We start from the raw sequence: 54,759 nt of genomic DNA, 5'->3' as shown, positions 1-54,759 counted from the left end.
CAGGAAGCGGAAGGCGCGCTTGCCATCCGCCCCTTCCTCCAGCACCTCGCTGCCCAGGATATCGGCCGGCATGAGGTCCGGGGTGAACTGCACGCGGCGCTCATCGAGGCCCATCACCGTGCCCAGGGTCTGCACCAGCTTCGTCTTGCCAAGGCCGGGCACGCCCACCAGCAGCACATGCCCGCCGGAGAGCAGGGTGATGAGGACCTGGTCCACCACCTCCTCCTGCCCGAAGATCACCCGGCCGATGGATGCCCTCGCCTTTTGCAGGCGCGCACCCAGGGATTCGATCTCCATCATCAACGAATTGCTGTCTGCCACTTCACCCATGTGGTTGCTCTTCCCATATTGACGAGGTGCGGGGGGCGATGCTGCGCTGGGTGTCATCGCCGAACCACACGGTGGATCGCCAGGGAAGACTATGCCGCCCCATCGCCGGATCAAAGCATCGAAAATGACACCCGCCCCCGAATGGGCGCGCCGGAGTGATGATTCCGTGAGCAATACGTCTTGCGATGCCCCACAGCGACCACCCGCCGGCGCGAAGCGCGACTGTGGCAACCTGGACATGCGGATCGCGCGCGACGGCACCTGGTACTACAAGGGCAGCCCGATCGGCCGGAAGGAGCTGGTCTGCCTTTTCGCGAGCGTTCTCAAGCGCGAGGAAGACGGCAGCTACATGCTGGAGACGCCCGTGGAACGCGGGCGCATCGAGGTGGAGGATGCCCCCTTCATCGCCGTCGAGATGGTCTGGCGCGATTGCGAATGCGGCGGCGCCGTCCGCCAATGCCTGAGCTTCCGCACCAATTGCGACGAGGTGGTGCCGGCCAATGCCGATCACCCGATCCGCGTGCAGCTCTGCCCCCGCACGCGCGAGCCGCGGCCCTACATCATGGTGCGCCCGGGACTCGAGGCGAAGATCAACCGCGCCGTCTTCTATGAGATGGTGGCACTCGCCGTGACCGAGACGGTGGATGGGCGCGAGCTCATGGGCGTCTGGAGCGAGGGCGTCTTCTTCCCGATCGACGAGGCGGTGGCCGACCCCGTGCTGGCGGCGGAGTGAACGCGGCCTCGCTCCGCGCGCGGCTGAGCCATCCCGGTTTCCTCGATTCCCTGCCGCCCACCACCAGCGATGACGGCGTGCTGCCGGGGGTGAGCGCGATCAAGCCGGCGGCCGTGCTGGTTCCCCTCATCCTGCATGACGACGCGCCCTCGGTGCTGCTGACGCGCCGCGCCGCGCATCTGAACAACCATGCGGGCCAGGTGAGCTTCCCCGGTGGCCGCATCGAGGCCGGCGAGACGCCCGAGGCGGCGGCTTTGCGCGAAAGCGCCGAGGAGATCGGCCTGGATCCGAGCCTGCCGCAGCTCGCCGGCCGCATGCCGCGGCACCGCACCGGTACCGGCTATGAGATTACGCCCGTCATCGGCCTGATCGAGCCGGGCTTCACCCTGACGCCCGATCCGGCCGAGGTGGCGCTCGCCTTCGAATTCCCGCTGGCCACCCTGCTCGACCCGGACGCCCCCCGGCGCGAGCGCAAGGAGTGGAAGGGGCGCATGCGCGAATACTGGGTCTGGCCGCATGGCGAACATTTCATCTGGGGCGCCACGGCCACCATCCTGGTCAATCTGGCGCGCGGCCTGCGGGAGGCCTGATGGCCGTTCTGCTGGAGTTCTCCCTCTTTGCGCTGCCCTTCCTGGCCTACCTGCTCTGGTGGAGGGTTGCGGGCCGCAAGCCGGGGCATGAGCCCTCGCGCCGGATCGTCGTGCTGGCCGCCATCGGCGTCGTCTGCGGTGTGGCGGGGGCCATCTACTACGGCCTCTCGCGCAGCTTCGAGCGTGGCGAGCGCTATGTGCCCGCGCGGATCGAGGGCGGCGTGATCACGCCTGGGGAGGGCGTCTCCCGATGAACCTGCCCGCCTATCTCCGGGCCGAGGGGCCGCAGCGCGTCTTCGCGGCGCTGCCCGGCGCCCGCGCCGTGGGCGGCTGTGTGCGGGACGAGTTGGCCGGGCTGCCGGTGCATGACCTCGACATGGCGGCCCCCTTTCCGCCGGAGGTGATCGCCGAACGGCTCGCCGATGCTGGCTTCCGCGTCTTTGAGACGGGGCTGAAGCACGGCACGGTGACGGCGGTTCTGGGCGGCAAGCCCATCGAGGTGACGTCCCTGCGGCGCGACGTCACCACGGATGGCCGCCACGCCGAGGTCGAATGGACCACCGACTGGAATGAGGATGCGGCACGCCGAGACTTCACCATCAACGCCATGTCCATGGGCGGCGATGGCGTGCTGCACGACCCCTTCGGCGGCCAGGCGGACCTTGCCGCGCGGCGCGTGCGCTTCGTCGGCGAGGCCGACCAGCGCCTGCGCGAGGATTATCTCCGCGCACTGCGCTTCTTCCGCTTCCAGGCGCGCTATGGGGGCCCAGTGCCCGATGCCGAGGCGGTGCGCGCCATCCGTGCCGCCGTTCCCGGCCTCGCGCGCCTTTCGGCCGAGCGGGTCTGGAGCGAGATCAAGCGGCTGATGGCGGCGCCCGACCCGCGCGAGGCGCTGCGCCTGATGGCCGCGACCGGCGTGCTGCCCGCCGTGCTGCCCGAGGCGGGGGAGGCTGCGCGGCTCGATTTCGCCCAGGCGCGTGGCATTTCTGATGTGATCCTCCGCGTCGCCATCCTGCTGCCGGTCGGCACCGACATCACCGCGCTCGCCAGCCGGCTGCGCCTTTCAGGCGAGGAGGCGGCACGGCTGCGTGCGCTTCATGCCATCGCCGACGCGCCGGCCCCGGCGGAGCGTGACGCCGACGCTCTGCGCCGCTTCGCCGCCCGCGCCCGCATCCGCAGCGAGGCCGCCCTGCCGGGCGAAATCCTGCTGGTGGCGGCCGCCACCCATCCGGACGCCGACTACGCGGGCCTGCTCGAGGCCATGCCCCCCCGCCTTGGCCCGGCGTTCCCCCTGCAGGGGCGCGATGCCCTGGCGCTTGGCCTGCCGCATGGCCCGCGCATCGGCGCGCTGCTCGGCGCCGTTCGCGATTGGTGGCTGGAGGGCGGCGCCAAGGCCGATCACGCCGCCTGCCTGGAGCAGCTCCGCCAACTGGCCCTCGGGGAGACTTCCTGATAGCGGGTCGCCCCATGAGCAAGCCCGCCGCCTCCCTCCCGCTGATCCGCCGCTTCTGGCGGGAGCATCTGTTCGAGCAGAAGAAGCGCCTGGCGCTGGCCGTGCTCTTCACCATCGGCCTTGCGGGCATCACCGCGCTCTATCCCATCATCATCCAGCAGAGCTTCGACAAGTTCGGCCAGGGCGACACCAGCGTGCTTTGGATGCTGCCGCCGCTCATCATCCTGGTGACGACGCTGCGCGGCGGCTTCATGTATCTGCAGCAGATCACCATGCAGGGCGCCGTGCTGCGCAGCATCGAGCATCTGCAGAACAGCCTCTTCGTGGCGCTGACCCGCGCCGATTACGCGACGGTGGCGGCAGAGGCGCCGGCGCGCCACGCCAGCCGCTTCACCACGGATGCGACGCAGATCCGCGAGGCGCTGACGCGCAGCGTGAACGGCATGGGCGATGTGCTGACCATCATGGGCCTGGTCGCCTCCATGATCTGGCTCGACTGGGAATTGGCGCTGATGGCGGCGCTGCTCTACCCCATCGCGGCCTGGCCCATCATCACGCTCGGCAAGCGCATCCGCCGCGCCTCCTCCGGCATGCAGGACCGCGTGGGCGAGACGAACGCGCTGCTGAACGAGAGCTTCGCCGCCGCCCGCGTGGTCCGCACCTATCGCCTGGAAGGCCAAGAGGAGAGCCGCGCGCAGAAGGCCTTCGCCGAGCTGCGCGCAAGCCTCTACCGCATCACCTCGACCCGCGCGCGCGTGGATCCGATCCTGGAGGTCCTGGGCGGCCTGACCGTGGCGCTGGTGCTGGGCTTCGTGGGCTGGCGCGTCTCCAGCGGCATGGGCACGGTGGGCGAATTCACCGGCTTCGTCGCCGCGGTGCTGATCGCCGCGCGGCCGGTGCGCTCGCTGGGCTCGCTGAACGCGGCCCTGCAGGAGGGCCTGGCCGGCCTCGCGCGCGTGTTTTCCATCATGGATGAGAAGCGCCACATCACCGAGGCGCCGGACGCCGTGGCGCTGCCCGCCGGCAAGGGCGAAGTGGTCTTCGACCGCGTGGCCTTCCGCTACGCCGGCAGCGCGGCGAGCGCCATCACGGAGCTGAGCTTCACCGCTGAGCCCGGCCAGACGGTGGCCCTGGTCGGCCCCTCGGGCGCGGGCAAATCCACGGCCATCACCCTGCTGCCGCGCCTCTTCGACGCGACGGGCGGGCGCATCACGCTGGACGGCACCGATCTGCGCGCGCTGAAGATTGCCTCGCTGCGCGACGCCATCGCCTATGTGGGGCAGGAGGCGGTGCTCTTCGACGACACGGCCTTCGCCAATATCGCCTGCGGCCGCCCGGGTGCGACGCGGGCGGAGGTGGAAGAAGCCGCGCGCGCCGCCCAGGCGCACGGCTTCATCGCGGCGCTGCCGCAGGGCTACGACACGCCGCTCGGCCCCTCGGGCGGCCGGCTTTCCGGCGGGCAGCGCCAGCGGGTCAGCCTGGCCCGCGCCCTGTTGCGCAACCCGCGCGTCCTGCTGCTGGACGAGGCGACCAGCGCGCTGGACGCCGAGAATGAAGCCGCGGTGCAGGCGGCCCTCGAGACGCTGCGCGCCGGCCGCACGACGCTCGTCATCGCGCACCGCTTGGCCACCGTGCAGAAGGCGGACCGCATCGTGGTGATGGAGGAAGGCCGCGCCATCGAGCAGGGCACGCATGCCGAGCTGATGGCGATGGACGGGCTCTACGCCCGGCTGGTGCGGACGCAGGCCTTTGTCGCGGAGTGAATGCGAGAGGGCGCTGCCCTCTCGCACGCTCGGATCTTTGGCTATCAGGCCGCGACGATTCCCTCGGCGCGGGCCATGGCCACCCAGTGGTCGCGGAAGCCCGCCACGAAGCGCGTGAAGTCCGCGCCGTAGAGGGCCGGGCTGCGCGGCGTGGAGGCGAATTCCGCGAGCCGCGCCTGGATGGCGGGTGTCGCGGCGATCGGCGGCACGGCGGCGATGATGCGCTCGGCGATGGCAGTCGGCAGGCCGCGCGGCGCGCTGATGCCGATCCATTGCGTGTGCGTCGCCTGGCCATAGCCCAACTCGGCCAGCGTCGGCACATCGGGGAAGCCCGGAACCCGCGCCTCGGAGGAGGTGGCGAGCATGCGCAGCGAACCGTCGCGCAGCTGGCCGACCAGCGTGGTGATGGGCGCGTTCAGGCAGTCGATCTGCCCGGCCATGAGGTCCTGCAGCGCCGGCGCCGTGCCGCGATAGGGGATGTGATCCAGCTGCGTCGCCCGCGCGGCCCGCGCCACCACGGCGCCCGTGATGTGCTCGGCCGAGCCCACGCCCGAGGAACCGTAGCGCACGGGGCGCGTGCGCGCCGCCTCGAGCAGCTGCGCCATGCTGGTGAAGGGCGAGCGGCCGAGCACGACGGTCACGGTCGGCGCCTCGGCCAGCAGGGCGAGATGGGTGAAATCGGCCACCGGGTCATAGGGCATGCTGGGCAGCACGCCCGGCGCGAAGCCGAAGGGAATGGCGTGCGAGACGGCGAGCGTGAACCCATCCGGCGCTGCCTTGGCGACCACATCGGCGCCCAGCGTGCCCGAGGCGCCGGTGCGGTTCTCGACAACGACGGAGGTGCCGAGCGCCTCGCCGAGCGGCGCGGCGTAAAGGCGCCCGATGGCGTCCGCGAGACCGCCCGCCGGGAAGCCGGCTACGAAGCGGATGGACTGGCGGTTGGGCCAGGCGGCCGTCTGGGCCTGGGCTGCGGCTGCGGCGAGCAGGGCCGGGGCGGCGAGGAAAAGGCGACGTTGCATCAAATTCAGGCTCCTGAAGGCGGCGTTGCCTGCCCCGCGCGCCATCCGGTTTATCCGAGCGGGACGCTGGGGCATTCGCCGCGAGGGGGAGCAAACGGCATGCCGCGCGGGTAAGGTGGCGGCATGCGTCCCCCGCCCGACTCCCTCATGGCTCGGCTGCTCGATGCGCCCATGGCCCCTGGCCGCCTCGCCTGGATCGGCTTGCGCCCGGCGCGGCGCGCGCCCGTGCGGGCGGTCGAGACGGCGATGCTGGCCCCCGGCCAGGGCCTGGAGGGCGATCGCTGGAAAGGCGCGGCCACGGGCGGGCGGCAGGTGACGCTCATCGCGGCCGCGCACCTCGCCGCCATCGGTGCCTTCCTGGGCCGCGCGCCCCTTCCGCCGGAGCCGCTGCGCCGCAACCTCGTCATCGAGGGCGTGAACCTGCTCGCCCTGAAGGGCCGCCGCTTCCGGCTCGGCGCCGCCCTGCTGGAATACAGCGGCGAATGCCACCCCTGTTCCCGCATGGAGGAGGTGCTGGGCCCCGGCGGCTACAACGCCGTGCGCGGCCATGGCGGCATCACCGCGCGCGTCATCGAGGGCGGCGTGATCCGGCTGGGCGAGGCGCTCAGCCGGGTGGAATAGGGCCTATTTCGCGACCTGGCCCTTGGCGATGGGCGGGATGAACTGCGCTTCCGTGTCCCAGGGGAAGAGGATCCAGGTGTCCTGGCTCACCTCGGTCACGAAGGTGTCCACCAGCGGCTTGCCGGCGGGCTTGGCGTAGATCGTCGCGAAATGGGCCCTGGGCAGCATGGCGCGCACCACCTTGGCCGTGGTGCCGGTGTCCACCAGGTCATCGATGATGAGCCAGCCCGCGCCGTCGCCCGCCGCGGCAGGCGGCTTCTTCACCTGCGGCTCGCCTTTCTTTTCCTCGTCATAGGTGACGATGCTGACCGTCTCGATGATCCGGCATTCCAGCTCGCGCGCGATGATGGCGGCCGGGATCAGCCCGCCGCGGGTGATGGCCACCACGCCCTTCCACGGGCCGAGCTCGAGCAGGCGCCAGGCCAGCGCCTTGCTGTCGCGGTGCAGCTGGTCCCAGGTGACGGTGAAATAGCGCTGCGCCATCAGAACATCCTTCCGCCATCGGGCACGTGCAGATCGGGCTTGAGCAGGACGACCGCGCCATTCTCGTCCGGCACGCCCAGCACCAGCACCTCGCTCATGAAGGGGCCGATCTGGCGCGGCGGGAAATTCACCACGGCCACCACTTGCCGGCCGATCAGACGGTCCGGCGAGTAATGCACCGTGATCTGCGCCGAGCTCTTCTTCACGCCGAGCGCGCCGCCGAAATCCACCCAGAGCTGGATGGCTGGCTTCCTCGCCTCGGGGAAGGGCTTCGCCTCCACGATGGTGCCGACGCGAATGTCGACCTTCTTGAAATCGGGGTAGGTGATCGTCTCCATCGCCGCGCGCTATCCCATTTCCGCCCGGGAGGCGAGAGGGGGCCGGGTTCCCTGAGAGCCCCGCTTCGGCCAGAATAGGCACGAAACGTTCTGCCTTTTTGAGGAAATCTCCCCGATGCGCGACTTACACGCCCCCGGCCGCAGCCCCGTCATCGCGGCGCGCGGGATGGCCGCCACCTCCATGCCGGCGGCGACGCTGGCCGCGCTCGACATCCTCCGGTCGGGCGGCAATGCCATGGATGCGGCCATTGCGGCCGTCGCGGTGCTGGGCGTGATCGAGCCGCAGAGCACGGGCATCGGCGGCGACTGCTTCTGCCTCTACAGCCCGGCGGGCACCGGGAAGGTCTATGCCATCAACGGCTCGGGCCGGGCGGGCCAGAACTACTCGATGGAGAAGCTGCATGCGGCGGGCGTGACCTCGCTGGTGGACACCAGCCCGCATGTGGTGACCGTCCCGGGGGCCGTCTCCGCCTGGGAGGCGCTGAACGCGGCGCATGGCCGCAAGGGCCTGGACGTGCTGTTGCAGCCGGCCATCCGCTTCGCGGAGGAAGGCTTCCCCGTGCTGGAGCGCGTGGCGGCGGACTGGGCCGATGCCAAGGGCAAACTCGCCGCCAATGAGGCCTCCTCCCGCCACTACCTCAAGAACGGCGCTGCCCCGCTGGAAGGCGACACGATGCGCTTCCCGGCGCTGGCGAAGACGCTGCGCGCCATCGCCGCCAAGGGCGCGCGCGGCTTCTATGAGGGCGAGGTCGCGGCCGACATCGTGAAGAGCCTCAACGCGCTGGGCGGCATGCAGACGGAGGAGGATTTCGCCAACGCCCTGCGCGGCGCCGAATTCGTCGAGCCGATCAAGCGCGCCTGGAAGGACATGGAGATCTACGAGTGCCCGCCGAACGGCTCTGGCATCGTGACGCTCATGATCCTCGGCATGCTCGAGACCTTCAAGGCGCCGGAAGCGGGCCCCATGTCGGCCGAGCGCCTGCACCGCCACATCGAGGCCGCGCGCCTCGCCTATCGCGACCGCGACACCTGGATCGCCGACCCGGCCAAGGTGGAGGTGCCGGTCGAGACGCTGCTCTCCGACGCCTATCTGCACGGCATGGCGAAGAACATCAGCGACGCGAAGGCGATGGGCGAGCTGCCCTGGTCCGACACGCTGATGCCCAAGCACAAGGACACGGTGTACCTGTGCGTGGTGGATGAGGAGGGCAATGCCTGCTCCTTCATCAACTCGCTCTTCAAGAGCTTCGGCTCGGGCATCCTGGCCGAAGGCTCGGGCGTCATGCTGCAGAATCGCGGCTTCGGCTTCCGCATGCAGGAGGGGCACCCGAACTGCATCGCGCCGGGCAAGCGCCCGATGCATACGATCATCCCCGGCATGGCGATGAAGAATGGTCGCGCGGTCATGCCCTTCGGCGTGATGGGCGGGCATTTCCAGCCGATGGGCCAGACGCTGCTGCTGACCAACATGTTCGACTACGGGATGAACCCGCAGGCGGCACTCGACGCCCCGCGCCTCTTCCCCGAGGACGGCAAGATCCAGGTCGAGCGGCACATCCCGGCCGAGACGGTCGCGAAGCTCAGTGCGCTGGGCCATGTCTGCGAGCCGATCGCGAAGCCGCATGGCGGTGGCCAGGCCATCTACATGGACCATGAGCGCGGCGTGCTCATCGGCGGCAGCGATCCCCGCAAGGATGGCTGCGTGCTGGGGTATTGAGGAAGTAACGGCTGGGGCGGTGTCCTGCCAGGATGCGTCCGCAAGGCGGACGCCGCGCCCAGCCCAGGTTTGCCACCAGAGCGCGCCTGTGGCGGCGCGCAGCCCAGCCGCCGGAGGCGGCGCCCGGCGCTTGAGGGCGCGAAAAGGAGACGGCCTTGACGGAACCCTGTGATCTGACCGCCCTTGAGGCCCGCCGGATGATCGGCGCGAAGAAGCTCTCCGCGGTCGAGCTTCTCGATTCCTGCCTCAAGCGCATCGAGGCGGTGAACCCCGCCGTGAACGCGATGACGGCGATGGATGTGGAGGCCGCGCGCGCCACCGCCAAGGCCGCCGACGCTGCGACCATGAAGGGCGGGCCGCTCGGCCTGCTGCATGGCCTGCCGCTCGGTATCAAGGATCTGGAATCCACCAAGGGCCTGCGCACCACCTGGGGCAGCCCGCTCTTCGCCGACCATGTGCCGGATCATGACGAGGGCATGGTGCGCCGCCTGCGCGAGTCGGGTGGCGTGGTCCTCGGCAAGACCAACGTCCCGGAATTTGGCCTGGGCGCCAATAGCCGCAACGTGGTCTGGGGGGCGACGGGCAATGCCTTCAACCCGGCCTACAACGCGGCCGGCTCGTCGGGTGGCTCGGCCGTGGCGCTGGCCACCAACATGATCCCGCTCGCGACCGGCAGCGACACCGGCGGCAGCCTGCGCAACCCGGCGGCCTTCAATGGCATCGTCGGCTATCGCCCCTCGAGCGGCCTGGTGCCGAGCGAGCGGCGCGGCCATGGCTGGTCGCCCTTGCCCATGCTGGGCCCGATGGCGCGCAACGTGCCCGACCTCGCCTTCATGCTCGCTGCCATGGCGAGCGACGACGTGGCCGACCCGCTGGCCTACAGCTTCCCAGGGGTTGCGATGCGCGAGCGGCCGGAGCTGTTCCATCCGGTCCAGCCGGCCGATCTCGCTTCCATGAAGCTCGCCTTCACCGAGGATTTCGGCCTGGCCCCCACCGAGAGCATCGTCCGCCGCGCCTTCCGCAAGGTTGTGGCCGCGATCGCGCCGATGTTCGCCCGCGCGGTGGAAGCGACGCCGGACGTGTCGGGCGGCGACGAGGCCTTCGAGGTGCTTCGCTCGGTGAACGTGCTGGCCGCGCATGGCGAGAAGGTGGACAAGACGCCGCACCTGTGCGGCCCCAACATGCACGCCAATGTCGAGGAGGCGCGGCGCTACACCTTCGCCGACAATTCGGCGGCGCTGACGCGGCAGACGCAGATCTACCGCAACTTCCAGGCCTTCTTCGCCGAGCATTCGGTCCTGATCAGCCCGGCCATCTGCTGCTCGCCCCGGCCCTGGCGCGAGCTCTATCCCGCGCTGATCGACGGCAAGCCGGTGCGGACCTATTTCCACTGGCTCAGCCTCGCCTACTACGTGACGCTGACGGGCCACCCGGCGATGAGCCTGCCCGTGGGCGTGGACGAGAAGGGATTCCCCTTCGGCCTGCAGATCGTGGGCCCGCGGGGCGGCGATGCCGTGGTGCTGCAGGTGGCGGCCGCGATCGAGGCCGCCTTTGCGGGCGATGCCGAGTTCGGCCGGCCGGTGCCGGATGTGGCGGCGCTGGCCAAGGCGCCGCCGATTGCCAGCATGGAAGCCTTCAAGACCTGGGACTGACCAGGGCCTACCAGTAGCGGCGCGGGGGGCCGTAGCCGCTGTACTGGACGGGGCGGCCATAGCCGTAGCCCGGGCGGCCGTAATAGGGCCGCCCGTAATAGGCGGGGCGGCTCGGCTGGCTGGCGGCGACGCCGACGGCGACCGCCGCCACCGCCGCACCGGCGGCCAGGAAGCCGGTCGCGACAGGATCATAGCGGCCATAGGCATCGGTGCAGGCGGTGAAGCCGAGCAGGCCGGTGAGGGCGAGGGCAGGCAGGAGCTTGCGCATCGTCGGGGCTCTTTCCAGAGCATCAACCTGGCGTTTTCGGGCGCCCGGCCGGGAGGAGGGGTCTGGTTCCTCTGATGCACAGTGAAGCGCTGACCGATGGCGGCAGCTTGGAGAGATCAAGGCATTTTCGCCACAAGCGTGGCGCAGTTGCCTTGGGTGGCCAGCGTCAGCCGCGCGCGCCGGAGAAGGCCCCAAGGCGCGCGTTCTATCCGCGCGCGCCGGAGAAGGCCCCAAGGCGCGCGTTCTATCCGCGCGCGCCGGAGAAGGCATTGAAGGTCTGCAGCGTGTAGGTGTCCTTCACGCCCTTCACGCTCTGCACCCGCTCGACCACGAAGAGGCCGATATCCTGGTCGGGCTCCAGGTAGAACTTGCCGAGCAGGTCATACTGGCCGGAGACGGAATGCATCTCGGAGAGTTCGGGGATGTTGTCCGCCATTTCGCGCGCCACGCGATAGGCCTGACCCATCTCGCACTTCACCATGACGAAAATCGCGCGCATGCCCCGAGCCTCCCGAACACAGGTTCAACATGGGCGAGGCGCGGCGAGGCGTAAAGACACTGCACCACCCGGCGCGATTTGCTACAGAATCGCGATGACCCGAGCCGCTTGGCCGCCCCGCTGATGGGGACCCAGATCCTTCTCCTGCTCCTGGGCAGTGTCGCCCTGCTTGTCTGGGGCGTACGGATGGTCCGCACCGGCGTGCTGCGGGCTTTTGGCACTGCCTTGCGGCGGCTCCTGGCGGGTGCCGCGCGGCAAAGGGCAGGGGCCTTCGCTGGCGGCGTGGTGGCGGCCGCCGCGCTGCAATCCTCGACGGCCGTCGCCGTCATCATCGGAGGCTTTGCCGGTCAGGGGCTGATCGGCACGGCGCCCGCGCTGGCCGTGCTGCTGGGCGCCGATGTGGGCACCAGCCTCGCCGCCCAACTCCTCGCGACCGATGTGAAATGGCTCTGGGCCGTGCTGCTGGCGGCTGGCGTGCCGCTCTTCCTGACCGCAAGAGGCGAGCGGCGGAAGGGGATGGCGCGGCTGCTGATCGGCCTCGGCCTCGTGCTGCTGGCGCTCTCGCAAATGGGCCTTGCCGCCGCGCTGCTGCGCGAATCCCCCACTGTGCGCCTGGTGCTGGCGACCCTGGGGGCGGAGCCGCTGCTGGCCTTCCTGCTGGCGGGCCTGCTGACCTGGCTCGTGCATTCCAGCCTCGCCATCGTCCTGCTGGTCATTTCGCTGGCCGCTTCGGGTCTGGTGGGGTCGGCGCTCTCGGTCGCACTGGTGCTTGGGGCCAATGCGGGCGGGGCGGCGGCGCCGCTGCTGGCGCTTGCGGGCTCCGGGCCGGCGGCGCGACGCGTGGCACTGGGCAATCTCGGCATGCGCGGCGGCCTCGCCGTGCTGGCGCTCCCGCTGGCGGCACCGCTGGGGCAGGGGCTGGAGGCACTCTTCATGACCCCCGGGCTGCGCGTCGGCATGGCGCATCTGGGCTTCAACCTGCTGGTGGCCTTGGTCTTCCTCTCCCTGCTTGGCCCCGTGGCGCTCCTGCTGGAACGCCTGCTGCCCGCGGCCGAGGCCGGGCCTGATGCCGACCAGCCCCGCCATCTGGACCCGAGCGTGCTCGAATCCCCTGTGGAGGCGCTGGGCTGCGCCACGCGTGAGGCGATCCTGCTGGGCGAGCGGGTGGATGCGATGCTCGCGCAATCCTGGACCGCCATCGAGACCGGCGACGGAGCACGCATCCGCGCCGTGGAGCAGGCCGATGACGCGGTGGACCGGCTGCATGAGGCGATCAAGCTCTACCTCGTCCAGGCCTCCCGCGCCGAGATGTCGGGCGAGGAGAGCGCCCGCGCTGTCGAGATCCTCGCCTTCGTCATGAATCTCGAGCATGTGGGCGACATCCTCGACAAGAATCTGATGGAGTTGGCGGCGAAGCGCGGCCGCCTCGGCCTCTCCTTCTCAGAGGAGGGGCTGGAGGAACTGCGCGCCCTGCACGCCCGCATCATGGAGACGATGCGCCTATCCCTGAATGTCTTCACCACGCGCGACCTTGGCCTCGCCCGCCGCCTCTTTGCGGACAAGGCGGGGCTTCGCGCGGCGGAGCGGGAGGCGGCGGGCCGGCATTTCGACCGGCTGCGCCAGGGCCGCTCGGAATCGCTGGAGACCAGCGCCATCCATCTCGACATGATCCGTGACCTGAAGCGCATCCATGGCCACCTGACCGCGGTCGCCTATCCCATCCTGGAGGCGGCTGGTGAATTGGCGGAGAGCCGCCTCCGGGCGCGGACGGAATGATCGGGGCACGGGCGCGGGGCAGGCGGGACTGCCCAGGATTGCGGCATCGGCCGCGCCATGGCCATCTGTGCCGGGCCGCTGGTGCGTTCCGCCAGGTTGCAGGAGGAGATAGTTTGCCTTGATGGACGCTCTCGATCCCACGCCCGACCGCGGTGGCCCCGCGCAGCCCCTCCTCGCCGTGAAGGGGCTGGTCAAGCATTTCCCGCTGAAGGGCGGCCTGCTCGGCCGCACCCAGGCGGTCGTCCGCGCCGTGGACGACGTGGAATTCGACGTGGTGAAGGGCGAGACGCTCGGCATCGTGGGCGAATCCGGCTGCGGCAAATCCACCACGGCGCGGCTTCTCATGCGCCTGCTGGAGCCCAATGCCGGCACCATGATCTTCGATGGCGAGGCGGTGGGCGAGAATGTCCAGGCCGGCGGAATCACGCTGCGCGAGTATCGCCGCCAGGTGCAGATGGTCTTCCAGGACAGCTACGCCTCGCTCAACCCGCGTCTGCCGATCGAGGAGACGATCGCCTTCGCCCCGCGCATCCACGGCCTCTCGGCCGATGAGTCGGTGACGCGCGCTCGCGAATTGCTCGCGGCCGTGGGCCTCGCCCCCGAAAGCTTCGCCCGCCGCTACCCGCATGAACTCTCAGGCGGGCAGCGACAGCGCATCAACATCGCGCGCGCCCTGGCGTTGCGCCCCAAGCTTGTCATCCTGGACGAGCCGGTCTCGGCGCTCGACAAGTCGGTCGAGGCGCAGGTCCTGAACCTGCTGGTGGATCTGAAGGCCGAGTTCGGGCTGACCTATGTCTTCATCAGCCATGATTTGAACGTGGTGCAGTACATCAGCGACCGCGTGCTGGTGATGTATCTGGGCGAGGTGGCGGAGATGGGCCCGGTCGGCGCCATCTATGACCGCCCGGCGCACCCCTATACCCGCGCGCTGCTGGACAGCCGGCCCTCGATGGACCCCGCCAAGCGGCGCACCAAGCCGCCGCTGACGGGCGATCCGCCGAACCCGGTGAACCCGCCCTCCGGCTGCCGCTTCCGCACACGCTGCGGCCATGCCGAGGAGGTCTGCGCCGCGAGGAAGCCGCTGATGGCCGATCTGGGCGGCGGGCATATCGTTTCCTGCCATATGGCCACGCCCGGCAGCGGGCACAGCCAGGCCGGGAGCCTCGCGGCATGAGCGCGGCGCTGAAGACCAACGCGCCGCCGCTGGTGAAGCTGCGGGACCTGCATGTGACGTTCAAGACGCGCGACCGCACCGTGCACGCGGTGAATGGCGTGGATCTCGACCTCGCCGCCGGCGAGGTGCTCTGCATCCTGGGCGAGAGCGGCTCGGGCAAGTCGGTCACGCTGCGCGCGCTGATGAAGCTCCTGCCGAAATTCGCGCAGATCAAGGGCGGCATCGAGGTCAATGGCCGCGACGTCAATGCCATGAGCAACAGCCAGCTCGCCGATTTCCGCGGCGGCGAGGTGGCGATGATCTTCCAGGAGCCGATGACGGCGCTGGACCCGGTCTTCACGGTGGGCCGCCAGATCGCCGAGACGGTGCAGCGGCATGAGGGCGTCTCCCGCGCCACGGCCGATGCCCGGGCGCTGGAATTGCTGGAACTGGTGCAGATCCCCTCCGCCAAGCGGCGCCTGGCCGCCTATCCGCATGAGCTCTCGGGCGGCCTGCGGCAGCGCGCGATGATCGCGGTCGCCTTGGCTTGCCGCCCCAAGCTGCTGCTCGCCGACGAACCCACAACGGCGCTGGACGCGACCGTGCAGATCCAGGTGCTGCTCCTGCTGCGCGAGCTGCAGGAGAAGCTCGACATGGGGGTCATCTTCGTGACCCACGACCTCGGCGTGGCGGGCGAGATCGCGGACAAGGTGGCCGTCATGTACGCCGGCCGCGTGGTTGAGGAGGGGCCGGTCTCGGGCCTCATGGCCGGCCCGCTGCACCCCTATGCCCAGGGCCTGCTCGGCGCCACTGTGCATCCCGGCATGCGCGGCAAGCGGCTGACCACGATCCCCGGCGCGCCGCCCATGCTGGATGTGGCACCGACCACCTGCGCGTTTTCCCCGCGCTGCGAGTATGCCGAGGCGGCCTGCACCGCCGGCGTGCCTGCGCTCGTCGAGGCTTCGCCCGGCCGTTTCGCGCGCTGCGTCCGCGTGCCGAAGGGCGTGTGATCTGTCTCTGCAGGCGCGGCATGCGCCGCGTGGAGTGACGAGCGCGCGCGCCTGATCTAGCCTCCCCTCCGATTCCAGAGGGGAGCAGGCATGATGGCAAAGGCGCCGAAGACGAAGACCACCGAAAAGGCGAGCGAGCGCAGCGGCGGCAAGCTGCTGGCTGATGCGCTGGTGGCCAATGGCGCGACGCATGTCTTCGCCGTGCCCGGCGAGAGCTATCTCGACCTGCTGGACGGTCTCTACTCCGTCCGCAACCGCATCGAGCTCATCACCTGCCGCTTCGAGGCCGGCGCCGTCCATATGGCGGAAGCGCACGGCAAGCTGACCGGCCGCCCCGGCGTGTGCATCGTCACGCGCGGCCCGGGCGCCTGCCATGCCGCCATCGGCGTGCATGTGGCGCAGCAGGACAGCACGCCCATGGTGCTGCTGGTCGGCCAGATCCCGCGCGAGGAGACGGATCGCGAGAGCTTCCAGGAGGTGGATTACCGCCGGATGTTCTCGCCCATCGCCAAATGGGTGACGCAGATCGATGACGCGCATCGCATCCCCGAGATCATGGCGCATGCCTTCGACGTCGCGGTCAGCGGCCGCCCCGGCCCGGTGGTGGTCGCCATCAGCGAGGAGATGCAGAAGCATCTCTCGGCCGTGCCGGATATCGGCCCCGCCGATGTGGCGCCCGCGCATCCCGCGCCCGATGCCATCCCCAAGCTGATGAAGCTGCTGGCCAAGGCAGAGCGCCCGCTCGCCGTGCTGGGTGGCAGCCGCTGGAGCGCCGAGGGCCGCGCGGCCATCCGCGACTTCCTGGTGGCGAACGACATCCCGACGGCGGTCTCCTTCCGCCGGCAGTCGCTCTTCGACGGCACGTCCAAGCACTACGCGGGCGATCTCGGCGTCGGCGCCGATGCGGCGCTGGTGGCGGCGGCCAAGGAATCCGACCTTATCCTCGCCTTCGGCACGCGCATGGGTGAGCCGGTGAGCCAGGGCTACACGCTGCTGGACATGGCGGGCGCCACGCCGCTCGTGCAGGTGCACCCGGAGCAGTCGGAAATCGGCCGCGTCTATCGCCCCGCACTCGGCATCACCAGCGATGTGAACGCCTTCGCCCTCGCCATCCGGAATGAGCGGGTCAAGAAGCCGAAATGGGCGGCCTGGCGGAAGCAGGTGCGCGCCGCGCGCGAGGCGCAGGCGGTGGCGCCGGAATATGAGGGGCCGCTGAACCTGGCGCGCGCGCTGCAGGCGCTGGAGAAGGTGCTGCCCAAGGACACGATCTTCACGACCGACGCCGGCAATTTCGCCACCTGGCCCAGCCGCTTCATGCATGTGAAGGAGGCGCAGGAATTCCTCGGCCCCACCAATGGCGCCATGGGCTATGGCGTGCCGGCGGCCATCGGCGCGGCCATCACATACCCCGAACGGCAGGTGATCTGCTTCGTCGGCGATGGCGGCTTCCTGATGACGGGGCAGGAAATCGCGACCGCCTTTCACCACAAGGTGGCGCCCATCATCATGGTGTTCAACAACGGGATGTACGGCACGATCCGCATGTACCAGGAGCGCGTCTATCCCGAGCGCGTCTCCGGCACGGAACTCACCAACCCCGACTTCGCCCGCTTCATCGAGGCCTTCGGCGGCCATGGCGAGGTGGTGACCGCGACGGACGAGATGGTCCCGGCCTACAAGCGCGCGGTCGCCAGCGGGAAGCCCGCCATCATCGAGGTGCGGATGAACCCGCAGCAGGTGACGAACCGGGCCACCATTGCCGATCTTCGGGCGCAGTCCACGGGGAAGAAGAAGTAAGCCCAGGGGCGCTGCCCCTGGACCCCGCCGAGGGGCTTGCCCCTCGGAACCCGTCTCAATCCAAGTGCGCTTCCAGCATCCACAGCGCCTTGTCGAGCATGCGCGAGGTGGCGGTGAAGAGGTCCGCCGTGTCGGCATCGCCTGCCTCGCCGGCGGTGTCGATGGCCTTGCGGGTGGTCTCGGCCAGCGCGGCGTAGCGATCGGCCAGCGCCGCCACATGCGCCATGCCGTCGCGCAGATCGGCGGGGTAGGGCGCGAGGCGCGTGGCCGCCCCCACCGCCTGGGTGGTTCCATTGGGCGTGCCTCCGAGTTGGACGATGCGCTCCGCCACATCGTCCACCGCCTCGCCCAGCTGGTCGTAGAACTCCTCGAACTTGGCATGCAGCGCCGCGAAATGAGGCCCGCGCACGGTCCAATGCGCCATGCGGACACCGTTGGTCAGGTCCATCAGATCCGCCAGCGCGCTGTTGAGCAGGTCCACGCTGGTGAGGCGGGCATTCTCGCCCAGGGTGTTGCGGGTGCGGGCAAGCTTCGCCATGCGGTGCATCTCCATGCTGTGAGCTGTAGATATGGGGGCTGGCGCGCAGCTTTCAGATGACAAGACCGTCATGTCATGGCAGCGTTGCGCCATGGCGTCGCGCATTTCCACCTATGCGGAGTTCTGGCCCTTTTATCTGCGCGAGCATGCCGCGCCGTTGACGCGACAGGTGCACGCGCTCGGCACCGGGCTCGGCTTGCTGCTGCTGCTCGTGGCGCAGGTGCTGGGGCCGTGGTGGCTTGTCCTCGCCGCTCTCATGGCAGGCTATGGCTTCGCGTGGCTCTCGCACATGCTGGTGGAGCGCAATCGCCCGGCGAGCTTCAAGCATCCCTGGTGGTCGCTCATCTCCGATTTTCGCATGGCTTGGTGCATGCTGACCGGTACGTTGGGCGCCGAATTGGCAAAGGCCGGCGTCACACCGGGACGTTGACGTAGCGCACCGCCTCGGGCCCGCCCTCGCCCACATGGAAGGCGGCAGCGCGGGCGAGCGTCCCGCGGTCCTCGTCGGAGAGGCGACCCACCTCGCGCAGGTGCTCCGCCCAGCTCTCAATGGCCCAGAGTTCCACCCAGCGGTCGGGTTGGGCGATATCCTCGTAGAGGCGCCAGGTGGCAGCCCCGCCGCGCAGGCGCACCAGGCGGCACTCGGCCATGATGGCGAGGAAGGCATCGCGGTCTGCGGCGGGCACTTGGTATCGCACCACTTCCAGCACGCGGTTGGCGCCCTCATGCAGCAATTCGCGCAGTTCGGCCGCCGCCGGGGCAGGGCGGGCGAGTTCCACGCTGGGGGGCGGGACGGGTGCCTCGCCCTCCAGCCGCCACCCCCGTACCGTGATGGCGCCGAGGGCCGCGCCCAGCGCGAAGAGCGCCATGGCCCAGGTGACGCCCACCTGCCCCGCGATCCAGCCGGACAGCGCCGAACCGGCTGCCAGCGCTCCGAAGAAGCACATCTGGTAGATGCCGATGGCCCGCGCCCGCACCCAGGCGGGCGCCGCCATCTGCGCCGAGGCCTGGAGTGTGGAGGCTGCTGAGATCCAGGATACGCCGTACAGCGTCATCCCGAGCGCGGCGAAGCTCCAATGATGCAGCAGCGCCAGGATCGCCATGGCGAGTGCCCCGATCAGCGAGGCCCAGAGCACCATGCCGGAGCGATCCAGCCGCCCGCGCAAGGCCGGCAGCAGGAAGCCCGCCCCCACCGCGCCTACGCCCATGCAGCCAAGCAAGAGGCCGAAGGATTGTGGGCCGAGGCCCAGCGTGTCTCGCACCAGCAGCGGCAGCAGACCCCAGACCGCGGAGCCGAACAGGAAGAACACCACGGCGCGGATGATCGCCGCATGCATGGCGGGGGTCGCGGCCACGAAGCGCGTGCCCGCCCGCACGGCCGAGAGGAAATGCTCGCGCGGCATGCGCAACGAGCTGGGCGCGCGCTTCCAGGCGAAGAGGGCGGCCACCATCACCATCAGGCAGGCGGCGTTCAGCGCGAAGGCGGCGCCCATGCCGAACCAGGCGATGGTGAGCCCGCCGATGGCCGGGCCGATCGCGCGGGTGATGTTGAAGCCGATGCCGTTCAGCGCGATGGCGCTGACGAGGTCGCTGCGGGGCACCAGCTCAGGCGTGGTCGCCGCCCAGGCCGGGAAGGTCATGGCGAGGCCGGCGCCCAGCGCGAAGGTCAGCGCCACCAGCCCCCAGGGCCCCAGCGCGTCGAAGCCGCTCAGTACGCAGAGCAGCAGGGCCGTTCCCGCCATCCAGAGCTGCGCGCCGATGAGAAACAGGCGCCGGTCCATGATGTCGGCCAGCGCGCCGGCGGGCAGCGCCAGCAGGAAGACCGGCAGCATGGAGGCGGCCTGCACGAGGCTCACCATCATGGGCGAGGGGTCTAGGCTGGTCATCAGCCAGCCCGCCGCCGTGTTCTGCACGAAGAGCCCGATGTTGGAGGCGAGGTTCGCCAGCCAGAGCATCCGGAAGGCCGGATGGCGCAGGGGCGCCAAGGCGGCCGGGTTCTTCATCGGCTGCCCCTGCCTCTCAACTGACGGCGAATTTCAGCGCGCAGAGGGCCGAGAGCACCCAGACGGCGCCATGCACCTCACCGGCGCGGCCGGCCAGCGTCTTGATGCCGGCATAGGCGAGGAAGCCCAGGCCGATGCCGGTCGCGATCGAGAAGGTGAAGGGCATCGCAAGGACGGTCAGCATGGCAGGGAGGTACTCGGTCTCATCCCCCCAATCCACGGATTTCAGCGCTTGCGCCATGAGGCAGGCGACGAAGACCAGCGCCGGCGCGGTGGCGAAGGCGGGCACCGAGGCCGCGAGCGGAGCAAGGAACAGGGCGAGCAGGAAGAAGCTCGCGACGGTCAGCGCGGTGAGGCCGGTGCGGCCGCCCTGCTGGATGCCCGCCGCACTCTCGATGTAGCTGACGGTGGTGGAGGTGCCGAGCGCGGCTCCCACCATGGCGCCGCCGGAATCCGCCATCAGCGCGCGGCCCAGGCGCGGCACGCTGCCATCCTCGCGCATCAGGCCGGCGCGGTGCGTGGTGGCGATGAGGGTGCCGGCATTGTCCAGCAGATCCACCAGGAAGAAGGTGAAGACCACGCTGAGCAGGCCGAGTTGCAGGGCACCCGCGAGATCCATCTGAAGGAAGGTCGGCGCCAGCGAGGGCGGCGGGGCGAAGACGCCCTGGAACTGGGTGAGGCCGAAGGGAATCCCCGCCGCCGCTGTCGCCAGGATTCCGATGATGACCGCGCCCGGCACGCGCCGCGCGGCGAGTGCGGCCATCAGGATGAAGCCCGCGCAGCCGAGCAGGACGGGCAGGGTGGTGAGCTTGCCCATCGTCACCAGCGTCGCCGGATGGGCCACGACGAGGCCCAGATTCTTCAGCCCGATCAGCCCGAGGAAGAGGCCGATGCCGGCCGCGATGCCGAGCTTGAGCGAGAGCGGGATGCCGCCGATCAGCCATTCGCGCAGGCGCACGGCGCTGATGGCGAAGAAGATCATGCCGGAGAGGAAGACCGCGCCCAGCGCCACCTGCCAGGGCACGCCCATGCTGCCCACGACGACGAAGGCGAAATAGGCGTTCAGCCCCATGCCGGGGGCGAGCGCGATCGGGTAGTTGGCCAGCAGCCCCATCAGCGCCGAGCCGATGGCCGCGGCGAGACAGGTCGCGACGAAGGCCGCGCCGGGATCGATGCCGGCCGCCGCCATGATCTGCGGATTCACGATCAGGATATAGGCCATGGTGAGGAAGGTGGCCACACCGGCCGCCATCTCGCGCCGGGCCGTCGTGCCGTGCTCGTTGAGGGCGAAGAATCGTTCCATGTCGCTGCTCCGCGGGAATCCCGATACGGAGTGTTTACGCGGAATCGCGCCGCATGCCTCCTGGGCGAAACCGATGCGGGCGGGGCGCCGACGGCTTCGCCACGCGGATGTGCATCCGGCCTGCCGCGATGCCTGCGGCTTGGGCGTCAGGCCGGCTCGGGCAGGCCAAGGAGGCCGCGCAGGGAGGCGGCTGGTGTGGCGAGTTCCGCCAGGGTGGTGGCGTCCAGCACGGCCAGGAACGCCGCACGCGCCTCGGCCAGGCGCTGTTTCAGCAGGCAGGCGGGCGTGATGGCACAGTCGCCGCCGGCGAGGCAGGGCACGAGGTCGAGGTCCGGCTCCATACGGCGGACGACTTCGCCCGCGGTGATCTCTGCCGCGTCGCGCGCCAGCGCGAGGCCGCCGCCGCGTCCACGCAAGGTGCGGACCAGCCCCGCCTGGCCCAACTGATGCGCCACTTTCATGAGATGCGCCTCCGAGATCGCGTAGGCGCGCGCCACCTCGGCGATGGTGGCGCGCCCTTCGGGCTGGACCGCGAGGTGGATGAGCATGCGGAGGGAGAAGTCGGTCAGGGTCGTCAAACGCATGGCCGAAAAGATACCCAATCGATATTGCTTTTCAAGCGGCTCAGGCGATAAGATGTATTCAAGATAGATCTTATGAGGCCCCCATGACCCCTCTCGCCCTGTTCCTCCTCCCCGGCAACCTCGTCAGCGACGCGCTTCATATCGAGGCGGAAGACAGCCGGGTGATGACCCGCACGCTGGTCAACATGCTGTTCTGGAACCTATGCGCCGTGCTCGTGGTGCTTCCCTTTGTCTGAGCCGGTGAGCGAGGCCGAGATCGCGCGCCTCGTCGCGCGCTTCTATGAGCGGGTCCGCGCGCACCCGACCCTCGCCCCCGTCTTCGCCGCCGCGATCGGCGAGGGGGCCAACGAATGGGCGGCGCATGAGGAAAAGCTCTGCCGCTTCTGGTCCTCGCTGATGCGCCGCAGTGGCGCCTATCACGGTGACCCCTACGGCGCGCATCTGCGCCTGCCCGGCCTGACACCCGGCATGTTCGGCGAGTGGCTGGCGCTCTTCGAGGCGTGCGCCGCCGAGACGCTGCCGCCGGAGATGGCACAGGCCTTCTGCGAACGCGCTGCACGCGTCGCGCGCAGCCTGCGGATGGGTATCTTCGAGCGCATCGGCGGCTGACCGGGCGCCCTCCCGCGCGCGGCATAGGCATTGCATGGCTGCAATGCAAACCGCGAATGGGAGACCCCCGCCATGCTCGATCTCCGCCGCCGCTCACTGCTCGCGGCCCCGGCCCTCATTGGTGCCCTTGGCGCCAGCGAGGCGGAGGCCCAGCAGGCCCAGCCGCTGCGCATCGCCATGTCCATCGGCGATGTGCCGCGCCTCTGGGGCGGGCCGGAAGCGGGGTTCGAGGGCGTGCGCTTCGGCTCCTACTTCGTCTATGACAGCCTGACGCTCTGGGATCTCTCGCGCGCCGATGCGCCCTCCACGCTGCGGCCTGGCCTCGCCACCTCCTGGCGGGTGGATGAAGCGGATCGCCGCCGTTGGATCATCGAGCTGCGCCAAGGCGTGAAGTTCCACGACGGCTCGCCCTTCGACGCCGATGCCGCGATCTGGAACCTGGACAGCATCTTCAACAGCAGCGCCCCGCAATTCGAAGGCACGCGCTCGGGCCTTGTGCGCGGCCGAGCCACTTCGGTGGGCAGCTACGAGAAGCTCGACACGCATCGCATCGCGATCGTGACGCGCGAGGTGGATGCGACCTTCCCCTACCAGATGGCCTTCCTCTGGTTCGCCTCGCCCAGCCATTGGCAGGCGATGGGCGGAGACTGGCAGCGCTTCGCCATGAACCCCTCCGGCACCGGCCCCTACAAGGTGACCTCCGTGACGCCGCGCCAGCGCGCCGAACTGGAGGCGAACCGCGATTATTGGGAGCCGGGCCGCGTGCCCAAGGCGCCGCGCACCGTGCTGCTGCCCATCCCGGACGGGCCGGCGCGCGTGGCCGCCCTCCGCGCGGGCCAGGTGGACCTCGTCGAATCCCTGCCCACTGACACCATCGCGCCCCTGCGCGCCGCCCGCTTCCAGATCGTGCAGAACGCCTATCCGCATATCTGGGCCTGGCGCCTGAACGTGACGGAGGGATCCCCCTTCGCCGACATCCGGGTTCGCCAGGCGGCGAATCTCGCGGTGGATCGCGATGGCATCGTCTCCCTCCTTTCCGGCGCCGCGCAGGCCGCCCGCGGCAAGGTGACGCCGGATGATCCCTGGTTCGGCAACCCGCAATTCCGCCTGCGGCATGACGTGGCCGAGGCTCGGCGGCTGATGACCGCGGCCGGCTATTCCGCCGCGCGCCGCTGCGCCATCAGCGTCATCATGCCCATCTCGGGCGGCGGCCAGATGGTGCCTCAGCCGATGAACGAGGCGGTGCAGGCCGGCCTGCGCGAGGCCTTCTTCGACGTCAGCTTCCTGCCGGTGGATTTCGCCACCGCCATCAACCAGATGCGCGCCGGCGCGCGCGACCCCGCTTCGCGCGGCGCGCATGCCATCAACGTCGCCATCCCCTCGATGGAGCCCAACACCGGCTGGCTGATCTATGACAGCCAGCTCTCCAACCCGCGCGGCATCAACTGGGGCTACTACAATTCCCAGGCGGTGGACGCGCAGCTGCGTGTCGTGCGCAACAGCTTCGACCCGGCCGAGCAGACGCGGCAGATGGCACAGCTGCACAACATCCTGATCGACGAAGCCGCGTTGCTGGCCGTGGTGCATGACCTCAATCCGCGCGCGCTCAGCCCACGCTGCCGCGGCTTCGTCCAGGCGCGGAGCTGGTTCCAGGACTACACGCAGATCAGCCTCGCCTGAGGGGGATCTGCGCGGGCCGCGCATTGATCTCGCGCATGTTCCCGCGCGCGAAACTTGCCATGATGCGGGGGGCGCCTTCCATTCCGGGGGTGTCCCCTGTCTGCATGAGGAAACGCGCGAACATGTCCGCCGCCATCCGCCTGAAGGCCCGCTGAGCCATGGCCGAGATCGACCACATCGTCCTCGGCGCCCGCACCCTGGAAGAGGGGGCCGGCTTCGTCACGCGCCTGCTCGGCGTGAAGCCGCAGGCCGGCGGCAAGCATGAGGGGGCGGGCACGCACAATATGCTCGTGGGCCTTGGCCCCGATTGTTATCTGGAGATCATCGCGCCCGATCCGAGCCAGCCGGAACCCCCCCAGCCGAGGCTTTTCGACCTGGACGACCCCGCCACGCGCCTGATGCTGGAGGCCGAGCCGCGGCTGCTGGGCTGGGTGGCGCGCACGCCCTCGATGGATTCCGTCATGGCGCGGCTCGGTCCGCGTGGGGGCGCGGTGCGAGAGATGAAGCGCGGCGACCTCGCCTGGCGCTTCGCCGTTCCCCCCCAGCGCCAGGACATGGACAACCTCATCCCGCCGATGATCGAGTGGCGGGGCGAGCGCGCCGGGCGCCACCTGCATGACAGCCATTTTCGCCTCACGGCGCTGGAGGCGGAGCATCCCGAGGACGAAGCGCTGCGCCGCGCGCTGGAGGAGCGCGGGCTCGGCGCCGCGCTCAAGGTCAAGCGCGGGCCGCATCCACGCTTGATCGCGCATCTGCGCGCCGCGGACGGCACGGAGCACACGCTGACCAGCGGCTGAAGGGTGCCGAAGGCCCCTCCTCGCCGTGTTCAGGCCATGCTATTTTGCCTGCAATGTCAGGCGTGATGCGAAGCAGTGGTCTGCGGGACCTGGGCGGGGCGGTAGCGCCAGACGCTCGCTGGCGGGAAATTCGCCACGGTGAAGGCCATCCGCCGCGCCGTCAGCCCAAGCCGGCGATAGGGCAGGGGCGAGGTGGCGCAATAGGTGTAGAGCAGGAAGCCGCGGCCTGGCGCCACGCTCTCCACCGCGTCCCGGAAGGCCGCCTGACGCTCGAGCGGCAGCAGCACCAGCGGGATGCCGCAGATGGCCGTGCCGATCCGGCCCTGCATCTGCGCGGACAGGGCGTTCCTGAGGTCGAAGGCATCGCCGCAGATCACGTTCACGCCGGGCAGGCTGCGCCGCAGGAATTCCGCCATTTCGGGCACGATCTCGACCACGATGAGCTTCTCGGCCGGCACGCCCGCCGCGAGCAGGGCGGCCGAGATGACGCCGGTGCCGGCGCCCAGTTCCAGCACGTATTCGTCCGGTCCCCGCTCCACCGCCGCCGCGATCCGCTGGCACAGCGCGGGCGAGGACGGGATGATCGAGCCCATCTGCAGCGGGTTGCGCAGCCAGCGGCGGAAGAACAGGGTCTTGTTGGCGTCCGGCGCCGGCCGGCCCAAGGTCATTTCAGACACATCACGCTCCTGTTGCGTTGCGTGCCCGGCCTGAGGGGAAGCACTGACCGATGACCGCCCGCGTCCTTGCGGTGGATGACATCGCAGCCAATCTCCGCCTGCTCGAGGCCAAGCTGCAGGCCGAGTATTACGAAGTCCTGCTCGCCTCCAGCGGCCAGGAGGCGTTGACGACAGCTTTCACGCAATTGCCAGACGTCATTCTCCTGGATGTCATGATGCCGGGGATGGATGGCTATCAGGTGTGCAGTGCGCTCAAGGCGGATGCACGCACGCAGCATATTCCGGTCGTCATGGTGACGGCCCTGACCGACAGCAGCGAGCGCGTGCGCGGACTCGAGGTCGGCGCCGACGATTTCCTCTCGAAGCCGGTGGATGACGCCACCCTCTTCGCCCGGCTGCGCGCCTTGCTGCGTGTGAAGCAGGTGCAGGATGCCTGGCGCCTTCGCGCCGAGACGGCGCGGGAGCTTGGCCTCGAGAGCAGTGCGCCGGAGCCGGCGATCTCGGTCGCCCATGCCCGGGCGCTTGTGCTGGCCGAGGTGCCGGAGGAGATGGCCGCGGTGCGTGACGCGTTGCAGGCGGATGCGATCAAGACGGTCTGCGTCACCAGCATCGACGAGGCGCAGAAGCAGTTGATGAAGGGCGAGTTCGATCTCGCCCTGCTCGCCCTGCCGCCGGATGCGACGGAGGTGCTGCGCCTCGCCTCGCGCCTGCGCGCGCAGAACAACACGCGGGATCTGCCGCTGCTGCTGCTGGCCGATACGGCGCAGAAGACGCAGGTGCTGCGCGGCTTCGACCTGGGCGCCAATGACCACGCCTTCCGCCCGCTCGATCCCAATGAGCTGCGGGCGCGCGCCCGCAACCAGATCCGCCGCAAGCGCTACCAGGAGCGGCTGCGCGCCGAGCTGGACCGCTCGCTGGAAATGGCCGTCACCGACCAGCTGACCGGCCTGCGCAACCGCCGCTATGTGCGCCGCCACCTGGACGGGCTGCTGCGCACCGAGGAAGCGGCGGTGCTGCTGGTGGATATCGACAAGTTCAAATCCATCAACGACACCTACGGCCACAATGTCGGCGACGTCGCGCTGCGCGAGGTGGCCGAGCGGCTGCGCGTGCAGCTCCGCGCGGCGGACGTGGTCGCCCGCTATGGCGGTGAGGAATTCCTGGCCGTGCTGACCGGCGCGCCCAGCGCCTATGCGCTGATCGTGGCCGACCGCCTGCGCGAGGCCATCGCGGCCGAACCCATCCGCACGGGGGATGTGGTGCTGCCGGTCACCATCAGCATCGGCGTGGCCGTGGGCGGACCCGGCGTGCCGGCGGACCAGCTGATCGGTTCGGCCGACGAGGCGCTCTACCGGGCCAAGCGGGATGGTCGCAACCGTGCCTATCTGGCGGACCCCGACCTCGATAAATCCGCCCAATAGCGTGTCACGAAAAAAGGCGGCGCCCCGATCGGGCAGCCGCCTTTTTCACGGGGTGGCGCGGGTGAAGCCCGCGCGCGCCTTACTTGATCTTGCCTTCGCGATAGACGACGTGCTTGCGCGCCTTCGGGTCGTACTTCTTCAGCTCGAGCTTGCCGGTGGCCGTGCGGGTGTTCTTCTTCGTCACGTAGAAGTGGCCCGTATCGGCGCTGCTGATCAGCTTGATGAGGATCGTGTTGGCCTTGGCCATGGTCTTGTCTTTGCTCTGCTCTGCGTGCGGTACGCGTGAGGGCGCCGGGCCGGAGGCCGGTGCGGGAATGGAGTGGCGGTTCTAGCGCCCTTGCCCGGGACGTCAAGCCTTTGCGTCAACCCTTTCGTTTGCGCCCGCCGCGCATGCGGGCCGGCGCGCCGCCCATCATGAGTTCGAAGACCAGGCTGCCGGTCTGGGCATTGGCCTCGCGCAGCCGCGCCTCCACCTCGTCGGCCAGGCGGATCACCTGGCGGGAGTGGCGGCCCACCACGCTGCGCTTGTCCTCGGCCACGATCCAATGGTCCTGCGGCAGCGCCTTCATGGGCACGAAGCCCGAGGCGCCGGTCTCGTTCAGCGTCACAAAGACGCCAAAGGCGTGGATTCCCGAGACGCGGGCGGCGAAGGTCGCCCCCACCCGATCGGCCAGATAGGCGGCGAGGTAGCGGTCCACCGCATCCCGCTCGGCCGCGGCGGCGCGGCGTTCGGTGGCGGTGATGTGCTCGGCCGTTTCAGGGAATCGGGCGGTCTCGGGCTCGGAAAGGCCATCGGGGCCGAGCTTGAGCCCCCGGATCAGCGCGCGATGCACCAGCAAATCCGCGTAGCGGCGGATGGGCGAGGTGAAATGGGCGTAGCGCGGCAGGGCCAGGCCGAAATGGCCGATATTGTCGGGGTCATAGGCCGCCTGGGACTGGCTGCGCAGCACGGTCTCATTGACCATCCGCGCCTCGGGCATCTCCTTCACCTTTTCCAGGAGGCGCTGGAAATCGCGCGGCTGGAGCTGGCCCACAGGGTTCAACGAGAGGCCGAGGGTCGCCAGGAACTCCTTGAGGGAGTTGTATTTCTCATCCGAGGGCGGCGCATGGACGCGGTACATGCAGGGCTGCCCCAGCCGCTCCAGCTCCTCCGCCGCGCAGACATTGGCGGCGACCATGAACTCTTCGATGAGGCGGTGGCTGTCGAGCCGGGCGCGGGGGATCACGGCCGTGACATTCCCCTCGGCGTCCAGCATCACGCGGCGCTCGGGCAGGTCGAGGTCGAGCGTGCCGCGCCGCTCGCGCGCCGCGAGCAGGGCGCGGAAGGCGCCATAAAGCCGGCCGACATGTCCCTCGGGCAGGCCCTCCAGCTCTTCGCCCGCATCCTGCAGCGCCTGGATCTGCTCATAGGTGGTGCGGGCGAAGCTCTTCATCAGGCCGCGGCCGAGTTTGTGCCGCGTCTTGGTGCCGGCGGCGTCGAAATGCATCTCGACGAAGAGGCAGCCGCGTTCCTCCTGCGGTTTCAGGCTGCACCAGCCATTGGAGAGCGCCTCTGGCAGCATGGGCACGACGCGGTCGGGGAAGTAGACGGAGTTGCCGCGCGCCCAGGCATCGCGGTCCAGCGCCGAATTGGGCGTGACGTAGTGGGCCACATCGGCGATGGCGACGATGATCTTCCAGCCATCTCCCTCGGGCTCGGCGAAGACGGCGTCGTCGAAATCGCGCGCATCCTCGCCATCGATGGTGATGAGCGGCATCTCGCGCAGGTCGGTCCGCTTGGCGAGCGGCACGGCGCGGGCGCGCTCGGCCTGCTCCTCGGCCTCGGCTGTGAAGAGCTCGGGGATGCCATGGGCGTGGATGCAGATCAGCGAGACGGAGCGCGGCTCACCCACCTTCCCAAGCCGCTCCACGATGCGCGCGGGGCGCAGGCCGAAGCCGGTGGAGGGCAGGGATTCGGCCAGCACGATCTCGCCGCCATGCGCGCCGCCGGTCTCGCCGGGGGGCACGGTCCATTCGGCCTTCTGCCGCCGGTCGGTGGGGATGATGCGGCCATCCTGGAAGACGCCGAGGATGCGGCGGCGATCCTCGCTGCGCCCCAGGCGCTTCAGGGTGCGGCCCGCGTATTTCTCGCCGGTGATGTGGCGCAGCTTGGCCAGGACGCGCTCGCCGGGGGCGAGCGCCGTCTGCCCGCGCCGCTCGGGGTGCATGTAGATCACCGGGCGGCCTTCGCCCTCCCAGCCGATGGGCCGCGCGATGGGGTCGCCGTCCGGATCGGTGCCGAAGACCTCGACCACCATGGTCTCGGGCAGGCGGGTGGGACGGGGCGCATCCGCGCGGCCCGGTGCGGCGGGGCGATAGCGCGAGCCGGGGGCGAGGTTGGGCGGGGGCGTCGGCGCGGGCACGGGCGCGCCCGCGGCCTCGCCCGCGAAAGTGCGCTTGCCCACGGGTTTGGCGCTGCCCTCGAACTTCATCTCGGAGAGCAATTGCCGCAGTGCCGGCCGCTGCTCGGTGGCCAGGCCGAAATGCCGCGCGATCTCGGTCTTGCCGAGGCGGCCGCCCGTGGTGGCGAGGAAGGCCTTGATCTCAGCCTTGGACGGGAGGGGGGCGCCCTTGGGCGCCGCCTTCACCTTGGCGCGGCCGGGCTTCTTCGGCCGGGCCGCCTTGGGCGCGGGCGGCGCGAGCGAGAGGTCATCCGCCCGGCGCTTCGCATTGGACTTGCGGGCCTTGTGCCCCTTCGCCGGAGGCCCGCTGCGCGGCATCTCAGCCGGCCTTCTTCGGCTTGGCCGCGGGCTTCTTCGCGGGGGCCTTCTTGGCGGCCGGCTTCTTCGCAGGCGCTGCCTTCTTGGCCGCGGGCGTCTTGGCCGGCGCCGCCTTCTTCGCGGGCGCCTTCTTCACCGCGGGTACGGCGGCCTCCGCCTTCTTCGGCGCGGCCTTCTTCGCCGGCGCCTTGCGGCCGCCCTTGCCCTTCATGGGGGGCAATTCCTTGCCCTTCTCGGCCAGAAGGGCGATGCCCTCCTCCAGCGTCACCGCCTCCATCTCCGTGCCGCGCGGCAGGTTGGCGACGCGCGTCCCATGCATCAGGAAAGGCCCGAAGCGGCCGCGCCGCACTTCCACCGTGCCGCCCTTCGGGTGCTCGCCCAGCGTGATGCCGCGCGGCTTGGCGTTCGCCAGCAAATCCACCGCGCGGTTGAGGCCGATGGTCAGCGGATCATCATCGCGATCCAGCGATTTGCTGAGCGCGCCCATTTTCAGATAGGGGCCGAAGCGGCCGAGATTGGAGGTGATCTCCTCCTGCGTCTCCGGATGCAGGCCCACCACACGCGGCATGGAAAGCAGCACCAGCGCCGTCTCCAGCGTCATCACCTCGGGGTCCATCCCGCGGGTCAGGCTGGCGCGCTTGGGCTTGGTGGGCTTCCCCTTCTCATCCACCCCGGCCTCGCCGAGCTGCGCGTAGATGCCGTAGGGGCCGCGCCGCAGCGAGACCTCGAGGCCCGTCACCGGGTCACGCCCCAGGATGCGTACGCCATCGGCCAGCACGCCGCCGCCCTCGCCCTCAGCACCAGGCACGGCGAGCGGGCGGGTGTAGCGGCATTCGGGATAGTTCGAGCAGCCGATGAAAGCACCGGTCCGGCCCAGCCGCAGGCCGATCCGCCCGGTCGAGCAGGAGGGGCAGGCGCGCGGATCGCCGCCATCGGCGGGCTTGGGGAAGAAATGCGAGCCGAGTTCCGAATCCAGCCGATCAATGACGTCGCTGATCTTCAGATCCTTGGTGGCATCCACCGCCGCGCGGAAATCGTTCCAGAAGGCGCGCATCACGGCGCGCCAATCGGCGCGGCCGCCCGAGATGTCATCCAGCTGCTCCTCCAGCCCGGCGGTGAAGCCCGTATCCACGTAGCGCTCGAAGAAGGCGACGAGGAAGGAGGTGACGAGGCGCCCGCGGTCCTCGGGGATGAAGCGGCGCTTGTCCAGCTTCACATATTCGCGGTCCTGCAGGACCTGCAGGATGCTGGCATAGGTGGAAGGCCGGCCGATGCCGAGCTCCTCCATCTTCTTGACGAGCGAGGCCTCGGAATAGCGCGGCGGCGGCTGGGTGAAGTGCTGCGTCGCCTCCACCGATTGCCGCTTCACCGGGTCCTTCTCGCGCATCGGCGGCAGGATGCGGCTGTCCTCATCCGCATCATCCGCGGCATCGTCCGTATCTTCGCGGTAAAGCTTGAGGAAGCCGTCGAAGGCGATGACGCTTCCGGTGGCGCGCAGCCGCGTCTTGCCGCTGGGCTCCACCAGCTCGACCGTGGTCTGGTCCAGCTCGGCCGACTGCATCTGGCTGGCGACGGCGCGCTTCCAGATCAGCTCGTAGAGCTTGCGCTGCTGGTCGCTCAGATAGGGCGCGACCGCTTCCGGCGTCCGCGTCACATCGGTCGGCCGGATCGCCTCATGCGCCTCCTGCGCGTTCTTGGCGCGGCTGGAATATTCGCGCGGCGCGACGGGGAGATACTCCTCCCCGAAGGCGCGCTTGATGTGGCCGCGCAGCTCCTGGATGGCCTCGCGCGCCATCTGCACGCCATCCGTTCGCATATAGGTGATGAGGCCGACGGTCTCGCCGCCGATGGTCACACCTTCATAAAGGCCCTGCGCCGTCCGCATCGTGGCCTGGGCACCGAAACCGAGCTTGCGGCTGGCTTCCTGCTGCAGCGTGCTGGTCTGGAAGGGCGGCGGCGGGTTGCGCTTGACGCGCTTCTTCTCGACCGAGCCGACCGTGAAGGACGCGCCCTCGACGGCCGCCTTTGCCGCCATCGCGTCCTTCTCGTTGGCGAGATCGAACTGCTCGAGCTTGCGGCCCTGGTGGTGCGTCAGCCGCGCCGAGAAGGGCGCGCCGGCCGGCGTCAGGAACCGGCCCTGCACCGTCCAGTATTCGCGGGCGATGAAGGCCTCGATCTCGCTCTCGCGCTCGCAGATCAGCCGCAGCGCAACGGATTGCACGCGCCCGGCGGATTTGCTGCCGGGCAGCTTGCGCCAGAGCACGGGCGAGAGGGTGAAGCCCACCAGGTAGTCCAGCGCGCGGCGGGCGAGGTAGGCCTCGATCAGCGGTGTGTCGAGCTGGCGGGGATGCGCCATGGCGTATTGCACGGCGCGCTTGGTGATCTCGTTGAAGGTGATGCGCTGGACGTTCACGCCCTTCAGCGCGCCCGAACGCTCCAGCATGTCCTTCACATGCCAGGAGATCGCCTCGCCCTCGCGATCCGGGTCGGTGGCGAGGTAGAGGCGCTTGGCGCCGCGCAGCGCGCTGCTGATCGCGCGCATCTGCTTCTGGCCGCGCTCATCCGCCTCCCAATCCATGGCGAAGTCTTCTTCGGGGCGGACCGAGCCATCCTTGGGCGGCAGGTCCCGCACATGGCCGAAGGAGGCGAGGACGCGGAAATCCCCGCCGAGGTATTTCTCGATGGTCTTGGCCTTGGCCGGGCTTTCGACGACGACGATATCCGTCACTTCTGGTCCTTCGCGGCCTGCCGTCAGGCCAGTGCCACCCGGTTCCCGGGCAGGGTTTCGATGCGCCCGGCCAATTCCAGTTCAAGCAAGATGGCAGAGAGCTGAGAGGCCGATAGCTGGCAGCGCCTGCCCAACTCGTCAACCGCTATCGGGGTTGCACCTATCATTTCAAGGACTTGCGCCGAGGCCCCGGTTTCGGGTGGTGCCTCTTCCATGGCTTCAGGGGGTGTTTCCGGCAATTCGGCAAGGCGCAGGATGGGCAGCGCGGCCGGCGCCTCGGGCAGGAAGGCCAGCACATCTTCGGCCGTCTCGGTCAGGCGCGCGCCGCGTCGGATCAGGTCATTGGAGCCGCGGCAGCGCGGGTCGAGCGGGCTGCCGGGCACGGCGAAGAGTTCGCGCCCCGCCTCGGCGGCGAGGCGTGCGGTGATGAGCGTGCCCGATTGCAGCGCGGCCTCGATCACGACGACACCCAGCGAGAGCCCGGCGACGATCCGGTTCCGGCGCGGGAAGTGGCGGGCGAGGGGGGCGGTGCCGAGCGGCGCCTCGCTGAGAACGAGGCCGCCCTCGGCCACGATGCGCGCCTGGAGCGCGGCATTCTCGCGCGGGTAGGGGCGGTCGAGCCCGCCGGCGATGGCGGCGATGGTGGTGCCCGAACGCAGCGCGCCGGCATGGGCCCCGGCATCAATGCCGCGCGCCAGGCCCGAGATGACGGCGATGCCCCTCACCGCCAGCGCATCGGCCAGGTCCTCGGCGAAGCGGCGGGCGATGCCGCTCGCATTGCGCGCACCCACCACGGCCACACCGCGCTGGCGAAGCGGCGACAGGCTGCCCTGGGCCGCGAGGACCAGGGGCGCATCCTCGATCAGCGCGAGCAAGGGCGGGTAGTCGGCGTCATCCTGGAAGATCAGCCGTGCGCCCATGGCGGAGAGCGTCTCCATCTCGCGCAGCGCGCCGTCGTGCGGATGGGCACGGGGGCCCAGCGCCTCCAGCGCCGCTTCGGCGCTGCCATGCCGGGCCAACAGGCGGCGATGCAGCGCGGGGCCCACACCCTCGGTCCGGGCGAGGCGCAGCCGCGCGAGGGACATTATTTGCCCTGGCCGATGCGCGGTTCGGTGCGCGCGATCAGGCGCTGGATATTCGCCTCGTGCCGGATGATCACATAGACGGCGATGATGGTGATCGCGACCGCGGCGTCGAAGCGCAGCACGGCGAAGGCGGTGATGGCGGCCACCACCATGGCGGAGAGCGCGCCGACGGAGGAGATGCGCGACGTCGCGGCCCCCACGATCCAGCCCGCCGCGGCGGCGATGAAGACGCCCCAGCCGAGGCCGAGGAAAACGCCGAGCGCGGTGGCGACCCCCTTGCCGCCCTTGCCGCCCAGCCAGGGCGGGTGGCAATGGCCCATCACCGCAGCCAGCGCCGCCATGGGCGCATTGGCCGCGCCGAAGAGCCAGGTGACCAGCACCACGGCCAGCACGCCCTTGCCGAAATCAAGCAGCAGCGTCGCGGCCGCCAGCCACTTCTTCCCCGTGCGCAGCACGTTCGTCGCGCCGATATTGCCCGAGCCGATGCTGCGGATGTCGCCCAGCCCCGCCGCCTGCGTCAGCAGCAGGCCAAAGGGGATGGAGCCGAGCAGGCCAGCCAGCAGGGCCGCGAGGCCGGTGGACAGGATGTCATCCATCAGCCGAAGACCTTCCGGCCGGCCTTGATGGTGGCCATCACGCGGCCTTCCAGCGCGCGGCCGTCGAAGGGCGAGTTCTGCGCCTTGCCGGGCAATTGGCCGGCCTTCACCTGCCAGGCGCGGTCCGGCCAGAAGAGGCAGAGATCGGCCGGGGTGCCCACGGCAAGGCGGCCGGCCTCCAGCCCCAGCAGCGCGGCCGGCCGGTGCGTCATCAGGCCCAGCGCCGTCAGCAGCGGGAGGTTGCCGCCATGCACCTGCGCCAGCGTCACACCCAGCAGTGTGGCGAGGCCGACGCCGCCCGCCTCCGCCTGGGCAAAGGGCAGGCGCTTGTCATCCGCGTCGCGCGGCTGGTGGTCGGAGGCGATGGCGTCGATCGTCCCGTCCGCCAGCGCCGCCAGCACGGCGAGGCGATCCTCCTCCCGCCGCAGCGGCGGGCTGAGCTTGGCGTAGGAGCGGAAATCGCCGATCGCCGTCTCGTTCAGGTCGAAATAGGGCGGCGCCGTGTCGCAGGTGACGCGCAGCCCCTCGGCCTTGGCGGCGCGGATCAGGTCGAGGGCCGCGCCCGTGCTGACATGGCCGAAATGCACATGGCCGGAGGTGAGGCGGGCGAGGGCGATGTCCCGCGCCACCATGATCGCCTCGGCCGCCGCCGGAATGCCGGGCAGGCCGAGCCGCGTGGCCAGTTCGCCCTCGGTGGCGGAGCCGGTGCCGGCAAGGGACGGATCCTCCGGATGCTGCACCACCATGGCGCCGAAGGCCCGGGCATAGGAAAGGGCGAGGCGCATCATGCGGGCCGAGCCGATGGCCTTGGCGCCGTCGCTGAAGCCGGCCGCACCCGCCTCCCGCAGAAGGCCGTATTCGGAAAGGTCCTTGCCGGCGCAATGCTTCGTCGCCGCCGCATAGGGCAGCAGGGTGAGGCTGCCCGTCGCCTCGCCACGCCGGATGATGAATTCGACCAGCGCGGGGTCGTCCAGCGCGGGCTCGGTATCGGGCAGGAGGGCGAGGGTGGTGATGCCGCCGGCCGCCGCCGCCTGGGCCGCGCTCGCGATGGTCTCGCGGTGCTCGGCGCCCGGCTCGCCGATGCTGGCGCGCATGTCCACGAGGCCGGGGCAGAGGCAGGCGCCGCCGGCATCGAGCACCGGCACGCCCTCGGCCGGCGCGCCGGTCAGGCTCGCGATGCGGCCGTTTTCGATCAGCAGGGCGCCGGGCGCGTCGAGGCCGCTCGCAGGGTCGAGCAGGCGGGCATTGGTGACGAGGAGGTGTGCCATCGCCCCCGTTATAGCCGGGGCGGCGCGGCACGCCACGGGGCAGGCCCGCTGCCATGGGCGAAGCGGCGCAGCGCCTCGGCGTCGCGGATGCGGATCACGTTGTAGCCCTGCTCGATCCAGCCCATGCGCTCCAGCCCGGCCAGGCAGCGATTGACCAGCTGGCGCGAGGCATTGGCCATCTCGCCCAAGGCGGCCTGGGTGAGCCGGTAGCCCTCGGGCGCATCGGGCTCGGCATCGGCGGTGACGCGCAGCAGCGTGGCCGTGATGCGCTGCTCGGCGCGCGGCAGCAGCAGGTCCCGCACGGCGCCGATACTGAGGTCCTGGTTGGCGACGCTGAGGGCGGCGAGGGCGCGTATGCCGAGCGGTTCGGTTGCGGTGAATTCGTCGAGATCGGCGAGGCTCACATGCAGGGCGCAGGCGGCTTCCAGCGCCTGCACGGCAAGGATACGCGGGCGCCGCCCGGCGAATTGCCCATGCCCGAACCAACTGCCGGCCCTGAGGATGGTGGCCATATGCGGCGGCGACTCCGTGCCGCCCACATGGATGGCGAAAGAGCCCGATGCCACGCCGAACAGCCCGCCCGGCGAGGCGCCGACCTGGAAGACGACCTCTCCGGTCACGAAATGGCGCAGGTGGGCACGGTGGAGGAAGGTTTTCTGGACGGCGGCGGGCTGCCCCTGGAGCCAGCCGCGTGAGAGGACGGCCTGCTCCGCCCCGGCCCGGGCGAGGCGCGATTTCGGCTCCGGCATGGGCGTCCCCTTAACGCAAAATTTAGGAAAGATTATCGCGTTCGCGACAATTCATCCAAGCCTGCGATGGCAGCATTTTCGTGTCGCGTCCGGGCAGGCAGGGCAGAACAAACACGCCGAGGCCTCAAGAATCCCGCGCGGCGGTGCGAGGGGGTGGAACGCGATGCGGTATGGTCTGGCGACGATGGCGATGGTGACCGGGGCCCTGGCGGGGCCAGCCGCCGCGCAAAGCCTGGTGCGGGCGGAAAACCTGTTCCGGCTGAGTTTCGGTGGTACCACGCTGAGCGGCGCCTTCTGCATCGATGCCCGGAACCAGGCCCCCTATGCGCAGCTCGATGCCGAATTGCGGCGCCTGGTGCCGGCACCGACAGACCAGGGGGTGGTCGTCGCGCTGGGCAGCTTCGCGGCGGCGGGCAGTCCGGGCAGCCAGGTGCGGTTCCAGGTCGCACCCACCGCGCCGAACACGGCCGAGAGCTTCGTGATGACCTATACCCAGGGCACGCCCTACATCTACAGCAATGAGGTCATCGCCAATTCGCAGCGCGCGGGCGTCTGCGGGACCATGCCGCCCGTGCTGGTCCGGCCGCCGCAGCCCATCGTGATCACGCCGGGTCAGGGGGGCAGTGGCGGCGGCTTCGGTGGCGGATCCAGTGGCGGGTCGAGCGGCGGCACGGGCGGCGGGACCGGCGGTGGTTCCAGTGGGGGCACGGGCGGCGGCACTGGTGGCGGCTCGGGCGGTGGCACGGGCGGCGGCGGCGACCAGGTCGTGGTGACGGTTCTGCCGGGTGAGGTCTCCGGGCTGCAGCGCAACGTCGCGCGCTTCGCCGGGGACAGCCTGCTCTTCGGCGGCACGCAGATCTCCGACCAGATCGCCTTCGACTTCACCCGCTTCGCGCCCATGGCGGGCGAGGACGCGGCGCGGCGCTGGAACATCTGGGGCAGCCCGCGCTACGTGGGCGGCCGCAACACCAGCGCGGGCGTCTCGGTCTCGGGCGATTACTTCGAACTGACCGGCGGTCTCGACTTCTGCATCACCGACAATGTGATCCTGGGCCTCGCCGTCAGCGGCGACCGGCAGGAAAGCCAGAGCCGCGCCTATGGGCTGAACATGAACCGCGATGGCTGGTCGCTCGGCCCCTATCTCGGCTGGCGCATCCGGCCGACGACGGTGTTCGACATCTGGTCGGGCTATGCCGGCAGCAAGCAGAAGCTGAACGTGCCGGGCGAGTCGGGCAGCTATGGCACCGAGCGCTGGTTCCTCGCCGCCAACCTGACGGAGATCGTCACCACGCCCTGGGCGGAGTTCCGCCCGCGCCTGACCTACCTGCGGACGAATGACTGGGCCGGCGCCTTCACCAGCACGGCGGGCACGCGCTACCTCTCGGACAGCTATCAGCAGTCGAGCCTCTCCGCGAGCGTCGGCGTCAGCCAGCCCTTCCGGCTGGAGAATGGCATGGTGCTGCGCCCCTTCCTGCGCGCCGGCGCCACCTATCTGCTCGACCAGGCGGTGAACGCGGCCCCCGCCGCCAATGGCACGGTCCAGGACCTCACCCGCTGGTCCGGGCAAGTGCGGGGCGGTGCCGCGCTGCAGATCAGTCGCAATGTCGAGGTGAGCGCGCAGCTTGGCTACCTGTCGCTCTTCGTGCCCAATGTGAATGCCTGGGAGGGGCGGGCGCTCATCTCCTTCGCATTCTGAACCGACAGGAAAAGAGGTCGTCGCATGACCCGGACACGTCGTTCCTTCACCACGGGTGCCCTCGCGGCGCCCTTCCTGATCCAGGACGCGGCCGCCCAGGCCATCAGCCTGCAGGACCTGGTGAATCGCGTGGCGCCGCAGCCCGAGGCGGTGATCTATCTGGCGCGGGAGGTCATCACCATGGACCCCGCCCGCCCGCGGGCCGAGGCGGTGGCCGTGGTGGGTGGGCGCATCGCCGCCGTCGGCAGCCTCGCGGAGTTGCAGGCGCTGGCGGGCAGCCAGCCCTTCCGCCTGGACCGCAGCTTCGAGGGCAAGGTGATCCTGCCGGGCTTCGTCGAGCAGCATGTGCATCCCGTGCTCTCCAGCCTGATGGTGGTGGCCGAGGTGATCGCCATCGAGGATTGGGACACGCTGGCCGGCTTCCGCACCGCGGTGCGCGATGAGGCGGGCTATCGCCGCCGCTTCGCCGAGGCGCTGGCCGCGCACAAGGCGCGCGACCCCGAGGCGGTCTTTCTCACCTGGGGCTACCATCACTACTTCCATGGCGCGATGTCACGCGATTGGCTGGACCAGCAGGCGGGCACGACGCCGGTGATCGTCTGGCACCGCAGCCAGCACGAGGTCTATCTCAACACGGCGCTAATGCGCCTCTACGGCGTGGATGACGCCTTCCTGGCGAGCTTCACGCCCAGCCAGCGCGCGCAGGCTGATGTCGCCAAGGGCCATTTCTTCGAGCAGGGCGCGCTCAAGGTGCTGGAGAAGACCGCGCCCGCGATGGCCACGCCTGAGCGGCTGCGGCAGGGGCTGGAATTCACCGTCGGGTATTACCACCGCAACGGCATCACCACGGCGGCCGAGCCCGGCGGCTTCTACTCGAAGCCCCTGCAGGATGCGATCAACGCTGTCTATGCGGCGGATTCCGTGCCCTTCAACCACTACTTCATCCCGGACGGAAAGTCCTTCGCTGCGATGTTTCCCAATGATGCCGCGGCGCAGATCGCCGAGGCGCAGAAGCCGCTCGCCTGGGGTTCGGGCCGCGCGCGCTGGCTGCCCAAGCAGATCAAGTTCCTGATCGATGGCGCGATCTACAGCCAGCTCATGCAGATGAAGGATGGCTACACGGATGGCCACCAGGGCGCCTGGATCATGGACCCGGACGTGTTCTCCTTCGCCTTCCAGACCTTCTGGGATGCCGACTACCACATCCATATCCACAACAACGGCGATGGCGGGATGGAGGTGCTTCTCGCCAATCTCGAGCGCGCCATGCGCCGCCGGCCGCGCTTCGACCACCGCACCACCATCGTGCATTTCGGCTTCGCGGCGCCGGAGCAGGTGGCCCGCGCCGGCCGACTGGGCTGCATCGTCAGCGCCAATCCCTATTATGTGACAGCGCTGGCGGGTCGCTATGCGCAGATCGGCATCGGGCCGGAGCGCGCGCGGCGCATGGTGCCGCTGAAGGATGCCGAGAATGCCGGCATGTCCATCTCCTTCCATTCCGACATGCCGATGGCGCCGGCCAAGCCGCTGCAGCTGATCTGGGCGGCGGTGAACCGGACCACGGCGGAAGGCCCGGTGATGGGCGAGGAGCAGCGCGTCTCGCTCGACCTTGCCTTGCGCGCCATGACCATCGACGCCGCGCATTCGATCCGGCTGGAGGGCGAGGTCGGCTCCATCACGCCCGGCAAATTCGCCAATTTCACCGTGCTGGAGCAAAGCCCCTATGCCGTCCCGCCCGCCGCGCTGAAGGACATCAAGGTCTGGGGCACGGTGCTGGAGGGGCGCGTCCAGCCGGCACCCCCCGCGCCCTCCGGCCGCGCCGAGGCGCCCCGGCCCACGCGCCTCGGCGGTGGTGCGGCCCCCAGCGGCCGCTTCGCCGCGACGGATGGCGCGGCGCTGGCCGAGGCCTGCCAGCATCCCTTCTGCACGCATCAGGGGCCGGATGCGGCGCTCGGCTGCGGCTGTGGCGGGGATGTCTTCGCGGCGGTGATTGCCGCGCAGCTCAAAGGCTGAGCGGCTTCTCCATGAAGACGCGCCGGTGGCCGTGCTGCTCGGCCCGGTGCGTCTCGCGGTAGCCGAGGCGGGTGTAGAGCGCGATGTTCTCGACCATCTTCTCGTTGGTATAGAGCCAGCAGCGCGCATGGCCCCGCCGCCGGGCCTCGTCTTCCGCGAAACCCATGAGGCGACGGCCCTGACCGGTGCCACGGGCTTCCGCCGCGATGGCGATGTTGTCGATCAGGAGGCCTTCCTCCGTGTCCTCCAGCACCAGCGCGCCGATCGGGCGGCCGTCCAGCTCCAGCAGCCAGGCCTCGCCCGCGGCGATGCGCGCCGCGTAGTCATCCGTCATCGGCGCGGGTTCGCGGCCGAGGCGCGGGACGTAATGGGCATAGGCGGCGCGGACCAGGCTGCGAAGCGTCTCTGCCTCGCCCTCCTGTGCCAAACGGATCAAGCGTTCCGTCGCAGATCGCGCGAGAGCACGTCCAGCACCGCCATGCGGACCGCCACGCCCATCTCCACCTGCTCGCCGATCACGCTGCGCTCGGGGTCATCCGCGATGGCGCTGTCGATCTCGATGCCGCGATTCATCGGGCCCGGATGCATGACGATGGCATCGGGCTTGGCGCGCGCCAGCTTCGCGGCGTCCAGCCCGTAGAAGCGGAAGAACTCGCGCGGGCTCGGCACCAGGCCCGCATTCATCCGCTCCTTCTGCAGGCGCAGCATCATGACCACATCTGCGCCTTCCAGGCCCGAGCGCATGTCGTGATGCACCTCGACGCCGAGGCGCGCGCATTCGGAGGGGATGAGCGTGGGCGGGCCCACCACGCGCAGCCGCGCCCCCATGGCGGAGAGCAAATGGATGTTGCTGCGCGCCACCCGCGAATGCAGCACATCGCCGCAGATGGCGACGATGAGGCCCTCCAGCCTGCCCTTGCGGCGGCGGATGGTCAGCGCATCCAGCAGCGCCTGGGTGGGGTGCTCATGCGTGCCGTCGCCGGCATTGATCACGGCCGCGTCCACCTTCTGCGCCAGCAGCGCCGGCGCGCCGGATTGCGCATGGCGGATCACCAGAAGGTCCGTGTGCATGGCGTTGAGCGTGGACGCCGTGTCGAGCAGTGTCTCGCCCTTGTTCACGCTGCTGGTGGAGACCGACATGTTCACGATGTCCGCCCCCAGCCGCTTGCCGGCCAGCTCGAAGCTGGTGCGGGTGCGGGTGCTGTCCTCGAAGAAGAGGTTGATCAGCGTGCGGCCCTTCAGGAGGTCCCGCTGGGTCTTTCCCTGGCGGTTCAGCAGGGCGTAGTTCTCGGCGAGGTCGAGCAGGCCCGCGATATGCGGCGGCTCCAGCCCCTCGATGGCCAGGAGGTGCCCCGTGGGCAGGAGGGGGTAGGAAAAGCCGCTCATGGGCCTCTCATGTAGCCCGGGGCGCCGTGGCGTCCAAGGCGGCCTGGAGCATGTAGGCCGCGGCGGCCGAATCAACCGCCGCCGCCCGGCGCTTCCGTGTCAGGTCGGCCTCGCTGATCATCATGCGGTTCACGGCGGCGCTCGAGAGGCGCTCATCCCACATGGCGCAGGGCAGGCCGGCCGCTTCGCTCAGCGCCAAGGCCCAATCGCCGGCGGCCTGGGCGGCCGGGCCGCGCGTGCCGTCCATGGAGAGCGGCAGGCCGACCACAAGGCCGCCCACGCCCTGCTTTTCCGCGATGGTGCGGATTTCGGCCGCATTCGCCGCCAGTTTGGAGCGCTTCAGGCTGCCATAGGGGCTGGCCAGCATGAGCGTCACGTCGCTGAGCGCGAGGCCGATCACCTTCGCCCCGGGGTCGAGGCCCAGGAGCCGCGCGTGGCGGTGCAGCAGGGCCCGCAGATCGGCCATGTTGATGAGAGGCATGCTGGGCCTTATGGTCCGCCCCCTTCACGAACGGAAGAGTGGTTTCCCATGTCGCTTGATGCCGCGACGGTGCGTCGCGTCGCCAATCTGGCCCGGTTGCGCCTGGATGATGCCGAGGTTCCCAAGCTCCAGGCCGAGATCAACGGCATCCTGGGCTGGATCGAGCAATTGCAGGCGGTGGACACGGAAGGCGTCGAGCCCATGGCCGGCGGCTCGCCCAACCCGGTGGCGCTGCCCTGGCGCGCCGATGCCGTGACCGATGGCGGCCAGGCGGATGCCGTGCTGCGCAACGCGCCTGACCGCGAGGGCGAATATTTCGGCGTGCCGAAGGTGGTGGAATGATGCGCGCGACCGACCTGACCATCGCCGAGGGCCTGAGCGCGCTGGACAAGCGCGAGATCAGCGCCGTCGAGCTGACCGAAGCTTTCCTCGCCGGCATCGAGCGCCTGAACCCGCGCCTCAATGCCTATATCACCGTGGCGGGCGAGAGCGCGCTCGCCTCGGCGCGCGCCTCGGATGCGCGGCGGGCCAAGGGCGAGGCGGGGCCGCTCGAGGGCATTCCCCTCGGCATCAAGGACCTGTTCGCCACCGAAGGGCTGCGCACCACGGCGGCGAGCCGGATCCTCGGTGAATTCGTGCCGCCCTATGAGAGCACGGTCAGCGCGCAGCTGAAGCGCGATGGCGCGGTGTTCCTCGGCAAGCTGAACCTGGACGAATTCGCCATGGGCTCCTCCAACCTGACCAGCGCCTTTGGCGGCGTGGAGAACCCCTGGTCCCGCGCCAATGATCCGGAGAAGCGCCTGGTGCCGGGCGGTTCCTCGGGCGGTTCGGCGGCGGCGGTGGCCGCGCGGCTGGCCATGGGGGCCACGGCGACCGACACCGGCGGCTCCATCCGCCAGCCGGCGGCCTTTTGCGGCATTGCCGGCATCAAGCCGACCTATGGGCGTTGCTCGCGCTGGGGCATCGTGGCCTTCGCCTCCTCGCTGGACCAGGCGGGGCCGGTGGCGCGCTCGGTCGAGGATTGCGCGATCCTGCTGCGCTCCATGGCGGGTCATGACCCGAAGGACAGCACCAGCGCCAACCTGCCCGTGCCGGATTTCGCCGCGGCCTGCGGGCGTTCGGTGAAGGGCCTGCGCATCGGCGTGCCGGCGGAATACACGCTGCCGGGCCTGGCGCCCGAGATCGAGGCGCTGTGGCAGCAGGGGCTCGACTGGCTGAAGCAGCAGGGCGCCGAGATCGTGCCCATCAGCCTGCCCCACACGAAATACGCGCTGCCCACCTATTACGTGGTGGCGCCGGCGGAGGCGTCTTCCAACCTCGCGCGCTATGACGGCGTGCGCTACGGCCTGCGCGTGACGGAGCGCGATTCCGATCTGCGCGATCTCTATGAGCGCACGCGCGCCGCGGGCTTCGGCGCCGAGGTGCGGCGGCGCATCATGATCGGCACCTATGTGCTGAGTGCCGGCTATTACGACGCCTATTACCTCAAGGCGCAGAAGGTCCGCGCGCTGATCGCCCGCGACTTCACGCAGGCCTGGGAGAAGGTGGACGCGATCGTGACGCCGGCCACGCCCAGCGCTGCCTTCCCGATGGATGAGAAGCAGGACGACCCTGTGACCATGTATCTGAATGACGTCTTCACCGTGACCGCGAACCTGGCTGGCCTGCCCGGTCTTGCCGTGCCGGCCGGTCTGGACGGGCAGGGGCTGCCGCTGGGCCTTCAGGTCATCGGCCGGCCCTTCGATGAGGAAACCGTGTTCGCGGTGGGCGCGGCGCTGGAGCGCGCGGCGAACTTCACCGCCAAGCCGCAGGTGATGGCATGAGCTACACGATCCAGGGCGAGACGGGTGAGTGGGAGGTCGTCTGCGGCCTCGAGATCCACGCCCAGGTGCTCTCCAAGTCCAAGCTTTTCTCGGGCGCGGCGACCGCCTTCGGCGCCGATCCGAACAGCCAGGTGAGCTTCGTGGATGCGGGCTTCCCCGGCATGCTGCCCGTGATCAACGAGGAGTGCATCGCGCAGGCGGTGCGCACCGGCCTCGGCCTGAACGCGAAGATCAACCTCTGGTCCCGCTTCGACCGGAAGAACTATTTCTACGCCGACCTGCCGCAGGGCTATCAGATCAGCCAATACGCGCATCCCATCGTGGGCGAGGGCGTGGTGGAGATCACGCTGGGCGATGGCAGCGTGAAGCGGATCGGCATCACGCGCCTGCATCTGGAGCAGGATGCCGGCAAGTCGCAGCATGACCAGCACCCGGCCAAGTCCTTCATCGACCTGAACCGCAGCGGCGTGGCCCTCATGGAGATCGTGAGCGAGCCCGACATCCGCTCGCCGGAGGAAGCCGGCGCCTATCTGGCGAAGATCCGCCAGATCACGCGCTATCTCGGCACCTGCGACGGCAATATGGACGAGGGCTCGATGCGGGCCGACGTCAACGTCTCCGTCCGTCGCCCGGGCGAGGAATTCCGCACGCGCTGCGAGGTGAAGAACGTCAATTCCGTGCGCTTCGTCATGCAGGCCGTGGAGGCCGAGGCGCGGCGGCAGATCGAGATCTGGGAATCGGGCGGCACGGTCGAGCAGGAGACGCGCCTGTTTGACACGGCGCGCGGTGTGACGCGCTCCATGCGCAGCAAGGAAGACGCGCATGACTACCGCTACTTCCCCGACCCGGACCTGCCCCCGCTCGTCTTCACCCAGGATTGGGTGGATCAGCTGAAGGCCACGCTGCCCGAGCTGCCGGATGCGCGGCGCGCGCGCTACATCGCGCTCGGCCTCTCGCCCTATGACGCGCATGTGCTGACCATCGAGCGCGAGACGGCGACCTATTTCGAGGCGGTGCTGGGCCCAGAGGGAGGCACCAGGCGGGACGCCAAGACCGTCGCCAACTGGCTGACGGGCGACGTGTTCGGCCACCTGAACAAGCGCGGCCTTGCCATCGAGGAAAGCCCGGTGGGCCCCGCCGCCCTGGCCGAGCTGCTGGATCTGATGGCCGACAAGACCATCAACGGCAAGATCGCCAAGGACGTCCTCGAGATCATGTTCGAGGAAGGCAAGGGTGCCGCCGCCATCGTGGATGAGCGCGGGCTGCGCCAGGTGGTGGATACGGGCGCCATCGAAGCCGCGGTGGATGCCGTGCTGGCGAACAATGCGGGCCAGGTCGCGCAGTATCGCGGCGGCAAGGCGGGGCTGTTCGGCTTCTTCGTCGGCCAGACCATGAAGGCCATGGGCGGCAAGGGAAACCCGGCCCTGGTGAACGAGGTGCTGAAGGCCAAGCTCGGCGAACCCGGCGGGTGAGGGGCAGGTGCGCCGGGTTGCCATCTTCGGCAATGCGGGCGGCGGCAAATCCACCCTGGCGCGGCGCCTCGCCGACATCACCGGTCTGCCGCTGCATGGCGTGGACCGGCTGCGCTTCCGTGATGGCGGCGGGCTGGTCCCAGAGGCGGAGTATTTGACCCGCCACGCCGAATTGCTGCGGGGCGAGGGCTGGATCATCGAGGGTTTCGGTAGCGTCGGGACGGCCTTCGAGCGCTTCGACGCCGCCGATACGCTCATCCATGTGGATCTGCCGCTGGTCGTCCATCGGTGGTGGGTGACGAAGCGGCTGATCAAGGGCGTCTTCGTCAATCCGGAAGGCTGGCCGGCCCGCAGCCCGGTCTGGCGCAGCAGCCTGAGCAGCTATCGGGTGATCGGTCCCTGCCATCGCCACCTCACGCCGCGCTACCGTCGTCTGATCCAGGACATGGCAGGCACGAAGCGCGTGCATCATCTGACATCGCCCGCGGCGATCCGGAGGTTCCTGCGCCAGGTGGCCCAGGAGTTCCGGCCGCGCTGACCCGCCGGGAGGCTTCTCAGTTGGCGGGGGCGTTCCCCTCTTCGTCTTCTTCCTCGTCATCCTCCCCGATGTCGTCGAGGTTCATCACCTCTGCATCGCGAACGACCGCAAGGCACGCCGCGAAGGTTTCCAGGAACCATTCGCGGTCGCCATCCTCGTTCTTGCCCTCCGCCGTCGAAATCATGCGGAGCAGGGCCAGCGCCACGGCGGCGTCGCTGTCGCCCTCGATTTCGACCTTCACATCCGACATGCGGTCATCCTCCTGTTGGGTGACCGGACGCTAACGCTGTGGGCGGGGCCGCGTTACCGCGGCCCGATGACAATTCAGCGCGCGAGGCGGTCGATCAGCCGGTGATTGGCCCGCCGCGTCATGCCCGGGATGAGCAGCGCGTCCACCAGCCACCAGACCAGGATGAGGCCGATCCCGGCATAGCCGATCAGCACCAGCGTGAAGAGCGCCGAGACGGCCAGCAACGCCAGCATGATGAGGCCGCTGACCCAGTAGCCGAGATACATGCGGTGCACGCCGCCATAGCCGAGGAAGAACCAGATCAGATAGGCGACCAGTGCCGACCGCTTGTCCGCGTCATAGCGCAGGCGGGTCAGCGTGTCGTCGGAGGGGCGGGAGGTCATGCGGGCTTCCAGGTCTGGGGGATGCTTCCAGGGCGGCAAGATGGCATTCTGCCGGGAACACCCGTCCGAAAAAAGGCACACCGATGACGATCGAATTCCACACCTGGAACACGCCAAACGGCCGCAAGATCAGCGTGGCGCTGGAGGAGATGGGCCTGCCCTACACTGTGGTGCCGGTGGACATCAGCAACAAGAAGCAGTTCGAGCCGAGCTTCCTGGCCTTCTCGCCCAATAATCGGATCCCGGCCATCAAGGATCCGGATGGCCCGGGCAGACAGCCCATCACCGTCTTCGAAAGCGGCGCGATCCTCTATTACCTGGCTGAGAAGACCGGCCGCTTCATGCCGAAGGATTTGCGCGCCCGCGTGCCGGTGATGGAGTGGCTGATGTGGCAGATGGGCGGCTTCGGCCCCATGCCTGGCCAGGTGCACCACTTCCTGATGCAGCCCGAGGGCCCCGCGCGGGACTATGGCTTCAACCGCTATCACAGTGAGACCAAACGTCTGTATGGCGTCCTGGACCGCCGCCTGGCGGGCCGCGATTTCGTGGCGACGGAGGGCGAGCCCAGCATCGCCGACTTCGCCATCCTGGGCTGGGCCTGGCGGCATGAGCGGCACCAGGTTCCCTTCGACGACCTGCCGAACGTGGCCGCCTGGTACGCCCGCATGATGGCCCGCCCTGCCACGGCCCGCGGCTTCGAGGTGGCGCTGAGCTGAGAGCGTTTGACGGCGGGGGGCTTGGCCTGTATCAGGCCCCCTGCATACGCCGTGTAAACTTCAAACTCCTGCGGAGGGGTGGCCGAGTGGCCGAAGGCGGCGGTTTGCTAAACCGTTAGAGGGAGATAATCCCTCTCGTGGGTTCGAATCCCATCCCCTCCGCCACCCTCCCCCTCTGGCAGTCCCGGGCCTCGCATCCTGCGACGCCGTCGTTGCGGGCATCGAAGCTGGTGGACCGGCCGCGCTAGGCGCTAGGCTGGCCTCCCGCCAGGGAGCCGAGGATGCGCAAATTCGTCAATGACCCGCGCGCTGCCGTGGGCGAGATGCTCGAAGGGCTCGCGGATCTCTCGCCCGGGCTCGCTCTGATCGCAGAAGCGGGGGTCATCCTGCGGGCGGCGCTGCCGCCGCCATCGGCCAGGCGCGTCGCTGTCATCTCCGGCGGCGGCTCCGGGCATGAGCCGGCGCATGCGGGCTATGTGGGCCCTGGCCTGCTGACCGCGGCGGTGGCGGGCGACGTCTTCACTTCTCCCTCCGTGGATCAGGTGCTGGCGGCGATCCGGGCAGCGGCGGGGCCGGCCGGCGCGTTGCTCGTGGTTAAGAACTACACGGGCGACGTGCTGAATTTCGGCCTCGCGGCGGAGCTTGCGCGCGCCGAGGGCATCCCGGTCGAAAGCGTGATCGTGGCTGACGACGTCGCCCTGCGCGATGTGGTGGATCCCGACCGGCGCCGTGGCATCGCTGGAACCGTCCTGGTGCACAAGGTGGCCGGCGCCGCCGCCGAGGCCGGGTTGACCCTGGCCGAGGTCGCCGCCGAGGCGCGCGCTGCAGCGGCCGCCCTTCGCAGCATGGGGGTAGCGCTCGGCCCCTGCACCGTGCCTGCGGCCGGCCGGCCGGGCTTCGAGTTGCCGGATGACATGATGGAACTCGGCCTTGGCATCCATGGGGAGGCCGGGCTGCGCCGCGTGCCGCGCGCGACCGCCGATGCCGCCGTCGCCGCGATGCTGGAGGCGATCCTGGCAGACCACGCCCTGCCGCCGGGCGCGCAGGTTGCGCTGCTGGTCAATGGCCTGGGCGGGACGCCGCCGATGGAGCTCGCCATCGTCGCGCGCGCCGCGCTTGCGGGGCTGCGCGCGGCCGGCCTGTTGGTGGAGCGCGCCTGGTGCGGCGCCTTCCTCACCGCGATCGAGATGCCGGGCTGCTCGCTCTCCGTCATGGCGCTGGATGCAGCACGCCTCGCGCGGCTGGATGCTGGCGCGGAAGCGCCGGCCTGGCCGGGCGGCGGGCGGCTTCCTGCGGCGCGGCAGCTCGCCGCCGACCCGTCGCCCCCGGCTGCCAAGCTGCCGGGGGCGCCCGATGCGGCGCTGCGCAAGGCGGCGCTGGCGGTGGCCGACGCGCTGGACGCGGCCGAGGCGGAGCTGACCGCACTCGATGCCGCAAGCGGCGATGGTGATCTCGGCCTGTCGCTCGCGCGTGGCGCGGCGGCGATGCGTGCGCTGCCCGATGGCGCCTTCGCCGATGCGCCGACCGCGCTCTCGGCCGTCGCCCGCGCGCTGCGCCGTGCGATCGCGGGCAGTTCCGGCCCCTTCTACGCCGCCGGCCTCGTGCGGGCGGCGCGACACCTGCCGGCGCGGCCGGGGGCGGAGGATTGGGCGGCTGCGTTTGACGCAGGCGTCGCGGCCATCGCCGCGCTGGGGGGCGCCAAGCCGGGCGACCGCACCATGCTCGATGCGCTTCAGCCCGCGGCGGAGGCGCTGTCGGTCGCGTTGCGCCAGGGTGCCGGCGCCTCCGCGGCGCTCGACCGCGCCGCTGCGGCGGCGGAAGCGGGCGCGCGGGCGACCGCTGCGATGCATCCCCGGCGCGGCCGCGCGAGCTACCTTGGCGTGCGCGCCATCGGAACGCCGGATGCCGGCGCTGTGGCCGTCGCCGCCTGGTTGCGGGGGCTTGCCAACAGCCTGGCTTAGGCCGTGGCCTCGCCTGTCCCTGCAGTGCCACGTCAGATGCGGGGGCGAGAACGGCACGACTGGCCTGGGGTCACGAGCCCGTGCCGATCGCGCCGGTCCGGCAGCTCCTCGCCCGCTGGCCTCACCTGGCGGTGTCGCGCCGGTTGCACCGCCACGATCGGCACGCCTAGGCTTCCCCCATCAAGGCCGGATCACTCGGCCATGGAGGAAGCCCCGCATGTCCCTGCCGCGTCGCCATGCCCTGCTTGCCGGGCCCGCGTTTCTGACCCTGGCCGGCGGTGCCCGGGCCGCGCAGCCGCCTGTCGGCCGCCAGGTCCCGAGCCTCTACCGCACCAAGATCGGCGACATCGAAGTGACGGCCGTGAGCGATGGCAGCATCGCGCTGCCGCCCGCCGTCTTCGGGGAGGCCAACCTGGCCGAGGCGCGGCGGATCCTGGGTGAGAACTTCCAGCCGACGGATGGCCCGGTGCCGTGCGCGCTGAACACCTTCCTGGTGAATGCGGGGGGCAGGCTCTCCCTGATCGATACCGGATCGGGCGATGCGCTGGGGCCGACCATGGGGCAGTTGCCGGCCAACTTAGCCGCCATGGGTGTCACGCCGGCGATGGTGGACAGCGTGGTGCTGACCCACATGCATCGCGACCACGCGGGCGGGCTGTGCAGCCGCGAGGGGGCCGCGCTCTTCCCGACCTCCGAACTCGTCATCCCCGAGGTCGAGGCCGCCTTCTGGTTCGATGAGGCCAACATCAACCGCGTGCCTCAAGGCTCGCGCGGCGGCTTTGCCTATGCCAAGCAGGTGGAGGCCGCCTATCGCGGCCGCATCCGCCGTGTCCCGGGCGGGCGCGAGGTGAATCCGGGCATCACTTCGGTGGATGCCTTCGGCCATACGCCGGGCCACACCATCTACCGCATCGCCTCGGGCAATGCGCAGCTGCTGGTCTTCGGCGACATGGTGCACTTCCCGGCGCTGCAGACGCGCCACCCCGAATGGGGCATCGCCTTCGACGTGGACCCGGCGGCCGCCGTCGCCACGCGCCGCCGCGTCTTCGACATGGCGGTGGCGGACCGGCTGCTGGTGGCCGGGATGCACATGGACTTCCCGGGCTTCGGCCGCATGCGGCGGGACGCCGCGGGCTATCACCTCGTCAGCGCGCCCTGGCGTCCCTTCCTGTAAGGGCTGGTCAGAACAGCCCTTCGATCCGCCCCGCCTCGTCGAGCCGGATGGTCTCGGCCGCCGGCACGCGGGGCAGGCCGGGCATGGTCATCACGTCACCCGTGATGGCGACGACGAAGCCCGCACCCGCCAGCAGTCGCACGTCGCGCACCGGCAGCACATGGTCCACCGGGGCGCCCAGCGCGGTGGGGTCGGCCGAGAAGCTGTATTGCGTCTTGGCGATGCAGATGGGGGCGGCCCCGAAGCCCATCGCCTCGAAGCGCTTCAGCTTCGCCAGGACCGAATCCGGAATCGCCACGTCCCGCGCGCGGTAGATCTCGCGCGCGATGGTGCCGATCTTGTCGGCCAGCGGCGTCGCGTCGGGGTAGAGCGGCCGGAAGGCGGCTTCCTTCGCATCGAGGCGCCGCATCACGGCATGCGCCAGTTCCACCGTACCTGCGGCACCGTCCGACCAATGGGTGCAGAGGATGGCCTCGGTGCCGAGTGCGGCCATCGCCTCCTGCACGGCCTTGATCTCGGCCTCGGTGTCCGCGGTGAAGCGGTTCAGCGCCACCACGGGCGGCAGGCCGAATTTCTTGATGTTCTCCACATGGCGGGCGAGGTTCGCGACACCGCGCTTCACCGCGCCCACATCCTCACGGCCGAGATCGGCCTTGGCCACGCCGCCATGCATCTTCAGCGCGCGGATGGTCGCCACGATCACGCAGGCATCGGGCGAGAGGCCGGCCAGGCGGCACTTGATGTCGAGGAACTTCTCCGCACCAAGGTCCGCGCCGAAGCCCGCCTCCGTCACCACCACATCCGAGAGATGCAGGCCGAGCGTCGTCGCCATCACCGAGTTGCAGCCATGCGCGATGTTGGCGAAGGGCCCGCCATGCACCAGCGCGGGGGAGCCGGCGAGCGTCTGGACCAGGTTCGGTGCCAGCGCGTCCCGCAGCAGCACCGCCATCGCGCCATCGGCCTTGAGGTCGGCGGCTGTCACCGGCTTTCCATCGCGCGTGGAGGCCACGATGATGCGGCCCAGGCGCTTCTGCAGATCGGCCAGGTCATAGGCGAGGCAGAAGGCCGCCATCACTTCGCTCGCGACCACGATGTCGAAGCCATCCTCGCGCGGGAAGCCATTGGCCGTGCCGCCGAGCGAGCCCACCACGCTGCGCAGCGCGCGGTCATTCATGTCGAGCGCGCGGCGCCAGGTGATGCGGCGGGCGTCGATGCCCAGCGCATTGCCCCAGTAGATGTGGTTGTCGATCATCGCGGCGAGCAGATTGTTGGCCGCGGTGATGGCGTGGAAATCGCCGGTGAAATGGAGGTTGATGTCCTCCATCGGCACCACCTGCGCATGGCCGCCGCCGGCCGCACCCCCCTTCACGCCGAAGCAGGGGCCGAGCGAGGGCTCGCGCAGGCAGATCATGGCGCGCTTGCCGATGTGGTTCAGCGCATCGCCGAGGCCGACCGTCGTCGTCGTCTTGCCCTCGCCGGCGGGCGTCGGGTTGATGCCGGTGACGAGAACGAGCTTGCCGAGCGGCCGGTCATGCCGGGCGCGGGCCACGAAATCGAGGCCGATCTTGGCCTTGTACTTGCCATAAGGTTCCAGGGCCTCGTCAGGGATGCCCGCCTTGGCGGCGATCTCGGCGATGGGGCGCAGCTTGGCGGCGCGGGCGATTTCGAGGTCAATGGACATTCATGTTCGCTCCCGTAACGCCGCGGATATGACGGGAACAGGTTGTTTGGACAAGCCGCCCCGCAGCCGGCAGGATGCGGCCAAACCGGAGGAACCCGAATGCTGAACCGTCGCACCCTGCTGGCCACGCCTGCCCTTCTGCCCGCGCTGGCGCGGGCGCAGCCGCAGGCGGATTGGCCGCAACGCCCCGTGACCATGATGATCCCCTTTGTCGCCGGCGGCCCGTCCGACATCACCGGCCGCGTCATCGCCGCGCGGCTGGGCGGCCTGCTGGGGCAGACCGTGGTGGTCGAGAATCGCCCGGGGGCCAATGGCGCCGTCGCCGCGCAGGCCATGGCGCGGGCTGCGGCCGATGGCCACACCATCATGACGGGCTCGATCGGCGTCTATGCGATCAACAAGGCGCTGCGACCCAATCTTCCCTATGATCCAGTACGGGATTTCGCGCCGATCACGCTGGCGGTGACCACGCCCAATGTGATGGTGATCAACCCCCAGCAGGTCCCCGCCACCGACTATGCGGGCGTGCTGGCCTGGTTGCGGGCCAATGGCGGCCGCGCCTCCTATTCCACCTCCGGCGTCGGCTCCTCGGAGCATCTGACGATGGAATTGTTCAAGCTGCGCACCGGCACCGACGCGACGCATATCCCCTATCAGGGTGGCGCCGCGGCTGCCACGGCGCTGCTGGCGGGTGATGTGCAGCTCACCTTCCAGAATCTCGGCACGGTCGCGCCCCACATCGCCGCCGGGCGGCTGCGCGCCGTGATGGTGACGAGCGCCGCGCGCAACGCGACCATCCCCGATGTGCCGACGGGAGGCGAACTCGGCCTCTCCGACTTCGTCGTGACCTCCTGGCAGGCGGTGATGGCCCCGGCCGGCGTGCCGGCGCCGATCCTGGCGCGGCTGGAGGCCGGCTGCATCGAGGCCCTGCAGCACCCCGAGAGCCGGCAGCGGCTGAACCAGATCGGCTTCGACGTCGTCGCCTCCAGCGCGGCCGATTTCCGCCGCTTCCAGGAGGCCGAGGTCGCCCGCTGGCGGACGGTGGTCGAGCGCGCGCAGATCCGCGCCGAGTGAGGGCCGTGCGCTGGCTGGCGGGCCTGCTGCTTGTTGCCGCCGCGCCTGCGCTGGCGCAGCCCTGCGAGGGCCGCTACCCCGCCGCCACCCCGTTGCCGGCCGATCTGCGTGAGGCCGGCGTGCGGAATGCCTGGGGGCGGGACAACATCGCGCCCCTGGCCGGCGAGCCGGGCGGCTTGCGCATCCGCTACCCCGCCGGTTCCATCAACCCGGGCAATGCCGCGGCGCCGGTTGGCGGCGCCGGCTTCCATTGGACGCCGGGCGCTGCCGCGGAGGCGCGCTGCCTCAGCTATCGCGTGCGCTTCAGCGAGGGCTTCGACTTTGCGCTCGGCGGCAAGCTGCCCGGCCTCGCGGGCGGTGACGCACCGCGGGGCTGCAGCGCCGCCGAATTGTCGCGCGGCTTTTCCGCCCGCCTCATGTGGCGGGCCCGGGGCGAGGGCGAGCTGTACCTCTACGCACCCGACCGGGCCGCGCGCTGTGGCGACAGCATCGGCCGCGGCAGCTTCCGCGTCGTGCCGATGCGATGGGTCGAGATCCAGCAGGAGGTCATCCTCAACCGTCCCGGTGCGGCGGATGGCGTGATCCGCCTCTGGGTGAACGGCCAGCGCGTGCTGGAACGCCGGGACCTTGCGCTGCGAGAGAGCGCCACGGTGCGCGTGAACGGCCTGCTCTTCGCCACCTTCTTCGGTGGCAGCGATGCGCGCTGGGCCTCGCCGCGCGATCAATGGGCCGATTTCGCGGCCGTCACCCTCTGGGACGCTGTGCCGGCGCGCTGACCGGCGGGGGCGGGGTCGCGACGCTGCACGGCGCGAGCCGCTCGGGCGAGCAGGGCAGGCGCAGGAAATGCTCCTCGCGCGGGCGGGTGTCGAGCACGGCGGGAAGCCCGACGGGCGCTCCGTGCTCCAACTCGGGGTCGAGTTGGTGCGCGGTGACGATGACGAGCAGCATGAAGCTCATCAGGGAGAGGGCGAAGAAGCCGCCGGAGATGCGTGCGGCGAGCCCGGTGCCCTGAACCGCGGCCAGCCCCTGGCGGTTCCAGCGCTGCCTGTCCGGAAAGTGCAGCACGAAGATCTTCACCAGCGAGCCGACCACCTGATTGTAGTAGAGCAGGAGCGGAAAGATCGGATGGAAGCGCCCGGTGCCGAACCAGTTGGCGAGTGTGATGGCGCTGCGCGTGAGCAGAACCCAGAGGATGTAGAGGATGATGAAGGCCGTGCCGTGCAGGAGGCCGGCCGTCAGCATCACCGCGGGCCCTGCCAGGCTGGTCCAGGGCGAGATGCGCTGGTCGAGCAGGCAGAGCCAGAAGAACCAGCCGAGACGGCGCGGCCCCAGGGCCAGCGCGCGGCCATTGTTTCGGGTGGTGTTGCCATACCAGCGCAGCATCAGGCCGGTGGTGGCCGCGAACCAGCCGCCTGCCGGCAGTTCCTCGGCGCAGCCGACCGCGACATCGGGAATGTAGAGCATCCGCCAGCGCGTCTTCAGCAGGGCGAACCAGGTGCTCTTGTCGTCGCCCGTCACCATGCGGATCACGCCGAGCCGCCAATGGGTGACGCTGTCATTGCCGATGGCCAGCGCGAAGCCGGGCGAGGCGACCGCCGCCATCCGGTAGAGCGTGAAGCGCCCGGTCAGCACCAGCAGGCGGCGCGAGAGCGCCATGGAGCACATGTTCTGGTCGCGCTGGGCCATGCGCAACCGGTACCACTCCCGCACCGTGGCGGAGCCTTGCACCAGCGGCCGGTTGTCCGTGGTCACGGCGCCGACATCGGGGAAGGCCGAGAGGAAGCGGCAGGTCTTTTCGAGCTGTCCGGGCTCGACCAGCGTGTCTCCGTCCATCAGCAGCAGTTGCGCATGCGGCGGCGGGTTGAGGCCCTGGATCAGGTTGATCGCATCCACCAGCGCGCCGCGCTTGCCCGTGCCCGCCTGCGGCAGCAGGTGCAGCGCCGAGCCCTCCGCCAGATGCGCGCGGCGCTGCGCGAAGATCCGGGTCAGCACGTCGGCGTCGGCGAGGTCGGTGATGCAGGCCACGACGCAACAGGGCAGGCCCGTGCGCAGAGCTTCATCGAAGAGCCGGCCATAGACGGCGGCGTTCATCTCGGGGCTGATGCGATAGCT

The 54,759-nt window shown here is 70.0% G+C and carries 54 protein-coding genes and 1 tRNA gene (2 of these 55 cut by a window edge); 30 read left to right on the top strand and 25 right to left on the bottom strand.

Annotated elements, in window-relative coordinates:
• On the bottom strand, window positions 1-330 hold the beginning of the coding sequence (locus KTR66_RS17660) for a MoxR family ATPase (protein ID WP_213614808.1). 666 nt of this gene lie to the left of the window's left edge; only the first 330 of its 996 coding nucleotides appear in the window; it begins with the start codon at window positions 328-330; the stop codon falls past the left edge of the window.
• Window positions 331-421: 91 nt separating this feature from the next.
• Between KTR66_RS17660 and KTR66_RS17655 the strand changes: the two genes are divergently transcribed.
• The 5 genes from KTR66_RS17655 to KTR66_RS17635 are packed head-to-tail and all read left to right on the top strand — an operon-like array spanning window position 422 to window position 4,869.
• Complete coding sequence (locus KTR66_RS17655; RefSeq protein ID WP_371819159.1) at window positions 422-1,063, top strand: DUF1285 domain-containing protein; 642 nt, start codon at window positions 422-424, stop codon at window positions 1,061-1,063.
• Window positions 1,060-1,653: a CoA pyrophosphatase gene (locus tag KTR66_RS17650; RefSeq protein ID WP_371819158.1), complete on the top strand. Its 594-nt coding sequence runs from the start codon at window positions 1,060-1,062 to the stop codon at window positions 1,651-1,653. Before KTR66_RS17655 ends, KTR66_RS17650 begins: the two co-directional genes overlap by 4 nt.
• Window positions 1,653-1,907 (top strand): hypothetical protein, encoded by a 255-nt coding sequence (locus tag KTR66_RS17645; protein ID WP_213614805.1) that lies wholly within the window; start codon window positions 1,653-1,655, stop codon window positions 1,905-1,907. Before KTR66_RS17650 ends, KTR66_RS17645 begins: the two co-directional genes overlap by 1 nt.
• Complete coding sequence (locus KTR66_RS17640) at window positions 1,904-3,106, top strand: CCA tRNA nucleotidyltransferase (protein ID WP_213614803.1); 1,203 nt, start codon at window positions 1,904-1,906, stop codon at window positions 3,104-3,106. The genes KTR66_RS17645 and KTR66_RS17640 overlap by 4 nt, the downstream gene beginning before the upstream one ends.
• 14 nt (window positions 3,107-3,120) lie before the next feature.
• Entirely contained in the window at window positions 3,121-4,869 is a 1,749-nt protein-coding gene (locus KTR66_RS17635; protein ID WP_213614801.1) for an ABC transporter ATP-binding protein, read from the top strand.
• A 44-nt stretch (window positions 4,870-4,913) separates the two neighbouring features.
• Here KTR66_RS17635 and KTR66_RS17630 read toward each other — a convergent pair whose 3' ends face one another.
• Window positions 4,914-5,888, bottom strand: a complete 975-nt coding sequence (locus KTR66_RS17630) for a tripartite tricarboxylate transporter substrate binding protein (protein ID WP_213614800.1) — start codon at window positions 5,886-5,888, stop codon at window positions 4,914-4,916.
• 123 nt (window positions 5,889-6,011) lie between these two features.
• Here KTR66_RS17630 and KTR66_RS17625 point away from each other — a divergent pair, with 123 nt between their 5' ends.
• A complete protein-coding gene (locus KTR66_RS17625; RefSeq protein WP_213614798.1) occupies window positions 6,012-6,509 on the top strand; it encodes an MOSC domain-containing protein in 498 nt (165 codons plus the stop codon).
• Between the two features lie 3 nt (window positions 6,510-6,512).
• Here the strand turns inward: KTR66_RS17625 and gpt are convergent, their stop codons facing one another.
• Window positions 6,513-6,992, bottom strand: a complete 480-nt coding sequence (gene gpt / locus KTR66_RS17620; RefSeq protein ID WP_213614796.1) for a xanthine phosphoribosyltransferase — start codon at window positions 6,990-6,992, stop codon at window positions 6,513-6,515.
• Window positions 6,992-7,330 carry a tRNA-binding protein gene (locus KTR66_RS17615; protein WP_213614794.1) on the bottom strand — a complete coding sequence of 113 codons (339 nt, stop codon included), beginning with the start codon at window positions 7,328-7,330 and terminating at the stop codon, window positions 6,992-6,994. Before KTR66_RS17615 ends, gpt begins: the two co-directional genes overlap by 1 nt.
• Window positions 7,331-7,445: 115 nt before the next feature.
• Here KTR66_RS17615 and ggt point away from each other — a divergent pair, with 115 nt between their 5' ends.
• Both ggt and KTR66_RS17605 read left to right on the top strand, forming a co-directional pair.
• Window positions 7,446-9,047 (top strand): gamma-glutamyltransferase, encoded by a 1,602-nt coding sequence (gene ggt / locus KTR66_RS17610; RefSeq protein WP_213614792.1) that lies wholly within the window; start codon window positions 7,446-7,448, stop codon window positions 9,045-9,047.
• 155 nt (window positions 9,048-9,202) lie between these two features.
• Window positions 9,203-10,699, top strand: a complete 1,497-nt coding sequence (locus tag KTR66_RS17605) for an amidase (protein ID WP_213614790.1) — start codon at window positions 9,203-9,205, stop codon at window positions 10,697-10,699.
• Window positions 10,700-10,706: 7 nt separating this feature from the next.
• Here KTR66_RS17605 and KTR66_RS17600 read toward each other — a convergent pair whose 3' ends face one another.
• A complete protein-coding gene (locus tag KTR66_RS17600; RefSeq protein WP_213614788.1) occupies window positions 10,707-10,967 on the bottom strand; it encodes a hypothetical protein in 261 nt (86 codons plus the stop codon).
• 244 nt (window positions 10,968-11,211) lie between these two features.
• Window positions 11,212-11,466 (bottom strand): Lrp/AsnC ligand binding domain-containing protein, encoded by a 255-nt coding sequence (locus tag KTR66_RS17595; RefSeq protein WP_213614786.1) that lies wholly within the window; start codon window positions 11,464-11,466, stop codon window positions 11,212-11,214.
• A gap of 123 nt (window positions 11,467-11,589) precedes the next feature.
• Here KTR66_RS17595 and KTR66_RS17590 point away from each other — a divergent pair, with 123 nt between their 5' ends.
• The 4 genes from KTR66_RS17590 to KTR66_RS17575 all read left to right on the top strand — a co-directional run bounded on the left by KTR66_RS17590 (window position 11,590) and on the right by KTR66_RS17575 (window position 17,202).
• Complete coding sequence (locus KTR66_RS17590; RefSeq protein ID WP_213614784.1) at window positions 11,590-13,242, top strand: Na/Pi cotransporter family protein; 1,653 nt, start codon at window positions 11,590-11,592, stop codon at window positions 13,240-13,242.
• A gap of 121 nt (window positions 13,243-13,363) precedes the next feature.
• Window positions 13,364-14,416, top strand: coding sequence for an ABC transporter ATP-binding protein (locus KTR66_RS17585; protein ID WP_213614782.1), 1,053 nt, complete (start codon window positions 13,364-13,366; stop codon window positions 14,414-14,416).
• On the top strand, window positions 14,413-15,405 hold the full coding sequence (locus tag KTR66_RS17580; protein ID WP_213614780.1) for an ABC transporter ATP-binding protein: 993 nt from the start codon (window positions 14,413-14,415) through the stop codon (window positions 15,403-15,405). Before KTR66_RS17585 ends, KTR66_RS17580 begins: the two co-directional genes overlap by 4 nt.
• Before the next feature lie 93 nt (window positions 15,406-15,498).
• Window positions 15,499-17,202, top strand: a complete 1,704-nt coding sequence (locus tag KTR66_RS17575; RefSeq protein WP_249732227.1) for a thiamine pyrophosphate-dependent enzyme — start codon at window positions 15,499-15,501, stop codon at window positions 17,200-17,202.
• 55 nt (window positions 17,203-17,257) lie between these two features.
• On the opposite strand, the gene dps is transcribed toward KTR66_RS17575, so the two are convergent.
• Window positions 17,258-17,749, bottom strand: coding sequence for a DNA starvation/stationary phase protection protein Dps (dps, locus tag KTR66_RS17570; RefSeq protein ID WP_213614839.1), 492 nt, complete (start codon window positions 17,747-17,749; stop codon window positions 17,258-17,260).
• Window positions 17,750-17,771: 22 nt separating this feature from the next.
• On the opposite strand from dps, the gene KTR66_RS17565 reads away from it, so the two are divergent.
• The gene (locus tag KTR66_RS17565) at window positions 17,772-18,170 is read left to right on the top strand and encodes a DUF962 domain-containing protein (RefSeq protein ID WP_249732225.1); all 399 of its coding nucleotides are present in this window, start codon (window positions 17,772-17,774) and stop codon (window positions 18,168-18,170) included.
• On the opposite strand, the gene KTR66_RS17560 is transcribed toward KTR66_RS17565, so the two are convergent.
• The 3 genes from KTR66_RS17560 to KTR66_RS17550 form a co-directional block, all read right to left on the bottom strand.
• Window positions 18,154-19,743: an MFS transporter gene (locus KTR66_RS17560; protein ID WP_213614776.1), complete on the bottom strand. Its 1,590-nt coding sequence runs from the start codon at window positions 19,741-19,743 to the stop codon at window positions 18,154-18,156. The two genes, KTR66_RS17565 and KTR66_RS17560, sit on opposite strands and share 17 nt — an antisense overlap.
• A 16-nt stretch (window positions 19,744-19,759) precedes the next feature.
• Window positions 19,760-21,046 carry an NCS2 family permease gene (locus KTR66_RS17555; RefSeq protein ID WP_213614774.1) on the bottom strand — a complete coding sequence of 429 codons (1,287 nt, stop codon included), beginning with the start codon at window positions 21,044-21,046 and terminating at the stop codon, window positions 19,760-19,762.
• Between the two features lie 146 nt (window positions 21,047-21,192).
• Window positions 21,193-21,630, bottom strand: coding sequence for an Rrf2 family transcriptional regulator (locus tag KTR66_RS17550; RefSeq protein WP_213614772.1), 438 nt, complete (start codon window positions 21,628-21,630; stop codon window positions 21,193-21,195).
• A gap of 83 nt (window positions 21,631-21,713) precedes the next feature.
• Between KTR66_RS17550 and KTR66_RS17545 the strand changes: the two genes are divergently transcribed.
• From KTR66_RS17545 to KTR66_RS17530, 4 genes are all read left to right on the top strand, one after another.
• Window positions 21,714-21,866 (top strand): hypothetical protein, encoded by a 153-nt coding sequence (locus KTR66_RS17545; RefSeq protein ID WP_213614770.1) that lies wholly within the window; start codon window positions 21,714-21,716, stop codon window positions 21,864-21,866.
• Window positions 21,859-22,239, top strand: coding sequence for a group III truncated hemoglobin (locus tag KTR66_RS17540; RefSeq protein WP_213614768.1), 381 nt, complete (start codon window positions 21,859-21,861; stop codon window positions 22,237-22,239). The genes KTR66_RS17545 and KTR66_RS17540 overlap by 8 nt, the downstream gene beginning before the upstream one ends.
• A gap of 72 nt (window positions 22,240-22,311) precedes the next feature.
• Complete coding sequence (locus KTR66_RS17535) at window positions 22,312-23,919, top strand: ABC transporter substrate-binding protein (protein ID WP_213614766.1); 1,608 nt, start codon at window positions 22,312-22,314, stop codon at window positions 23,917-23,919.
• Between the two features lie 158 nt (window positions 23,920-24,077).
• Window positions 24,078-24,716, top strand: a complete 639-nt coding sequence (locus KTR66_RS17530) for a VOC family protein (protein ID WP_213614764.1) — start codon at window positions 24,078-24,080, stop codon at window positions 24,714-24,716.
• Window positions 24,717-24,772: 56 nt separating this feature from the next.
• On the opposite strand, the gene KTR66_RS17525 is transcribed toward KTR66_RS17530, so the two are convergent.
• Entirely contained in the window at window positions 24,773-25,384 is a 612-nt protein-coding gene (locus tag KTR66_RS17525; RefSeq protein WP_213614835.1) for a class I SAM-dependent methyltransferase, read from the bottom strand.
• Window positions 25,385-25,443: 59 nt separating this feature from the next.
• Here KTR66_RS17525 and KTR66_RS17520 point away from each other — a divergent pair, with 59 nt between their 5' ends.
• Entirely contained in the window at window positions 25,444-26,814 is a 1,371-nt protein-coding gene (locus KTR66_RS17520; protein ID WP_213614762.1) for a PleD family two-component system response regulator, read from the top strand.
• A gap of 79 nt (window positions 26,815-26,893) precedes the next feature.
• Here the strand turns inward: KTR66_RS17520 and rpmG are convergent, their stop codons facing one another.
• The 7 genes from rpmG to KTR66_RS17485 all read right to left on the bottom strand — a co-directional run bounded on the left by rpmG (window position 26,894) and on the right by KTR66_RS17485 (window position 35,999).
• Window positions 26,894-27,061, bottom strand: coding sequence for a 50S ribosomal protein L33 (rpmG, locus tag KTR66_RS17515; protein ID WP_213614760.1), 168 nt, complete (start codon window positions 27,059-27,061; stop codon window positions 26,894-26,896).
• A 115-nt stretch (window positions 27,062-27,176) separates the two neighbouring features.
• Window positions 27,177-29,573, bottom strand: coding sequence for a ribonuclease R (gene rnr / locus KTR66_RS17510; RefSeq protein WP_213614758.1), 2,397 nt, complete (start codon window positions 29,571-29,573; stop codon window positions 27,177-27,179).
• Between the two features lies 1 nt (window position 29,574).
• Window positions 29,575-32,301, bottom strand: coding sequence for a type I DNA topoisomerase (gene topA, locus KTR66_RS17505; RefSeq protein WP_213614756.1), 2,727 nt, complete (start codon window positions 32,299-32,301; stop codon window positions 29,575-29,577).
• A gap of 23 nt (window positions 32,302-32,324) precedes the next feature.
• Window positions 32,325-33,386 (bottom strand): DNA-processing protein DprA, encoded by a 1,062-nt coding sequence (dprA, locus tag KTR66_RS17500; RefSeq protein ID WP_213614754.1) that lies wholly within the window; start codon window positions 33,384-33,386, stop codon window positions 32,325-32,327.
• Complete coding sequence (gene plsY / locus KTR66_RS17495) at window positions 33,386-33,982, bottom strand: glycerol-3-phosphate 1-O-acyltransferase PlsY (RefSeq protein WP_213614752.1); 597 nt, start codon at window positions 33,980-33,982, stop codon at window positions 33,386-33,388. The genes dprA and plsY overlap by 1 nt, the downstream gene beginning before the upstream one ends.
• A complete protein-coding gene (locus KTR66_RS17490) occupies window positions 33,982-35,250 on the bottom strand; it encodes a dihydroorotase family protein (RefSeq protein WP_213614750.1) in 1,269 nt (422 codons plus the stop codon). Before KTR66_RS17490 ends, plsY begins: the two co-directional genes overlap by 1 nt.
• A gap of 8 nt (window positions 35,251-35,258) precedes the next feature.
• Window positions 35,259-35,999 (bottom strand): Crp/Fnr family transcriptional regulator, encoded by a 741-nt coding sequence (locus KTR66_RS17485; RefSeq protein ID WP_213614748.1) that lies wholly within the window; start codon window positions 35,997-35,999, stop codon window positions 35,259-35,261.
• Between the two features lie 163 nt (window positions 36,000-36,162).
• Between KTR66_RS17485 and KTR66_RS17480 the strand changes: the two genes are divergently transcribed.
• Together KTR66_RS17480 and KTR66_RS17475 are read left to right on the top strand one after the other, a co-directional pair.
• Complete coding sequence (locus tag KTR66_RS17480) at window positions 36,163-37,695, top strand: autotransporter outer membrane beta-barrel domain-containing protein (protein WP_213614746.1); 1,533 nt, start codon at window positions 36,163-36,165, stop codon at window positions 37,693-37,695.
• Between the two features lie 24 nt (window positions 37,696-37,719).
• The gene (locus tag KTR66_RS17475; RefSeq protein WP_213614745.1) at window positions 37,720-39,708 is read left to right on the top strand and encodes an amidohydrolase; all 1,989 of its coding nucleotides are present in this window, start codon (window positions 37,720-37,722) and stop codon (window positions 39,706-39,708) included.
• Here the strand turns inward: KTR66_RS17475 and KTR66_RS17470 are convergent.
• The 3 genes from KTR66_RS17470 to ruvX are packed head-to-tail and all read right to left on the bottom strand — an operon-like array spanning window position 39,698 to window position 41,575.
• Entirely contained in the window at window positions 39,698-40,144 is a 447-nt protein-coding gene (locus KTR66_RS17470; RefSeq protein ID WP_213614744.1) for a GNAT family N-acetyltransferase, read from the bottom strand. The genes KTR66_RS17475 and KTR66_RS17470 overlap by 11 nt on opposite strands.
• Entirely contained in the window at window positions 40,141-41,094 is a 954-nt protein-coding gene (locus tag KTR66_RS17465; RefSeq protein ID WP_213614743.1) for an aspartate carbamoyltransferase catalytic subunit, read from the bottom strand. The genes KTR66_RS17470 and KTR66_RS17465 overlap by 4 nt, the downstream gene beginning before the upstream one ends.
• 7 nt (window positions 41,095-41,101) lie before the next feature.
• Window positions 41,102-41,575, bottom strand: coding sequence for a Holliday junction resolvase RuvX (gene ruvX, locus KTR66_RS17460; protein ID WP_213614742.1), 474 nt, complete (start codon window positions 41,573-41,575; stop codon window positions 41,102-41,104).
• 48 nt (window positions 41,576-41,623) lie between these two features.
• Here ruvX and gatC point away from each other — a divergent pair, with 48 nt between their 5' ends.
• From gatC to KTR66_RS17440, 4 genes are read left to right on the top strand one after another with little or no spacing between them, the layout of a single operon-like run.
• Window positions 41,624-41,917, top strand: coding sequence for an Asp-tRNA(Asn)/Glu-tRNA(Gln) amidotransferase subunit GatC (gene gatC, locus KTR66_RS17455; protein ID WP_213614740.1), 294 nt, complete (start codon window positions 41,624-41,626; stop codon window positions 41,915-41,917).
• On the top strand, window positions 41,917-43,398 hold the full coding sequence (gene gatA / locus KTR66_RS17450) for an Asp-tRNA(Asn)/Glu-tRNA(Gln) amidotransferase subunit GatA (RefSeq protein ID WP_213614738.1): 1,482 nt from the start codon (window positions 41,917-41,919) through the stop codon (window positions 43,396-43,398). Before gatC ends, gatA begins: the two co-directional genes overlap by 1 nt.
• The gene (gatB, locus tag KTR66_RS17445) at window positions 43,395-44,870 is read left to right on the top strand and encodes an Asp-tRNA(Asn)/Glu-tRNA(Gln) amidotransferase subunit GatB (RefSeq protein ID WP_213614737.1); all 1,476 of its coding nucleotides are present in this window, start codon (window positions 43,395-43,397) and stop codon (window positions 44,868-44,870) included. The genes gatA and gatB overlap by 4 nt, the downstream gene beginning before the upstream one ends.
• A gap of 7 nt (window positions 44,871-44,877) precedes the next feature.
• On the top strand, window positions 44,878-45,408 hold the full coding sequence (locus tag KTR66_RS17440; protein WP_213614735.1) for a hypothetical protein: 531 nt from the start codon (window positions 44,878-44,880) through the stop codon (window positions 45,406-45,408).
• Window positions 45,409-45,424: 16 nt separating this feature from the next.
• On the opposite strand, the gene KTR66_RS17435 is transcribed toward KTR66_RS17440, so the two are convergent.
• Both KTR66_RS17435 and KTR66_RS17430 read right to left on the bottom strand, forming a co-directional pair.
• Entirely contained in the window at window positions 45,425-45,658 is a 234-nt protein-coding gene (locus KTR66_RS17435) for a hypothetical protein (RefSeq protein ID WP_213614733.1), read from the bottom strand.
• A gap of 74 nt (window positions 45,659-45,732) precedes the next feature.
• Complete coding sequence (locus KTR66_RS17430; RefSeq protein ID WP_213614731.1) at window positions 45,733-46,041, bottom strand: TM2 domain-containing protein; 309 nt, start codon at window positions 46,039-46,041, stop codon at window positions 45,733-45,735.
• An 83-nt stretch (window positions 46,042-46,124) separates the two neighbouring features.
• Here KTR66_RS17430 and KTR66_RS17425 point away from each other — a divergent pair, with 83 nt between their 5' ends.
• From KTR66_RS17425 to KTR66_RS17410, 4 genes are all read left to right on the top strand, one after another.
• Complete coding sequence (locus KTR66_RS17425) at window positions 46,125-46,757, top strand: glutathione S-transferase family protein (protein WP_213614729.1); 633 nt, start codon at window positions 46,125-46,127, stop codon at window positions 46,755-46,757.
• A 72-nt stretch (window positions 46,758-46,829) separates the two neighbouring features.
• Window positions 46,830-46,922: transfer RNA gene (locus KTR66_RS17420), tRNA-Ser, on the top strand.
• Window positions 46,923-47,038: 116 nt separating this feature from the next.
• Entirely contained in the window at window positions 47,039-48,718 is a 1,680-nt protein-coding gene (locus KTR66_RS17415) for a dihydroxyacetone kinase family protein (RefSeq protein WP_213614727.1), read from the top strand.
• A gap of 217 nt (window positions 48,719-48,935) precedes the next feature.
• Complete coding sequence (locus KTR66_RS17410; RefSeq protein WP_213614725.1) at window positions 48,936-49,892, top strand: MBL fold metallo-hydrolase; 957 nt, start codon at window positions 48,936-48,938, stop codon at window positions 49,890-49,892.
• Between the two features lie 7 nt (window positions 49,893-49,899).
• On the opposite strand, the gene KTR66_RS17405 is transcribed toward KTR66_RS17410, so the two are convergent.
• On the bottom strand, window positions 49,900-51,573 hold the full coding sequence (locus KTR66_RS17405; protein ID WP_213614723.1) for a formate--tetrahydrofolate ligase: 1,674 nt from the start codon (window positions 51,571-51,573) through the stop codon (window positions 49,900-49,902).
• 99 nt (window positions 51,574-51,672) lie between these two features.
• Here KTR66_RS17405 and KTR66_RS17400 point away from each other — a divergent pair, with 99 nt between their 5' ends.
• Together KTR66_RS17400 and KTR66_RS17395 are read left to right on the top strand one after the other, a co-directional pair.
• On the top strand, window positions 51,673-52,647 hold the full coding sequence (locus KTR66_RS17400) for a tripartite tricarboxylate transporter substrate binding protein (protein ID WP_213614721.1): 975 nt from the start codon (window positions 51,673-51,675) through the stop codon (window positions 52,645-52,647).
• A gap of 5 nt (window positions 52,648-52,652) precedes the next feature.
• Window positions 52,653-53,423 (top strand): polysaccharide lyase, encoded by a 771-nt coding sequence (locus KTR66_RS17395; RefSeq protein ID WP_213614719.1) that lies wholly within the window; start codon window positions 52,653-52,655, stop codon window positions 53,421-53,423.
• On the opposite strand, the gene KTR66_RS17390 is transcribed toward KTR66_RS17395, so the two are convergent.
• Window positions 53,392-54,759, bottom strand: partial view of a glycosyltransferase gene (locus tag KTR66_RS17390; RefSeq protein WP_213614717.1) — the 3' portion only. It continues 303 nt past the right edge of the window; the window shows 1,368 of its 1,671 coding nt (coding positions 304-1,671); its start codon lies off the right edge, out of view; it ends in the stop codon at window positions 53,392-53,394. The two genes, KTR66_RS17395 and KTR66_RS17390, sit on opposite strands and share 32 nt — an antisense overlap.

This window comes from Roseococcus sp. SDR (assembly GCF_019083995.1).
GTDB lineage: Bacteria > Pseudomonadota > Alphaproteobacteria > Acetobacterales > Acetobacteraceae > Roseococcus.
This window is presented reverse-complemented; position numbering and strand designations above follow the sequence as displayed.

Bases quoted from the DNA above. Each gene is read 5' to 3' on its own strand.
- KTR66_RS17655 (WP_371819159.1), top strand. From the start codon at position 422: ATGCCGCCCCATCGCCGGATCAAAGCATCGAAAATGACACCCGCCCCC.
- KTR66_RS17645 (WP_213614805.1), top strand. From the start codon at position 1,653: ATGGCCGTTCTGCTGGAGTTCTCCCTCTTTGCGCTGCCCTTCCTGGCC.
- KTR66_RS17640 (WP_213614803.1), top strand. From the start codon at position 1,904: ATGAACCTGCCCGCCTATCTCCGGGCCGAGGGGCCGCAGCGCGTCTTC.
- KTR66_RS17635 (WP_213614801.1), top strand. From the start codon at position 3,121: ATGAGCAAGCCCGCCGCCTCCCTCCCGCTGATCCGCCGCTTCTGGCGG.
- KTR66_RS17630 (WP_213614800.1), bottom strand. From the start codon at position 5,888: ATGCAACGTCGCCTTTTCCTCGCCGCCCCGGCCCTGCTCGCCGCAGCC.
- KTR66_RS17625 (WP_213614798.1), top strand. From the start codon at position 6,012: ATGCGTCCCCCGCCCGACTCCCTCATGGCTCGGCTGCTCGATGCGCCC.
- gpt (WP_213614796.1), bottom strand. From the start codon at position 6,992: ATGGCGCAGCGCTATTTCACCGTCACCTGGGACCAGCTGCACCGCGAC.
- KTR66_RS17615 (WP_213614794.1), bottom strand. From the start codon at position 7,330: ATGGAGACGATCACCTACCCCGATTTCAAGAAGGTCGACATTCGCGTC.
- ggt (WP_213614792.1), top strand. From the start codon at position 7,446: ATGCGCGACTTACACGCCCCCGGCCGCAGCCCCGTCATCGCGGCGCGC.
- KTR66_RS17600 (WP_213614788.1), bottom strand. From the start codon at position 10,967: ATGCGCAAGCTCCTGCCTGCCCTCGCCCTCACCGGCCTGCTCGGCTTC.
- KTR66_RS17595 (WP_213614786.1), bottom strand. From the start codon at position 11,466: ATGCGCGCGATTTTCGTCATGGTGAAGTGCGAGATGGGTCAGGCCTAT.
- KTR66_RS17590 (WP_213614784.1), top strand. From the start codon at position 11,590: ATGGGGACCCAGATCCTTCTCCTGCTCCTGGGCAGTGTCGCCCTGCTT.
- KTR66_RS17585 (WP_213614782.1), top strand. From the start codon at position 13,364: ATGGACGCTCTCGATCCCACGCCCGACCGCGGTGGCCCCGCGCAGCCC.
- KTR66_RS17580 (WP_213614780.1), top strand. From the start codon at position 14,413: ATGAGCGCGGCGCTGAAGACCAACGCGCCGCCGCTGGTGAAGCTGCGG.
- KTR66_RS17575 (WP_249732227.1), top strand. From the start codon at position 15,499: ATGGCAAAGGCGCCGAAGACGAAGACCACCGAAAAGGCGAGCGAGCGC.
- dps (WP_213614839.1), bottom strand. From the start codon at position 17,749: ATGCACCGCATGGCGAAGCTTGCCCGCACCCGCAACACCCTGGGCGAG.
- KTR66_RS17565 (WP_249732225.1), top strand. From the start codon at position 17,772: ATGGGGGCTGGCGCGCAGCTTTCAGATGACAAGACCGTCATGTCATGG.
- KTR66_RS17560 (WP_213614776.1), bottom strand. From the start codon at position 19,743: ATGAAGAACCCGGCCGCCTTGGCGCCCCTGCGCCATCCGGCCTTCCGG.
- KTR66_RS17555 (WP_213614774.1), bottom strand. From the start codon at position 21,046: ATGGAACGATTCTTCGCCCTCAACGAGCACGGCACGACGGCCCGGCGC.
- KTR66_RS17550 (WP_213614772.1), bottom strand. From the start codon at position 21,630: ATGCGTTTGACGACCCTGACCGACTTCTCCCTCCGCATGCTCATCCAC.
- KTR66_RS17545 (WP_213614770.1), top strand. From the start codon at position 21,714: ATGACCCCTCTCGCCCTGTTCCTCCTCCCCGGCAACCTCGTCAGCGAC.
- KTR66_RS17535 (WP_213614766.1), top strand. From the start codon at position 22,312: ATGCTCGATCTCCGCCGCCGCTCACTGCTCGCGGCCCCGGCCCTCATT.
- KTR66_RS17530 (WP_213614764.1), top strand. From the start codon at position 24,078: ATGGCCGAGATCGACCACATCGTCCTCGGCGCCCGCACCCTGGAAGAG.
- KTR66_RS17525 (WP_213614835.1), bottom strand. From the start codon at position 25,384: ATGACCTTGGGCCGGCCGGCGCCGGACGCCAACAAGACCCTGTTCTTC.
- KTR66_RS17520 (WP_213614762.1), top strand. From the start codon at position 25,444: ATGACCGCCCGCGTCCTTGCGGTGGATGACATCGCAGCCAATCTCCGC.
- rpmG (WP_213614760.1), bottom strand. From the start codon at position 27,061: ATGGCCAAGGCCAACACGATCCTCATCAAGCTGATCAGCAGCGCCGAT.
- rnr (WP_213614758.1), bottom strand. From the start codon at position 29,573: ATGCCGCGCAGCGGGCCTCCGGCGAAGGGGCACAAGGCCCGCAAGTCC.
- dprA (WP_213614754.1), bottom strand. From the start codon at position 33,386: ATGTCCCTCGCGCGGCTGCGCCTCGCCCGGACCGAGGGTGTGGGCCCC.
- plsY (WP_213614752.1), bottom strand. From the start codon at position 33,982: ATGGATGACATCCTGTCCACCGGCCTCGCGGCCCTGCTGGCTGGCCTG.
- KTR66_RS17490 (WP_213614750.1), bottom strand. From the start codon at position 35,250: ATGGCACACCTCCTCGTCACCAATGCCCGCCTGCTCGACCCTGCGAGC.
- KTR66_RS17485 (WP_213614748.1), bottom strand. From the start codon at position 35,999: ATGCCGGAGCCGAAATCGCGCCTCGCCCGGGCCGGGGCGGAGCAGGCC.
- KTR66_RS17480 (WP_213614746.1), top strand. From the start codon at position 36,163: ATGCGGTATGGTCTGGCGACGATGGCGATGGTGACCGGGGCCCTGGCG.
- KTR66_RS17475 (WP_213614745.1), top strand. From the start codon at position 37,720: ATGACCCGGACACGTCGTTCCTTCACCACGGGTGCCCTCGCGGCGCCC.
- KTR66_RS17465 (WP_213614743.1), bottom strand. From the start codon at position 41,094: ATGAGCGGCTTTTCCTACCCCCTCCTGCCCACGGGGCACCTCCTGGCC.
- ruvX (WP_213614742.1), bottom strand. From the start codon at position 41,575: ATGCCTCTCATCAACATGGCCGATCTGCGGGCCCTGCTGCACCGCCAC.
- gatC (WP_213614740.1), top strand. From the start codon at position 41,624: ATGTCGCTTGATGCCGCGACGGTGCGTCGCGTCGCCAATCTGGCCCGG.
- gatA (WP_213614738.1), top strand. From the start codon at position 41,917: ATGCGCGCGACCGACCTGACCATCGCCGAGGGCCTGAGCGCGCTGGAC.
- gatB (WP_213614737.1), top strand. From the start codon at position 43,395: ATGAGCTACACGATCCAGGGCGAGACGGGTGAGTGGGAGGTCGTCTGC.
- KTR66_RS17435 (WP_213614733.1), bottom strand. From the start codon at position 45,658: ATGTCGGATGTGAAGGTCGAAATCGAGGGCGACAGCGACGCCGCCGTG.
- KTR66_RS17430 (WP_213614731.1), bottom strand. From the start codon at position 46,041: ATGACCTCCCGCCCCTCCGACGACACGCTGACCCGCCTGCGCTATGAC.
- KTR66_RS17425 (WP_213614729.1), top strand. From the start codon at position 46,125: ATGACGATCGAATTCCACACCTGGAACACGCCAAACGGCCGCAAGATC.
- KTR66_RS17415 (WP_213614727.1), top strand. From the start codon at position 47,039: ATGCGCAAATTCGTCAATGACCCGCGCGCTGCCGTGGGCGAGATGCTC.
- KTR66_RS17410 (WP_213614725.1), top strand. From the start codon at position 48,936: ATGTCCCTGCCGCGTCGCCATGCCCTGCTTGCCGGGCCCGCGTTTCTG.
- KTR66_RS17405 (WP_213614723.1), bottom strand. From the start codon at position 51,573: ATGTCCATTGACCTCGAAATCGCCCGCGCCGCCAAGCTGCGCCCCATC.
- KTR66_RS17400 (WP_213614721.1), top strand. From the start codon at position 51,673: ATGCTGAACCGTCGCACCCTGCTGGCCACGCCTGCCCTTCTGCCCGCG.